Genomic DNA, 55,405 nt, shown 5'->3' on the forward strand with positions numbered 1-55,405 from the left:
GTCAGGAAGGCGCCGTTCAGCCCCATCAGCTGGAACTGGAACAGCGGGTGGAAATGCGCCCCCGCCTTCTGCCAGCGCGGCAGCGAGAAGGTCAGGGCGGCGACCCCCAGGATTCCGGTCAGCACCAGCATCAAGGCGGCGAAGCGGTCCAGCACCAGGACGATGCCGAAATTCGCCGGCCAATTGCCGAGCCGGTAGACGCGGACCTCGGCCGTGCCGGCATCGGCGACGGCCAGCGCCAGGACGGCCAGCCCCAGCAGGCCCAGCGCCGAGGCCATGCCGATCACCGCCTTCAGCGTGCGCTGCCGCTCGTCGATCAGCATCATCACCGCCCCCGTCAGCAGGGGTAGGACGATGGGGGCGATCGTCAGATGGTCCATCCAGCCGGTCACCGGCCCTTCTCCTTTCCGTCGACATGGTCGGTCCCGGTCAGGCCGCGGGAGGCGAGCAGCACGACCAGGAACAGCGCGGTGGTTGCGAAGCCGATGACGATCGCCGTCAGCACCAGCGCCTGCGGCACCGGGTCGGCATGCATGGCGAGCGTGCCGGCCCGGCCGCCCTCCAGGATCGGCGGCGCCCCGGTGCGCAGGCCGCCGGTCGAGAAGATGAATAGGTTGACGGCATAGGACAGCAGCGACAGGCCGACGATCACCTGGAAGGTGCGGGGCCGCAGCAGCAGCCACACGCCGGAGCCGGTCAGCACGCCGATGCCGAGCGAAAGGATCAGTTCCATCAATCGTCTCCTACGGCAGTCGGCACCGGTTCGGGCACCGCCGGGACCTCCGGCGGGCGGGGGGCGGCGGCACGGTGGCCGCGCAGCGATTGGCGGGCCAGCGCGATCAGGATCAGGATGGTGGCGCCCACCACCAGGGCGAAGACGCCGATGTCGAACAGCAGCGCGCTCGCCACCGGGATCTTGCCCAGCACCGGGATCTGCGAATAGGCGAAATAGCTGGTCAGGAACGGCCGGCCGGCGGCCCAGGCGCCGAGCCCGGTGCCGGCGGCCAGCAGCAGGCCGATGCCCATCCAGCGCATCGGCAGCACGCGCAGCCGCGCCTCGACCCACTGGGTGCCGCCGAACATGTATTGCAGGATCATGGCGATGGCGACGGTCAGACCGGCGGCGAAGCCGCCGCCCGGCAGGTCGTGGCCGCGCAGCAGCAGGAACAGCGCCACCAGCAGGATCACCGGGAACAGCAGCCGCGCGATCAGCGACGGGATGAACAGCCAGTCGGCCACCGTGTCGCCGTCCTTGCGGTCGGGCCTGGAGGCGTCGAAGGCGCTCTGGTCGCGCTGCTGTTCGGGAACGTCGACGCTGTCCGACGCCGGGCGGAAGCGGCGCAGCAGGGCATAGGCGGTCATCGCCACCACCCCCAGCACGGCGATCTCGCCCATGGTGTCGAAGCCGCGGAAATCGACCAGGATGACGTTGACGACGTTGGTGCCGCCGCCCTCGCTGTAGGCCAGTTCCAGGAAGTGGCGGGCCAGCAGTTCCGGCGGGAAGCGCGTCATCACCCCGAAGGCCAGCCCGGCCATGCCGGCCCCGGCGGCGGCGGCGATGCCGAGATCGCGCAGGCGGCGGGTCAGCGTGACCGCCTCCGACCCGCGGCTGCCGGGGCTGTCCATCCGCTTGGGCAGCCAGCGCAGCCCCAGCAGCAGCAGGATGGTGGTGACCACCTCGACCAGGAGCTGGGTCAGGGCGAGGTCGGGGGCGGAGAACCAGACGAAGGTGACGCAGACCACCAGCCCGGTGCCGCCGAGCAGGATCAGCGCCGCCAGCCGGTGGAACTTCGCCTGCCAGGCGGCCCCCAGGGCGCAGGCGGCGCCCAGCAGCCAGACCAGCGCCAGCACCGGATCGATGCCCGACGGCGCCAGGTTGCCAGGCCCCACCCCGCGCGTCCACACCGTCCAGCCGCCGGCCAGAACCGCGGCGGTCACCACCAGCCGCAGCTGCGGCTGCAGGCGGCGGGTGCCGAGCAGCCCCTCCGCCGTGCGGGCGAGGCGCCAGGACAGGAAGACCATCGTCCGCTCGAACATCCGCCGGCCTTCCAGGCTGCGGATCAGCGGCGGCCCGTCGATGCCCTTGGCGAGATGGCTCTGCAGCAGCCGGTAGAGGATCAGCCCGGCGGCGAAGGCGGCCATGCTCATGATGAGCGGCAGGTTGAAGCCGTGCCAGACGGCGAGGCTGTAGTCCGGCGTCGCCGCGCCCAGGGCGGCGCGGGCGGCCATGTCGAGATAGGGGCCGACGGTGGCGGCCGGCAGGATGCCGATGACGATGCAGGCCAGCACCAGCACCTCGACCGGGAAGCGCATCCAGGCCGGCGGCTCGTGCGGCTTGTGCGGCAGGTCGACCGGATCCGGCCCGAAGAAGGTGCCGTGGATGAAGCGCAGCGAATAGGCGACGCTGAAGGCGCTGGCCACCATCGCCGCGACCGGCAGCACGTCGAAGAAGACCGGCAGCGGCTCCTTGGCGGAGAGCGCCTCGGCGAAGAACATCTCCTTCGACAGGAAGCCGTTCAGCAGCGGCACCCCCGCCATGGCGCCGGCGGCGATCAGGGCGAGGCGGGCGGTGAAGGGCATGAAGCGGTTCAGGCCCGACAGGCGCCGGATGTCGCGCGTCCCCGTCTCGTGGTCGATGATGCCGGCGGCCATGAACAGCGAGGCCTTGAAGGTCGCGTGGTTGATGACGTGGAAGATCGCCGCCACCATCGCCAGCTCGCTGTTCAGGCCGAGCAGCAGGGTGATCAGGCCGAGATGGCTGATCGTCGAATAGGCCAGCAGCCCCTTCAGGTCATGCTGGAAGATGGCGATGTAGGCGCCGAGCAGCAGGGTGGCGAGGCCGGCCGAGCCGACGATCCAGAACCACGCCTCGGTCCCCGCCAGCACCGGCCACAGCCGGGCCATCAGGAAGATGCCGGCCTTCACCAGCGTCGCCGAATGCAGGTAGGCCGACACCGGCGTCGGCGCCGCCATGGCGTGCGGCAGCCAGAAATGGAAGGGGAACTGCGCGCTCTTGGTCAGGGCGCCGAGCAGGATCAGCACCAGGGCGGCCAAGTAGAGCGGATGGGCGCGGATTTGGTCGCCGGCCGCCAGCACGGCGTCCAGCTCGTAGCTGCCGACGATGTGGCCGAGGATCAGGACGCCGGCGAACAGGCAGAGGCCGCCGGTCGCGGTGACCGTCAGCGCCATGCGCGCGCCGTCGCGCGCCGCCGCGGTGTGGTGCCAGTAGCCGATCAGCAGGAAGGAGAAGAGGCTGGTCAGCTCCCAGAAGAAGGCGAGCTGGACCAGGTTGCCCGACAGAACCACTCCCGCCATCGCCCCCATGAAGGCGAGCAGGAAGGCGAAGAAGCGCGGCACCGGATCCTCGGCCGCCATGTAGTAGCGGGCATAGACCACCACCAGCGCACCCACCCCGAACACCAGCCCGGCGAAGAGCCAGGCGAAGCCGTCCATCCGGAGGGAGAAGTCCAGCCCCAGCGACGGCATCCAGCCGGCGGTGAGGCGGAGCACGCCGCCCGCCGAGACCGTCGGATAGGCCGCCCACACCATCGCCAGCCCGACCAGAGTCACCCCGCCGGCCAGCCACGCCGCGGCGTTGCGCGCATGGGTGGGCAGCAGGCCGGCGGCGACCGCGCCGGCGAAGGGCAAGGCCAGGGCGATCAGGAGCGGGAGTGCGTCGGGCATGAAATCCTACGGCAGACTGGAGCGGCGGCGGCGGGAAGCGTCGGGCCGGGAAGCGTCGGAGGGAGCGGACTTTAGAGGGGCGGCAGATCGTCCGGATCCCGGTCCTCCTCGTCCTGGGCGACGGCCTGGAGGACGATCTGGGCCGCGTCGTCGGGAGTCTTGGCGCCGCGCAGCCGGCGCAGCGACTGGGGATCGCGGAGCGCCCCGCAGAGTTCCGACATGGCGCCCAGCAGCCCCTTGCGGTTCGACGCCGGCCACAGCGCCAGGAAGACCAGATCGACCGGCTCGTCGTCGCGCGCGTCGAAGTCGATGGCGCGCTGCAGCCGGGCGAAGAGGAAGACGGGCTCCGCGAGGTCGGCGAGTTCCGTGTGGGGAAGCGCCACGCCCCTGCCGAGCGCGGTGGAGCCGATCTTCTCCCGCGCCTGCAGGGCTTCCAGGATTTCCGGCGCCGGCCGGCCGCTGCGGCCGGCGGCTTCCGCCGCCAGCTGGTCGAGCAGCGCCGCCTTGCTGCCGGGAGCGGCATCGAGGATGACGTCGTCCGCGGAAAAAAGCTCAGTGATGGCCATCCGGTTCTCCATTGGCGGCCCCGCGGGGCCGGGGGTTCGATGCGGGGGCCGGGGACAGGCCGGAGCCGGTCCCGGTGCCGCCGATCAGCAGGTCGCAGGGCAGCGCCTCGATCACCTCGGACGCCGTGCTGCCCAGCAGGGCGCGGGATACGCCGCTGCGCCGGGCCGAGCCCATCGCGACCAGATCGTAGCGCCCCTGCCGCGCCAGTTCGATGATCTTCCGCCCCGGCGAGCCGGTGAGCAGGATCGTCTCCACCGACAGCCCGTCACCCCCGGGGCCGAGCGCTTCCCGGAAATCGTGCGCGGCCTGCAGCTTTTCCAGGGGCGCCCCGTCCGGGGGCGGCGTGAGCCGGACGGCATGTCCGGGCAGGTCGGCGACATGGAGAAGGTGGAGGCTCCCGTCCCGCATCAGCATCCGCGCGCCCTCGACCGACGGCCGGGACCGTTCGGAGAAATCGACCGGAACCAGCACCCGCAGATAGGGCTGGAGCGGCTTGTCGCGCACGATCAGCATCGGCGTCCCGTCGGCGATGGCGATGCGCTCGACGGTGGAGGCCAGGAACAGGTCCGCCACCCGGTCGCGCTGGTGCAGCCCGACCACGATGAGGTCGGGCCGCCACAGCCCGGCATAGCCGGCGACGCGGTGCTCGACCGCCTCGCCGCGCACCGCGACCGCCTGGGATCGGATTCCCGATCCGCCGGGGGCGGCCAGGACATGGCGGTGGAGTTCGGCTTCGACATGGTGCAGCGGCAGGCAACCGTAGGGGCCGCCGCTGCCGTCGACGACATGCAGCGCCGTCAGCTCCGCATCGAACCGCTGGGCGAGCTGGACGGCACGCTCCAGGGCGCGGTCCGATTTCGGTTCCAGGTCGGTTGCCAGCAGAATGCGCTTGAGGCTTGCCATCGTGACGGGTCCGGTATCGTGGTCTCTCCGGTGTCGTGTCCGGTGCGGTTCGATGCCCGTCGGAAATCTCTCCGCAGGGTATGGTTCAATGATCGGAAGTCGGCCGCAGTCTGTCCATGCCGGGAAATACGGACCCAAAGGGGCCGGCTGCCGCCTTGGCCGGCATCCGTAGTAATACGGGGCGGATGGTTTCCCCTGATGCGGCCGGAACCTGTTGGCGTTACCATCGCCCCATGCCACAGACTGTCCGCTCCCGATGGATGCTCGTTCCGGCCTATCTGGCCGCCCATGTCTTCCTGGATTGGATCAGCTTCATCCATGCGGTCTCGTCGATCAACATCACGCCCTGGAACCCGCCGGCCGGGCTGATGATGGGGCTGTCGGTGCTGGTCGGCGTCCGGGCGGTGCCGCTGGTCTGGCTGGGGCTGACCGCCGCCGATGTCCTGGTGCGCGACATGCCGCTCTCGCTGTGGACTCCCCTCCTGGCGAACGGCGTCGTCGCCCTGGGCTATGGGGCCGCGGGCCGGCTGCTGGGCCGCGGGATCGAGCCGGGACTGTCGCGGCTGCGCGACATCGTGCTGCTGCTGGGCGGCAGCGGCGCGGCGGTGCTGGCGATCGGGCTCTGCTTCATCGCCATCCACACCGCGGCCGGGCTGTTCGAATGGAAGCATTTTCCGGAGGTGCTGCTGCATTACTGGACGGGCGAGGTGATCGGCATCGCCGTCCTGACGCCGATGGTGCTGATCGGCCGGCGGATGCCGGCGCTGCGCTGGTCCTGGAGCGGAGCGGCGGAGATCCTGGGCTGGGGGGCGTTCATCGGCTTCACCCTCTGGCTCGATTTCGGACCGCTGGCCTCCTCGCAATACGAGCATTTCTACCTGCTGTTCCTGCCGGCGATCGGGATCGCGGTGCGCCATGGGCTGGGCGGCGCGGTGCTGGCCTCCGCCACCACCCAGGCCGGGCTGATCGCCGCCATCCAGGCGACCGGCGTCGACACCGAGCGGATGGCGCATTTCCAGCTGCTGATGCTGACGCTGGCCGTCACCATCCTGCTGCTGGGCGCCGTCGTCAGCGAACGCCGCCGGGCGGAGGACCGGCTGCGGGTGCGGCAGTCCGATCTCGCCCATGCCTCCCGCCTGATCGAGGCGGGCGAGATGGCGGCGGCGCTGGCCCATGAGCTGAACCAGCCGCTGGCGGCGACGATGGGTTACGCCCGCGCCGCCCGCAAGGTCGCCCGGCTCGAAGGGGCCTCCCCCCGGCTGACCGAGATCCTGGACAAGACCGTCACCCAGGCCGAGCGGGCCGACCGGGTCATCCGCAGCCTGCGCGACTTCGTGCGCAAGGGCGCCCGCGACCGCAGCCCGCTGCCGGTCGCCACGCTGGTCGCCGACTGCCTGACGCTGGCCGGGCCGCTCGCCAGCCGCCATGCGGTGGAGATCGCCGCCGAGGTCGATCCCGCCCTGCCGCCCATCGGCGGCGACGCGGTCCAGCTGCAGCAGGCGATCCTCAACCTCGTCCGCAACGCCGCCGAGGCGATGGGTGACCCCCAGGCGCATCCGGCCCGGCGCCGCATCGTGATCTTCGCCTGCCCCGCCGCCCGGCCCGGCTTCGTCGCCATCGGCGTACGCGACACCGGACCCGGTCTGGCCGAGGTGGTGGAGCGCAACCTGTTCGCCCCCTTCGTCACCACCAAGCCGACCGGCATGGGGCTGGGGCTGTCGATCGTCCGCACCATCGTCGAGAACCATGGCGGCACGCTGACCGCAGGACGCGGTGCGGATGGGAACGGCGGGGGCGGGAACGGCGGGGGAACCGTGTTCCAGTTCACCATCCCCGTCCATGCGGCGGGCAAAGACGGAGAGCCTGCATGACGACCGAGACGCCAGCCGCCGAATCCGGGGCCGCTCCGGTGGCCTTCGTGGTGGACGATGACGAGGCGGTGCGCGACGCCCTGGCGCTCCACCTGGATCTGGCCGGGCTGGCCGTGCGCTGCTGCGCGTCGGCCGCCGAGTTCCTGGAGGCGGCGTCGCCCGACCAGCCCGGCTGCGCCATCCTCGACATCCGCATGCCGGGCATGGACGGGCTGGACCTGCAGCAGGAGATGATCCGGCGCGGCCTGACCCTGCCGGTGATCGTCATCACCGGGCATGGCGACGTCACCGCCGCGGTGCGGGCCTTCCGGGCCGGTGCGGTGGATTTCCTGCAGAAGCCGTTCGACGAGGATCTGCTGATCGAACGGGTGCAGGAAGCGTTCGAGCGCGACCGCGCCGCCCGCCGCGCCGATGGCGAGACCGGCGAGATCCGCCGCCGCCTCGCCCTGCTCAGCCCGCGCGAGCTGGAGGTGATGGAGATGGTCGCCCAGGGCCTGCCCAACAAGACGATCGCCCACCGCCTCGCCATCGGCATCCGCACGGTGGAAACCCATCGCGCCCGCGTGCTGGAGAAGATGGAGGCGCGCAACGCCCCGGAACTGGCGCTGATGCGGATGAAGCTGGGCGAGCGGCTCGACTGAGCGGCACCTCTATCGCGTGGGTTTCGCCCCCGCCAGGATCAGGTCGAGGCCGGCGAGGAACGCTTCCCGCTCGTCATGCGTCCGCACCTGCTCCGCCAACCGGTGGACGAACGGGTATTGCGCAGGATCACGCCGGGTCCAGCGCTCGACGATCGCGGCAAGGACGGCCGGCCGGTCCGACGCGGCGAACTTGTGGCGCGCAGCGGCCGCGGTCTGCGCGGCGGTGCCCAGGAGATAGTGGACATACGCCGACACGCAGTGGAAGAGCGACCCGCGGGAAACGCCCAGCCGCTCGAACTGCGCGGCGCTGCGCTCGAAGACCTCCACCATGGCCGGCTGCCACGGTTCGCGGGCGAGCTGGGTGCCGACCCATGGATGCGCCTCGATCGCGTCGAAGACGCTCAAGGCGAGGGCGCGCAGGGCGGCCGCCGGATCGGACCCGCCTGCGATTTCGGCCATCGCGCCGGACAGCACGGTCTCGGTCGCCACGGAAAGCAGCGCGTCCTTGTCCGGGACATGCCAGTAGATCGCCCCGCTTCCGGTCGACAGCCGGTTGGCCAGCGCGCGGAACGTCAGGGCGCGTTCTCCCTCCGCATCGAGGATCTCGATGGCGGCGGCGACGATCCGCTCCCTGGAGAGCGCATCCTCCCGCCGTTCGGGACCTTTGGGTCTTTGCTCCATGACGCATCTTGACATGCCTGGAACGATGTTCCAATGAATTCTCCTGGAACGTCGTTCCAGAGCAGGAGAGGGACATGATGGAACAGGCCGTCGTCATCATCGGAGCGGGATTGGGCGGGCTGACACTGGCTCGCGTCCTTCACGTCCATGGCATCCGCTCGGTCGTCTACGAGGCCGAGCCCGGCGCCGAAAGCCGGACGCAGGGTGGCCAGCTCGACATCCACGACCACAGCGGCCAGCCGGCGCTGGCGGCCGCCGGCCTCACCGAAGCGTTCCGGTCGATCATCCACGAGGGCGCCGAGGCGACGCGGGTGCTGGACAGGACCGGCGCCGTGCTCCTCGACCTGCCGGACGACGGGCAGCGCCGGCGCCCGGAAGTCCTGCGCGGGGATCTGCGGCGCCTGCTCCTCGATTCCCTGCCGGACGGCACGGTGCGCTGGGGCAAGAAGCTCGCCAGGGCGTCGGGCCTCGGCGACGGGCGGCACGAGGTCGAGTTCGCGGATGGAAGCACCACGATCGCCGGCCTCCTCGTCGGGGCGGACGGCGCATGGTCCAGGGTGCGGCCGCTGCTGTCCGATGCCCTGCCCCGCTATGCCGGCGCGACCTTCATCGAGACGTATCTTCACGATGTGGACAACCGGCATCCCCGCACCGCGGCGGCGGTCGGCGGCGGCGCGATGTTCGCCCCGGCGCCGGGGAAAGCCATCTTCGTCCACCGGGAGGCCGGGGACGTTCTGCATGCCTATGTCGAGCTGAAACGCCCGGAGGACTGGTTCGCCGCGATCGATTTCAGCGATCCGTCGGCGAAAGCCATCGTCGCCGCCGAGTTCGACGGCTGGGCGCCGGTGCTGACCGCCCTCATCACCGACAGCGACACCCCGCCGGTTCCGCGCATGGTCCACACGCTTCCCATCGGACACCGCTGGCGGCGGGTTCCCGGCGTGACGCTGCTGGGGGATGCCGCCCATCTCATGCCGCCGTCCGGCGAAGGCGCGAATCTGGCGATGCTGGAAGGGGCCGAACTGGCCGATGCCCTGGTTCGGCATTCCGGCGACGTCGAGGCGGCGCTTGCCGCCTATGAAGAGCCGATGTTCTCCCGCGCGGCCCTGGAAGCCGTGGACGCGCACCGGATGTTGGATCTCTGTCTCGGGGACGACGCGCCGGCGGGCTTCCTCGCCATGATGGGAAGCGTGTCCGAACCGGATCGGCAGCCATCCTGACAGGGGTCGGATAGGCGACAGCTCTCAGATCGGCTTCAAGACCACGAGAAGCACGATCACGACGACCGCGCCGACGATCACCGGCAGCGCGTGGCCGGACGCCGGCGAGGGCTGTTCAGCGGTGCGGGCAAGCTTGCGGAGGGTGCCGGACAGCATCCCGTGCAGGCCCGACAGGGCGACGACGAACACCAATTTCATCATCAGCCAGCGCGCGCCGAACCAGCCGCCTTCGGTCGCCACCGCCAAGCCGAAGAGCCAGGCCAGCAGCATCGCCGGCGAGGTCGCCCAACGATCCCAGCGGCGCACGGCCTCGATGATATCGGCGCGGTTCGGCGCATCGGGCAGGCTCTTCGATGCGGACAGGGCGGCCACGGCGATGGCCGCGACGAACATCCCGCCGATCCAGACCGTCACCGAGGCGATGTGGAACGCCTTCAGCCAGAGATAGATCATGACCGCACCTCACCGGGTCGAAGCGAGCGCCGCCCGACGGGTCAGGGTGCGCGCGCTGAAGAAGGCACCGAAGGGCAGCAGGGCGGCGGCGAAGAGCTTGATCGTCTCGCCCTGCGACCAGCCGCCGGCCGACACCATCCGGATCAGCATCCAGAGATAGGTCAGGAAGGCGAAGCCGTGGATCGGACCCATCGCCTTCACGGCATCCGGGAAACCGGCGAAATGCTTCAGCGGCACGGCGACGAAGAGCAGGAGGATCAGCGTGCCGCCTTCGACGAGGCAGGCCGTCCGCATCCGCAGCATCTGCCGGCGATCCTCCGGATCGGACCGCATGTCGGGCATCGGCGCCATCATCCGACGTCCTTCAGGACTTTCTCCACGCTGGCGAGGCGCCCCTCGATCTGCGTGACGCTGCCCCTGATCGCAGCCAGGGTCGCGGTCAGCTCCTCCTGCGCCTTGAGCGTCCGTTCGGCCAGCTCACGATATGCCGTGTCGCCGGCGATCCGGTCCCGGGCGCGGCGGGCGGACGAGACATACTTCATCGCGAAGATCAGAAGGATCGTCACCAGCACGAGGGTCGTGACGAGGAGGAAATAGGATTCTCTGCCGGTCATCGGAGGCTCCTTCAGGAGTCGGAATTTTTGGTGGCTGCGGTCAGGGAAGGCGCGGCCTCGGCGATCGCCGCGGGCGTCAGCTCGATCGCGAAGGGGACGACTTCGAAGAAATTGAGGGCTTTTCCATCCGGGGAGACCTCGAGCCGGCTGGTGACGAGGCCCGCCTCCTCCAGCTTCCGCAGATGGAGATGCAGAAGCGGGCGGCTGATGCCGATCTCGCGCGCCAGCTGGCTGACATAGGTCCGCCCCATGACGCTCAGCGTCGCGACGATCCGCAGCCGGTGCGGGTTCGCCAGCGCGGACAGCATCTCGAGCAATCGGTCGCCACTGCAGGTCATGTCCGCTCCGCCACCCACCAGTAAGGTTTTACTTACAGGTGGGTGGTCTTACCCGTCAAGAAAAACTGACAGGTGACAGATTTTTCTTTCATGGGTTATCTGACGGCTTTCTGCGATCGGGCATCGACCGGAAACGGTGACGTAGACGTCTGAAAAGTCGCACAAGAGGTGGATTTCCACCAACCGGTTGGACATTGACGCTATAGGCCACCACCTGTAGCCTTCAATTCGAATTGCCGGAGATCGGTCATGGGCTCCCAACGCAAGGCATTGGAGCATCGAGGTGAGAAAAAGGTCGGTGCTGTCCAGGCAAACCGCGACAGCGTTACCGGCTGCTTCGCGGTGACTGTGCGCCCCAACGCAGAACTGCCCTATAAGACGGAAACCGTCGAGCGCGTGAAAGCGCTTGCGGAAGCCCCGGCCTCAGGCGAGGCGGTGGATGCCGAAGCCTATCTCCGCTGGTTAAACGGCTGATCCCTCATGGCGCAGCCTTATGGACCTGTCGTTGCGCGCTTCGAACCAATCGACGAGTTCCAAAGGCTTTACAGGCGATACAAGGACGAGCACCCAGGGATCGTCGAGCCGTTTCACACCTTCCTCCGCTGCAAAATTGAACGCCCAACCGCCGAACTTCCGCGTGGCATGCGCGATCATCATCTGACCGGTGACTTGGCCGGTTTCCGCGAGTGCCATTTGGCGGCGGATATCCTGCTGATCTACACCGACAAGAACGACGTGATTCGACCGCTGCTGATCTGCGGGCATGACGATCTGTATGGGCCGCGCGGGAAAGCAATGAAGAAGCGGGTTCGCGAATTCAGCGAGCGTTGAAGTCATTTCCCATCGAAGTCCATGCACCGAACCATGTGAGAGACGCTCCCCACTGATCAAGCTGTGCGCCAAGGATCGGAATCGAATATCGTCGCCTTGCATTCGACGATGATCGCCGGGTGGCTGTTCGTCTGTTTTTATGCGATGCGCGGCGAGTGGCGCCACTTGATCTCCGTGTGGATGGCCAACAAGAGGGGGCAGCCGACTTGGCTACGGTGAAGATCACCAAGGAAATGGCGGAAAACGCGCTCCGGGGGATCGACTGGACGGCCGTGGACGCCACGACCGATGAGGAGATCGCGCGGCAAGTCGCCGGTAATCCCGATGCCGCTCCGATCCTCTCTGCAGGGCTCCGAAGTCAGGTTAAGAATGGCGCCTATAAGCCCTCTCCCCCCCTGGGGAGAGGGTTGGGTGAGGGGGCAGCGCGGGCGGAACGCCCGTGCCAGGGGATTGCCAAGGGGCAGTATGCCCCTTGGCGGCGCGCGAAGCGCGCCGGNTCGCATACCGTTGACTTGACTTCGTTACCCTGACCCTCCCTGACGCCGAGTTGGATCGGGCGGCGTAGGGTCTACGATCCTCCACCCGATCGAGGACCCGTCACCGCACCAGCTCCCTGATAGCCCCGTCCAGCCCCTCCAGCGTCAGCGGGAACATCCGCCCGTTCATCAGGCGCTGGAGCAGGCGGGTGCTTTCCGAGTAGTCCCAATGCTGCGGCGGGGTCGGGTTCAGCCACACCGCCTTGGCGTAGACCGACAGCAGGCGCTGCATCCACACTTGGCCTGCCTCCTCGTTCCAGTGCTCGACGCTGCCGCCGGGATAGACGATCTCGTAGGGGCTCATGGCGGCGTCGCCGACGAAGACCAGCTTGTAGTCGGCGGGATAGGTGTGCAGCACGTCCCAGGTCGACAGCCGCTCGGTGTGGCGGCGGGCGTTGTCGCGCCAGACTCCCTCATAGACGCAGTTGTGGAAGTAGAAATGCTCCAGGTGCTTGAATTCGCTGCGCGCGGCGGAGAACAGTTCCTCCACGAGGCGGATGTGGTCGTCCATCGAGCCGCCGATGTCGAGGAACAGCAGCACCTTCACCGTGTTGTGCCGCTCCGGCACCATCTTCAGGTCGAGCCAGCCGGCATTGGCGGCGGTGGCGCGGATGGTGCCGGGGAGATCCAGTTCGCTGGCCGCCCCACTGCGGGCGAACTTGCGCAGGCGGCGCAGCGCCACCTTGATGTTGCGGGTGCCGATCTCCACCCGGTCGTCCAGATTCCTGAACTCGCGGCGGTCCCACACCTTGACGGCGCGGCGGTGGCGGCTCTCGTGCTGGCCGATGCGGACGCCCTCCGGGTTGTAGCCGTAGGCGCCGAAGGGCGAAGTGCCGGCGGTGCCGATCCATTTGGAGCCGCCCTGGTGCCGGCCCTTCTGCTCGGCCAGACGCTGGGCCAGCGTCTCCATCAGCTTGTCCCAGCCGCCGAGCGCCTGGACCTGCGCCTTCTCCTCGTCGGTCAGGAAGCGCTCGGCCAGCTTGCGCAGCCACTCCTCCGGCAGGTCGGTGACGGCGACCTCCTCGCCGGCCGGAGCATCGGCGGTCAGGCCCTTGAAGGTGGCGCCGAAGACGCGGTCGAAGCGGTCGAGGTTGCGTTCATCCTTAACCAAGCATGCACGACTGAGATAATAGAAGTCCTCGACGCGGAAGGACGCGGTGCCCCGCTTCATGGCCTCCATGAGCGTCAGGTACTCCGTCAGCGAGACGGGGACGCCGGCCTTGCGCAGATCGAAGAAGAAAGTCGTGAACATGGGCGCGGTCCTTCGCACGGGGTCCCCGGGGCGGAGAATAATGCCCCAGCCGAGAGAACACCATGAGCGAGCCGAACGTCTCCCTGCCAAACGCTTCCGTGCCGAACGCCTCCTTGCCGAATGCTCCCCTGCTCGACTTCGCGCGGGCGCTGGATTTCGCCGCGCACAAGCACATCGACCAGCGCCGCAAGGGCGTGCGTGCCGAACCCTACGTCAACCACCTGTCGGAAGTGGCCCTGCTGGTGGCCCAGGCGACGGAAGGCCGGGATCCGGTCGTGGTGATCGCCGCCCTGCTGCACGACACGCTGGAGGACACCGACGCCAGCTATGAGGAGATCGAGCAGCTGTTCGGCACCGAGGTGGTGCGGGTCGTCGCCGAGACCACCGACGACAAGCGCATGTCGAAGACCGAGCGCAAGCAGCACCAGATCGACGCCGCCCCCAAAGCCTCGACGCGGGCGAAGCTGGTGAAGCTGGCCGACAAGGTGTCGAACCTGCGCTCCATGGCGCACAGCCCGCCCGCCGACTGGCCGCTGTCGCGCAAGGTCGAGTATTTCGAATGGGCCCATGCGGTGGTCGCCGGCCTGCGCGGGATCGACGCCCGGCTGGAGGCGCTGTTCGACCGCGCCTATCACGACGGCCTGGCGGAGCTGCGCGGGCAGTCGGTGTGAGGGGGGAGAGCGGTCGCCCGACCGCAGAACCGCGTCGCCGCGGGCAACGATTCACACGGATTACACGGATTTTGACACGGATTACACGGATTGGGTCTCGCCCTGGCACGGGATGCCTGGATACCGGGCGCGATGAAACTGGCAGTTCCGTGAAATCCGTTTTGAATCCGTGAAATCCGTGTCGATCTTGCCGGCATCGCCGATGCGTCGGGTTCAAGCGGGCGCTCGCCAGATTAAGCGGGCCGGATTGACATCGCGCAATGCGGTTTCATCACGGAAGTCTTATGGAGAAGGGACGACACGAGACCTCACCCGTGGCGCTGACGGCCGAGGAAAGATGCCATGTCCCTTCCGCAACGAGACACCACCCTCCCCCGCCGCCCCGCCCCGGCCGGCAAGACCAGCCCTCCGGCGCAGGGCGGCCAGCATGAAGAGCCGGGACGCCACTGGTTCATCGACCGGCCGAAGGTCTATGCCGCCGACGTGAAGGGCCGCTTCCGCCAGTTGAAGTGGGCGGCGCTGGTCGTCCTGCTGGCGATCTACTACGTCACGCCGTGGATCCGCTGGGAACGCGGGCCGGGGATTCCGGACCAGGCGGTGCTGATCGACATGGTTGGGCGCCGTGCCTATTTCCTGTGGATCGAGATCTGGCCGCAGGAGGTCTATTACCTGACCGGCCTGCTGATCCTGGGCGCTTTCGGCATCTTCTTCGCCACCACGCTGGCCGGGCGCATCTGGTGCGGCTATGCCTGCCCGCAGACGGTGTGGACCGACCTGTTCATGTGGGTGGAGCGCAGGATCGAAGGGCCGCGCACCACCCGCATCCGGCTGGACAAGGCGCCGACGAGCGGGGCGAAGCTGGCGCGCAAGGCCGCCAAGCATGCGGCCTGGCTGGCGATCTCGCTGCTGACCGGCGGGGCCTGGGTGTTCTACTTCAACGACGCGCCGACGCTGATGAACGATCTGCTGCATGGGGAGATCACCAGCGGCGTCGCCACCTTCATCGCGCTGTTCAGCTTCACCACCTACTTCTTCGCCGGCTGGGCGCGCGAGCAGATCTGCATCTATGTCTGCCCGTGGCGCAGCTTCCAGTCGGCGATGGTGGACGAGGACACCTTCCTGGTCACCTATGAGGACTGGCGCGGCGAGGGCCGCGCCCCGCTGCGCAAGTCGCAGGGCTGGGACGAACGGCAGGCGGCGGGCTTGGGCGACTGCATCGACTGCAAGCAATGCGTCCATGTCTGCCCCACCGGCACCGACATCCGCGAAGGCCAGCAGATCTCCTGCATCGGCTGCGGCCTGTGCGTCGATGCCTGCAACGACGTGATGCGGCAGATCGGCCGGCCGCTCGATCTCGTCCGCTTCGACACCCAGTCGAACCAGATCGCCAAGATCGACGGCAAGCCGGAGCGGGTGAAGCTGGTCCGCCCGCGCACGGTGATCTATTCCCTGATCATGCTGGTGGTGCTCTGCGCCATGGGCATCGCGCTGATGCTGCGGCCGACGCTGGACGTCAGCGTGTTGCGCGACCGGGCACCGCTGTTCGTCAGCCTGTCGGACGGGTCGGTGCAGAACGCCTACACCATCAAGCTGCTGAACAAGACGCATGCCGGCCGCAGCTATGCCGTCAGCATCGACGGCTTGCGCGACGCGCACCTGTCGGTGGCGGGGGATGAGGCGGCCGGCAGCGGCGGCAGCCTGACGCTGACGGCGGACGCGGACTCGGTGGCGACCTACCGCGTGTTCGTGAAGGTGCCGGCGGCGGCGGTGAAGACGGGTTCGACCGACGTGGCGGTGGTCGCCAAGGATCAGGCCAGCGGCGAGGTCGGCAGGCACGCCAGCGTGTTCATGGCGCCTTGAGGGCATCCTGCCCTCTCCCGCCTGTACTTCGTTCGGGCGGGACCGGGAGATCGCAGCGCCCGGAAAACCCGGACGGCCCGTCGCCAGAATCGGAATGCATGAATATCTCTCATGCATCGAGGATCGATAAATCGTTTGTCGGCAACCGGCTGGATGCGGAGGTTTGGCCCAAGGCTTCAGCATCGACAACGGAGGATTTGCCTTGGCAAAAGAGATCGAACGCTACGCGCTGCATGAGTCCTCTCCCTACCGGACCCAATTCTTGGAATCGGTGCGGGTGCCGGTCGACGGAACCGAGTTCCTGATGCTCAGCGGCCTGACGCCGCCGGTCGTCGACCGCTCCGTGCCCGACGACCGGGTCGAGGCCTATGGCGACACGGAGACGCAGACCCGCAACATCCTTGAGGCGCTGAAAGCCACGCTGGAACGGCGCGGCTATGGCCTGAACGACGTGGTCAAGATCCAGGCCTTCCTGGTCGGCGACGCGCGGATGGACGGACGGGCCGATTTCCAGGGCTTTTCCCGCGCCTACGCGGAGGCCTTCGGTACCACCGAAACCCCGAACATTCCGGTGCGCACCCGCGTGCAGGTGGCCGGCTTGGTGGAACCGGGCTGGCTGGTGGAAATCGAGGCGATGGCCGCCAAGGCGGGGTGACCGCCGTCGCGACCGTCAGGCGGACCCGGCCGGCAGTCCGCCGAACCGTTCGGCGATGGATAGAACCAGATCGTCCGCGCCGGGTCGCCCGACGATCTGGACCCCCACAGGGATCCCGTTGCGGTCGTACCCGGCCGGCAGCGCCAGCGCCGGCAGGCCAAGCAGGCTGAAGGGACGGTTGAAGCGCAGGAAGGCCAGGGTGGTGGCGCCGGCGGTGGACACGTCGTCGTCATCGACACCATCCAGGCGCGGAGCCGGCACCCCGATCAACGGACAGAGCAGGATGTCCGCCGCCGCGAAAGCGCCCCCGATCACCGCCTCCCGGTGGACCTCGCGGTTGCGCAGCGCCTGGTCGTAGGCGTCGCCCCCCACCTCGGCCGCCGCGGCCAGACGCCGCCGCACCGCCGCCGGGTACCGATCCGGCCGCTCGGCCAGCGCCTTGCGGTGCAGGGCCGACGCCTCGAACGCCGTGATGGTCCCGGCGCAGGCGTTCAGCGCGTCGAGCGACGGCAGGGCGACCTCGGTCGCCACCGCCCCGCCCGCAGTCATCCGGCGCAGGACGGAGTGGAGGATCGTGGCGATCTCCGGATCCACCGCGGTCCGGATCCAGTCCGCCGGCAAACCGACACGCAGGGGCCCGACACGCAGGGGCCCGATACGCGGAGGACCGGCCCCCGGATCCTGTTGCTCCCTGGACACCGGATCGCGCACCACGGCGAACACCGCGCGCAGCAGGGCGGGATCGCGGGCGATGAGGCCGATGACGTCCTGCGACGGCGACAGCGGCGCGATGCCGGGGTCGCTGATGACCCCGGCGGTCGGCTTGAAGCCGAGAACGCCGCAGAGGGCGGCCGGGATGCGCACCGACCCGCCGGTGTCGGTGCCGAGCGCGAAGGGCAGGATGCCGGCCGCGACCGCCGCCGCCGACCCGCTCGACGACCCGCCGACGGCGAACCGCGAATCCACCGGATTCAGCACCCGCCCGAAATAGGGATTGAGCCCGGTGGCGGCATAGCAATGCGGATCGAGGTTCAGCGCCCCGACGGCGATGGCGCCGGCCGCCGCCAGACGGTCGAGCGTCACGCTGGTCCGCTCCCCATCCCAGCGGTAGCCATGCCCGACCCCCACCGTCGGCCGCCGCTCGGCGGTGACGAAAACGTCCTTGTGGGCGAAGGGCAGGCCCCAGGGCGCCGGTCGCGGATCATCCGCCGAGGCCGCCGACAGCGACCGCGCCCGCTCCTCCGCTTCGGGGAACAGCTCGATGAAGGCGTTGAGCCGGCTGGCGCGCGCCGCGGCCAGGGCGGCCGCGACGGCCTGGACGGGGTCGCGGGGAGACTCGGCGGTCATGCGGAGACCCTTTCAACAATGGTGTCGCGGCGCGGGAGGATGGCGGCGATCCCGGAACGGCCCCGTCTCCGGCAGGCGGAAGCGGGACCGCCCGCCGGGGCGTCAGACGTGGCCGTAACGCTCCAGCGCCTGCGCCAGGGTCAGGCCGTTCGACAGCTCCTCGCGGATGCGGATCTCGGTGGCCGTCAGCGCCTCCGATTCCGCCAGCACCTGCGGAACGATGGCCGCCGGGATGGCGAGCGCGCCGTCCTCGTCGGCCAGGATGAAGTCGCCCGGCTCGATCCGCACCCGCTCCACCGTGGCCCCGCGCAGGAAGACCGGGACCTGCCAGGCGTTGACCTTCCAGCGGCCGATCGACTGCACCGGCGTGCGGTAGCGGGCGTAGACCGGGAAGCCGTGATGGCCGAGCCAGCGCACGTCGCGGATGCCGCCGTCGACCAGCGCGCCGGTGCTGCCGCGCTCCTTCATGCCGATGGCGATCAGCTCGCCGAAATAGCAGATGCCGTCGCCGTCGCCGCTCCATACCGACACCTCGCCGGGCGACAGCCCCTGGCACGCCGCCATCTTGTCGGCGTCGCCGCCCAGCGGATAGGGCGTCATCTGGCCGCGGATGGTGTAGGCCCAGCCGGCCAGCCGCCCGGCGGTGGCGGGATAGGGCATGAATTCCGCCGCCAGCCCCTGGTCGGGCCAGCCCATCACGTCGAGCACGTCGGCGACGTTGGAGGTGTCGACGGCCAGGAAGCGGGTGCGGATGTCCTCGCGCTCTGCGGCGGAGAGGACGGTGTCGGTGCTGCTGCTCATACTGGGGATCCTTCGGACTTTCAGATGCTGGGGATGTAGCCGCCGTCCACCCGCAGGGTGGAGCCGGTGACGTAGGCGGCGCGCTCGCTGGCCAGGAAGGCGACGGCGTCGGCGTATTCGCGGGGCTCGCCGTAGCGGGCCATCGGGATGGCGGCGGTGCTCTCGGCGACGATTTCGGCGACCGGCCGGTTCTCGCGAGCCGCCTTGCTCTCGTCGAGGAAGCGGATGCGGTCGGTGGCGATGCGGCCGGGCAGGACGACGTTGACGGTCACGCCGTCGGCCGCCACCTCGCGGGCCAGCGACTTGGACCAGCCGACCAGCGACAGGCGCAGCGCGTTGGACAAAGCGAGGTTGGGGATCGGCGCCACGACGCCCGACGAGGCGCTGGTGACGATCCGGCCCCAGCGCCGGTTCCGCATGCCGGGCAGCACGCGGTCGGTGATGCGGATGACCGACAGCACCATCGCCTCGAACTGCGCCGACCAGATCTTCGGATCGACGCCGCTGGCCGGCGACGGCGGCGGGCCGCCGGTGTTGTTGACCAGGATATCGATTGCGCCGAACCGCTCCTCGGCCAGGGCGACGTTGCGGTCGGTGGCCGCCGCGTCGCCCAGGTCCCAGACGATGGGAAGGCAGGGCGCGGCGGTTTCCGCGCCGGCAATTTCGGTGAGAGCGGCGCTGGTGGCGGCCAGCGACGGCGCGTCGCGGTCGGCGATGACGAGGTTGGCGCCTTCGCGCGCCAGACCCAGGGCGATGGCGCGGCCGAGCCCGCCCCCGGCGCCCAGCACCAGCGCGGTGCGGCCGGAAAGTCCGAGATCCATGACGAATCCCCCTTCTGTTTTTCGTTTCTTGCTGAAATCAGTCGCTCAGGAGCCGACGCGCAGCGGCGCGCGCAGCTTGCGCAGATAGGCCAGCACCGACAGGGCGGTGATGCGGCCGGTCTTCGGGTTGTCGGTCGGGATGTTCTCGATCGCCATGGTGAAGGTCGCCGAGTCCGCCTCGACCTCAATGCGGTGGGTGTTGCGCTCCAGCGCCGGGTCGGCCCAGATCTCCAGCGTCGTGCGGTCGGGGCCGATGCCGGCCAGCGACAGCGCCACCGCCACGTTCAGGTTGGCCGGGAAGCCGACCGCCGCCTCGCGCGGGGTGCCGTGGAAGATGCGCAGCGGGCTGATGATGTCCTCGATGGCGATGTTGTTCTCGACCAGATAGGGGGCGCCGACCAGACCGCGCACCGGCTTGCGGGTCACCATGCGCACGGCACGGATTTCCCCCTCCGCCGCCGCCGTCACCGCGTCGAGCCCGAGCAGCGCCCCGGTCGGCACGACGATCTGTCCGCCATGGGCGCGGGCGGTGGCGACCAGCCCGTCATTGGCCAGCAGGGCGCCGGAGCTGAGTACCACCGCCGTCTTGCCGGCGCGGAGGAACGGCTCGACGATGGCCGGAAGCAGCGCGGCGGGGGCGCATTCGACGACGAGGTCGGCGAGCGGCTCCAGCTCTGCGATGTCCACCACCGGCACCGGGTGGGTCAGGGCGGACAGGCGGTCCGCCGCCGCCGCCTTGTCGCGGGCCGAAACGGCGGTCAGGACGCAGCCGTCGAGCCCCTCGTCGAGCGCCTCGACGATCTTCAGCCCGACGGCGCCGAGGCCGGCGACGGCGACCCGCAAGGGGGGCAGAGCGCGGGCGTGCGCCGGGGTTTGGGACAGCCCAAGGGGCGTCTCAGTCATGATGGAACCTTTCGGATGGGAGCCGGCCCGCGGGGGGGCCGGCGTCAGGAATGGATCAGGAGACGGCTGGGCCGGAGTCGACCGGCGGCGGCATCAGACCGGCGAAATGGTCGGCGATCTGACCGGCGGTGGCGAACCAGACCTCGTCGCGGTGGGCGTCGAGATGCTCCAGCACCCGGCGGAACTGCTTGATGCGGAAGGGCTGGCCGATGATGAAGCTGTGGATGGTGATGCCGTAGGCGAGCGGCTGGTCCTTCGACTGGCGCAGCATCTCGTCGAAATTGTCGATGGCCATGTCGGCGAAGGCCGGCGCCGTGCCGTCGTGCAGCACCACCATCGGCACGTCGTTCACCTCATGCGGATAGGGCACGCTCAGCAGCGGCCCGCCGGTGGTCCGCATCCACACCGGCTGGTCGTCCATCGGCCAGTCCAGCGTGTAGCGGTATCCGGCCTCGGCCAGCAGATCCTCGGTGTTGGCGCTGGGATGGGCGCCTGGGCTCATCCAGCCGGCGGGAGACTTGCCCTCGTGGCGGCGGATGGCCTCGGTCGCCTCGGCGATCAGGCGGCGCTCCTCCTCCAGGCCCATCCCGTTCTGGTGCTCGCCGTTGGTGCGGCCATGGGCGACGATCTCGTCGCTGCGGCGGCGCAGCGCCGCGACCAGCTCCGGGCAATGCTCGTAGCATTCGGTGTTGAGCAGCACGGTCAGCGGCAGGCGGTGGGCGTCGAACAGGTCGATCAGCCGCCAGCCGCCGACCCGGTTGCCGTATTCCCGCCACGCCCAATTGTAGCTGTTGGGGTGGCTCAGCCCCGGCGAATAGGGCAGCCCCAGGCCGCTGCCATAGGGGAAATGCTCGACGCAGAGCGCCACATAGACGGCCAGCCGCTTGCCCCCCGGCCAGGAGAAGTCGGGACGGTCGGTGATGGCGGAATAGGGGAAGCGGTCGTGGGAGGGGAGCATCGCTTGTCCTGCCTTCGGTTCGATATGGTCAGGGCCGATAGTCGGCCGGGGCGACGACCGAGCTTAGATCGACCTCGCCCAGCGTGTCAGAGGTGACGAGCAGCGCCGGCAGCACGACCTTGGCCTCGACCGGCTTCTTGCCGGCGGCGGCCAGCGCCTGGGTGAAGGCGGCGCGGCCCTGCGCCACCACCTGCTGGATGGAGGTGCAGGCCAGCTCGCGGTCCTTCAGAAGCTGCTGCGCCGTCGGGCTGAAGTTGGAGGCGGAGACCCGCACCGCCGGCATGCGGCCGGCGGCCTTCATCGCGGCGACCACGCCGGCCGCCATGTCGTCGGTGGCGGCGTAGACGCCCTTCAGCTCGGGAAAGCGCTGGGTCCAGTCCTCCGCCGTGGTCAGGGCGGCGTTGCGGTTGTCGGCCAGCCGGGATTCGGCGACGACCGTCACCCCCGGCGCCTCCTTCGCCAGCGTCTCGCGGAAGCCCTTGGCCCGCAGGTCGGACCAGGCCTGTCCGGTCGGCCCGGCCATCATCGCCACCTCGCCCTTGCCGCCGATGGCCTGGGCCAGACAGCGGGCCTGGAGACGGCCCATGTCGTAATGGTCGGCGCTGACCGTCGCGCTGAGCCGGTCGCTGTTGGGCGGCGAAGAAATGCCGACGACCGGGATGCCGCGGCCGACCGCCTGCTCCACCACTGCCCGCACCGCGTCGCCGTTGGTCGCGCCGACGATGATGGCGGCGACGCCGCGCTGGGCCAGATCCTGGATCTGGGCGATCTGCTGGCTGGTGTTGGCGTCGCCGCCGGCGTTCAGCTTGACCAGCGTGACGCCGGCGGCCTTGGCCTCCTGCTCCGCCCCGTAGACGGCGGAGATCCAGAAGGATGAGGCGAGGTTGGGGATGGCGAAGCCGATGGCCTTGTCCTGTGCCAGGGCCGGCGCGATGGAGAGCAGAAGAAGGGCGGCAAGGCTTCCGGCGAAGCGGATCGGGGAGCGGGTCATGTCCGTGTCCTTGATTGGGAGGGGAAGGACGGCAGGGAGCGCAGAAGCGTTTCCAGAAGGCCGGAGGCGATGATGACCACCCCGATGGCGATCTGGGCGACGAAGGGCGAGACGCCCTGGAGGTTGAGGCCGGTCAGCAGCACCTGGATGAAGGCGGCCCCGGTCACGACGGCGGCCACGCTGGCGATGCCACCGCTGAGCGCGGTGCCGCCGATGACCGCGGCGGCGATGGCCTGAAGCTCCATCCCCGCGCCTTCGGTCGGCAGGCCGGAGCCGGCGCGGACCGTCATCAGCACCCCGGCGAGGCCGGCGAACAGGCCGCACAGGCCATAGGCCCAGAGCTGGACGCGCCGGGTGTCGACGCCGACCAGCGCCACCGCCTCGGGGTTCGAGCCGGCCATCAGGATGCGCCGGCCGGCGAGGCTGCGGCCGACCAGCAGGGCGGCTCCGACCGCCAGGACCAGCGCCGCCCAGCTGGCGGCGGGCAGGACCGGCATCGGCTCGAAGCCGAGACGGGTCACCGCGCCGGCCGCGTCGAGCGGCACCACCTGCCCGTCGCCGGTGATCAGCAGCGACAGGCCGCGCACCGCGATCAGGCTGCCCAGCGTGGCGACCACCGGCTGGAGGCCGAGCGTGCCGACCAGCGCGCCGTTGACCAGCCCGCAGAGCAGCCCCGCCAGCGCCCCGGCGGCCAGCCCGGGCAGGCCCCAGGCATTGCAGGCCATCGCCGCGCAGACGCTGGACAGGGCGGCGACGGCGCCGACCGAGATGTCGAAACCCCGGGTCGCCAGCACGAACATCTGGCCGATGGCGAGCAGGGCGAGAACCCAGACCTGCGCCCCGATGTTGGCGGCGTTGCCCAGGCTGAGGAAGCGCGGCGCGGTGGCCGCGAACACCGCCACCGCCAGGATCAGGCAGAGCGGCGCGACCCGGAAGGGGACGGGAAGGACGGAGCCGGCGATGCGCAGGCCATCGGCGGAACGGCGCAGGAAACGGGCGCTCATGACCGGTCCTCCTCCAGCTGGCGGGCGGGCCGGACCGGCAGCAGCAGGAGCAGCAGGGGCGCCCGCTGGAGGATCACGGCACCGAGGATCACCGCGGCGATCATCAGCTGCTGGTAGGCGACGGGCAGGTTCAGCAGCACCACCGCGTTGTTCAGCATGGCGATGACCAGCACGCCGCACAGCGTCTGCACCGCCCTGCCCTGCCCGCCCGCCAGCGGGATGCCGCCGACGGCGCAGGCCGCGATGGTCTCGAACGGCAGGTTGGGGGCGAGGCCGGGCTGGCCGGAGGCGACCCGGCTGGTCAGGATGACGGCGGCAAGCGCGCAGAAGGCGCCGGCCAGCAGATAGCCCGCCAGCACCGACCGCCATACCGTGATGCCGGACAGCCGCGCCGCCGTGCCGTTGGCGCCGACGAGGTACCAGAGCCTGCCGGCGCGGGTGTGGGCGAGCAGGAGGTGCAGCAGGGCGAAGCTTGCCGCCGCCGCCAGGATCGGCACCGGGATGCCGGCGACCCGGCCGCGCGCCGGCCAGGAAAAGGCGTCGCTCGGCGGCGCGTCGATCGGCAGCCCGCCGGCCAGCACCGCCGCCCCGCCGCCGGCCACCATCAGCATGCCGAGCGTGACCAGGAAGGGCGGCAGGGAAAAGCGCGCGACCAGCGTGCCGTTGACGAGACCCACCAGCAGCACCGAGGCCGCGCCGGCCGCGAAGCCGCCGGCCACCCCGGCGGACGGCAGGGCCAGCACCGTCACCACGCTGGCCAGCGCCGCCGACGCGCCGAAGGAGAACTCGATCCCGCCGAGGATCAGCACGATGGTCTGGCCGCAGGCGGCGATGCCGAGGATGGAACCGACCCGCAGCAGATTTTCCAAGTTGCCGGCGCTGGCGAAGCGCGGCACCGCCAGGGCGAAGACGCAGAACAGCAGCAGGACGACCCAGGCGGCGGCGGGCGGGTTGAGACGGCCGGAGAAGCGGCGCGGCCGGGCGCCGGTCAGGGCCATCATGCCGCCCTCCGGCCGGCCAGCCGGTCCATCAGGGCGGCGCGGCCGGTGCCGCGCGGCAGTTCGCCGTCGAGGCTGCCGTGCCGCACGACCAGGATGCGGTGCGACAGGGCCATGACCTCGTCGAGGTCGCTGGAGGCGACGATGACGGAGACGCCCCGGCCGGCGGCCTCGACCAGCGCGTCGTGGATGGTTTCCCGCGCGGCGATGTCGACGCCGCGCGTCGGCTCCAGCACCACCAGGACCCGCAGGTCCGGCACCGCCAGATTGCGCGACAGCAGCAGCTTCTGCTGGTTGCCGCCGCTGAATCCGGCGGCTGGCCGCTCCGGCTGGAAGGGGTGCAGGTTCAGCCGGCGCAGCCAGGGCATCAGCGCCGCCGCCTCGCCGCCCGGCCGCAGCAGCCCGCCGCGCGAGAACAGCGCGACGGTCGAGGAGGAGGCGTTCTGGAGCGCCGCCAGCGGGCCGAACAGCCCCTCGGCGTGGCGGTCGGCCGGGACATAGCCGACCCCGGCGGCGACGGCCCGCGCGCGGTCGCCCGGCGGTAGCGCCTCCCCCCGCACGGCGAGCGTGCCGGCGGCGACCGGCCGGGCCCCCGCCAGCGCCGCCGCCAGCTCCAGGGCGCCCGACCCGACCAGCCCGGCCAACCCGACGATCTCGCCGGCCCGCACGGTGATGTCGGCGGCAGTGTCCGCCGGCCCCAGCCGCAACCCGGTCGCGGTCAGCACCGGACCGCCCGGCTGCGGCAAGGCGCGGTCGCCGGACTCCACCATGTCGCCCAGCATGGCGCGGACCAGCTCGGCACGGCTGAGCGAGGCCAGCGGCTCGGCGTCGATCACCGCGACGCCGTCGCGCAGGACGGTGACGTCGTCGGCCAGCGCCTCGATCTCGTCGAACTTGTGGCTGATGAAGAGAACGGCGGTGCCCTCCGCACACAGGCGGCGGACCACGCCGAACAGCCGGTCGGTCTCGTCATGGGTCAGAGCGGCGGTCGGCTCGTCCAGCACCAGCAGCGTGCAGCGTTGCCCCAGCCCGCGGGCGATCTCCACCAGCTGGCGCTCGCCGACCGACAGCCGCTCGACCGGGAGGTCGAGGTCGCAGCCGAGGCCGACCGCGTCCAGCCAGGCCCGCGCCGTGGCGCGCGGCACCAGGGACGGCCCGGCGCGCAGACCCGCTGCGCCTGCGATGGCGAAGGCCGACAGGTTCTCCAGCACCGACAGATGGGGGAACAGGCTGAGATGCTGGTAGATCGGGATCACCCCGGCGGCGATCGCCTGCCGCACTCCGGCGAAACGGGTGGGAACGCCGTTCAGTGCGATCCGCCCGCGGTCGGGCTGGATCGCGCCGACGACGATCTTCACCAGCGTGCTCTTGCCGGCACCGTTCTCGCCAAGAAGCGCATGGACCTTTCCCGGCCGCAGCCGCAACGAAGCGTTGCGAAGTGCACAGGTCGCCCCGTAATTCTTGGCAATGCCGCTGACTTCGAGCGTCCAATCCTTACAGGGATCGCCCCTTGTCTGTCGTATCGTGGCTGTTCGTGTCACGGTAACCCTCGCGCTTGCCCTGTTTCTTTTGAACTCTGACGGTTCAGTGACAGGAAGCGTGCCGGAGGACAACGGACCTCACAAACGACTTGTTCGGCCCTCATGCATGACCTAGGCTCATCCATGGGAGGCCACGACGATGCCGAAACGACCGCTGCCGCCGCTCAACACCCTGCGCGGGTTCGACGCCGCCGCGCGGCACCTCTCCTTCACGCTGGCGGCCGACGAGCTGCACCTGACCCAGGGGGCGATCAGCCGGCAGGTGCGCGACCTCGAACTGGCGCTGGACTGCCAGCTGTTCCGCCGTATGACCCGGCGCATCGAACTGACGCCGGAGGGCGAGGATTTCGCCCGCACCGTCCGCGATACCTTGAGCGAGCTGGAGCGGGCGGCGCAGCGGATCGGCCGGTCGCGGACGACGCGCACGCTGACCATCTCGATCCTGCCGACCATCGCCTCGCTGTGGCTGATGCCGCGGCTGCATCTGTTCACGCAGGCCAACCCCGGCGTCGAGGTGCGGCTCATCTCGTCGATCGAGCCGTCCAACCTGCTGGCGCACGAGGCCGACATCGCGATCCGCGTCGGCCGCATGCCGGGCCGCCGCTACGAGCGCGGACAGCCGCGCATCGACCTGGACATGGTGACGAGCTGGGACGGCGTGCAGGCCGACGAACTGTTCCCCGACATCCTCCGCCCGGCCTGCGCGCCCACGCTGGCGGGTGAGGCGGTGCTGGAAGGCGGCCGGCCGGTGGTGCGCCTGCCGCTGATCCACACCTCCAGCCGGCGGCACGCCTGGCCCGACTGGCTGAAGGCGACCGGCGGAAAGGCCATCACCGGAACCGGCGGCGAGCTGGAGTTCGGCCATTTCTTCATGTCGCTGGACGCCGCCCGCCAGGGCCGCGGGATCGCCATCGTGCCCGACATCCTGCTGGCGCAGTACGACCGCCGTGCCGAACTGGCGATGCCGCTGCCATCCGAGGTTCGCAGCGCCGGCGAATATTACCTGCTGATCCACGAAAGCCGGCTGGACGATCCCCGGACGCAGGCTTTCCGCGGCTGGATCCTCGCGGAAGCCCGCAAGGCGCGCGACGGGCTGACGTCCGCGGTCGACCAGAACCTCAGCACCTCTCCTTCGCGGCTTTCCGATCTTTAGATCGGAGGTCCCGGCGGCTCAGGCCCCCGTCACCTTCGTCCTGGTCCGCTTGACGGTGGCGGGCGGCGGAGCGTCGCCGGTGGGGTCGTCGAGCGCGCTCAGCAGGCGTTCCTTGATCTTCGCCAGCTTGCCGTCATGCGTCACCTTCAGGCCGAAGACGTCCTTCACATAGAAGACGTCGATCGCCTTCTCGCCGAAGGTCGAGACCTTGGCCGAGCTGATCTGCAGGGTCAGGTTCGACAGGGCGCGGGTCAGGTCGTAGAGCAGGCCCGGGCGGTCGCGGCCGTTCACCTCGATCACCGTGTGGGTGGTGGAGGCGTTGTTGTCGATCAGCACGCGCGGCGGCACATGGAAGACGCGAGTGCGGCTGGCATGGCCGGTGCGGCGGGTCGACAGGTCGTTCAGCGGCTTCAGCTGGCCCGACAGCACCTTCTCGATCATCACCGACAGCTTGGCGAGCTTGTCGCCGCTCTCGAACGCGCCGCCGCCGGCGGCATCCTGGACGGAGAAGACGTCGAGCGCCATGCCGTTGGTCATGGTGAAGATGCGGGCGTCGACGATGTCGGCGCCGCAGGCGGCCAGCGCCCCGGCGAGGCGGGAGAACAGGCCGCTGTGGTCGGTGGCGTAGATCGTCACCTCGGTCACGGCGCGGCCGCGGTCGACGCGGGTCTCCACCGTCAGCGGACGCTGCGCCCGTTCGGCCTCGCGGACGAGGCGGGCCTGGTGGGCCAGCGTGTCGGTGTCGAAGGCCAGCCAATAGCCGGGATAGCCCAGGCCCTTGTGATGCTCGAACGCCGCGTCGTCGAAGTCGGTCAGCTCGGCGCGCAGGTTGGCCTGCGACGCCTGGATGCGGCGGCCGCGCCCTTCCACCGTCATGCCGCCGGACATCAGCTCCTCGGACCGGTTGTAGAGCTCGCGCAGAAGCGTGGCCTTCCAGTTGTTCCAGCGCTGCGGGCCGACGGCGCGGATGTCGGCCACCGTCAGCACCAGCAGCAGGCGCAGGCGCTCCGGCGACTGGACCAGCGCCACGAAGTCGCGGACGGTCTTGTCGTCCTCCAGGTCGCGCTTGAAGGCGGTGTGCGACATGGCGAGGTGCCAGCGCACCAGCCACGCCACCGTCTCCGTCTCCTCCGCCGTCAGGCCGAGGCGCGGACAGAGCTTTTCGGCGACGCGGGCGCCCAGCACGGAATGGTCGCCGCCGCGCCCCTTGGCGATGTCGTGCAGCAGGACGGCGACGTAGAGCGCCCGCTTCGACACCACCTTGTGGATCACCTCGGTCGACAGCGGCAGCTCGTCGGCATGCTCGCCCGACGCGATCTTGTGCAGGATGCCGAGCGCGAACAGCGTGTGCTCGTCCACCGTGTAGACATGGTACATGTCATACTGCATCTGCGCGACGACCCGGCCGAAGTCGGGGATGAAGCGGGCCATCACGCCCGCCTCGTTCATGCGGCGCAGCGTGATCTCCGGATCCTTCGGCCCGGTCAGGATGTCGAGGAAGAGCCGGTTGGCTTCGGGATCGTTGCGCAGCTTGGGGCCGATGGCGGACAGCGACCGGGTGATGGCGCGCAGCGCCGCCGGGTGGATGTCGATGTCGTTCATCTGCGCGGTGTGGAACAGCCGGATCATGTCGATCGGCTGTTCCTTGAACTGCTTGTCGCTGCGGGCGTTCAGCCGCTCGCCGTCGACGATGAAGCCGTCCACGTCCTTGCGCCTCGCGACCGAGGCCAGACGCAGCAGGTTGAAGCGGGGCGGACGCTTCGATTCGGCCTCCAGCGCCGCGCAGAAGATGCGCGTCAGGTCGCCGACGTCCTTGGCGACCAGGAAGTAATGCTTCATGAAGCGCTCGACGCCCTTGGTGCCGGCATGGTCGGTGTAGCCCATGGCGGCGCCGATGCTGGTCTGGACGTCGAAGGTCAGGCGGTCTTCCAGCCGGCCGGTCAGGTAATGCAGGTGGCAGCGCGCGGTCCACAGGAAGTTCTGCGCCTTGGCGAAGCGCTGCGCCTCCTCCGGCATCAGCACATGCTTGCCGACCAGCTCGTCGACGCCCTCGACGCGGTAAAGATACTTGGCGATCCAGAACAGGGTCTGGAGGTCGCGCAGGCCGCCCTTGCCGTCCTTCAGGTTCGGTTCCAGCACATAGCGGCTGTCGCCCATCTTCAGGTGGCGGTTGTCGCGCTCGGCCAGCTTGGCCTCGACGAATTCGGGACCGGTGCCGGCGACGACCTCCTTGTCGTAGCGCCGGCGCAGCTCGGCGAACAGCTTGCCCGGCCCCCAGAGATAGCGCGATTCGAGGATGGCGGTGCGGATGGTGACGTCGGCCTTGGACTGGCGGATGCAGTCGTCGACGCTACGCACGGCATGACCGACCTTCAGCCCCAGATCCCACAGGATGTAGAGCATGTATTCGACCACCTGCTCCACCCGCGGCGTCCGCTTGTAGGGCAGCAGGAACAGGAGGTCGATGTCGGAGAAGGGCGCCAGCTCGCCGCGGCCGTAGCCGCCGGTGGCCGCGACGTCGAACACCTCGCCGGAGGTCGGGTTGGCGGTGGGGAAGATGAAACGGACGGTGAAGTCGGCCAGCGTGCCGACCACGCGGTCGGCGAGATAGCAGTTCTCCCGCACGCATTGCTCGCCCGAGCCGCCGGCGTCGAAGCGCCGCCGCACCTCCGCCCTGCCCTCGGCCAGCGCCTTGCGCAGGCAGGCGATCAGCGCCGGGCGCAGCTTGTCGCCGGTGCCGTGCTCGGCGACCAGATCCTCGAGATCCCCCGACAGCTTGCGGCGGGAGATGATGGCGCGCTTGTTGGGAATGGCGGGGGCGGGCGTATCGGGCGGGGGCGGCGCCTTGGAGCGGGCGGACAGCATCGGTCGGGAAGAACCTCGGCTTCTATGGCGGCGTTCAGGCGATCCGGAACGGCCGCGACCACCGCACTATAGCGGTAAAGCCTTCAGGTAGCACGCCCGCACTGGAAAACCAGTGCCGTGGTCCCGGCGGGTCCATTCGAAGAAGCCGTCCACCGGCGTCGTTCCGCTGGAACGCTTCGTTGGTCGTCCAGGGGCCCCCCACCGGCATCAACGGCGATGCCAGCGTCATTAGGCGCCGGCCTCCCTCAGGGCGACGGCGGCTGGTGCCGGGTTCTCGGGTCGACCTGCCATTCCTGTGCGAAGGGATGATACAGCCCCGGAAGGGGGAAATGCTCGTGGATGCGTAGAAAGTCGTCCGTGTTGGCAGTCACCACGACCGCTTCATGGACGATGGCGGTTGCCGCGATGATCAGGTCCGCACCACTCTTCGGCCTGGAGTTCCGAGCATCCGGGAGCAGGAAGTTCTTCAACGCGGCCGTCGTGAACAGGTGAGCGTAGACGCGCGCGACATCAGCATCGAAGGCCACGATCGAGGCCTGACCCGACAGGACCAAACCGTCGAGCCAGACCTGGATCTCCTTCGCCTTCGCCCGATCACCCACCATGTCGATCCCGGCCTGGATCTCGAACACGGTGATCGCCGATATGGCGATCTCGTCAGCGGAAATCGCGTCCAGCCAAGCGACAAGGTTCGGATGTGGCCTCTTCCGGAAATTGCTGACGATGTTGGTGTCGAGGAGGTACACGGGTCACCCTCCGCTGCGCGGAGCAAATCCCATCGCTCCGGCGCCGCGCACCTGCGCCAGCGCTTTATCGACGTCATCCTCGTCACCGTCCTCGACACGAGCCTGCATCAGGAAGTCCTTCAAGGACGGCCGCATGCGATCGTAGTCGGCGCGCGACACCACAACGACCTCTTCACCGGTTCGCCGCCGGATCACCTGAGGAACACCGGAGAGAGCCGCATCCATGACGGCCGGCAAGTTCGTCCGCACGTCGCTCGCCTGCCAAACCCGCTCGCTCGTCGCCATCGACTCCTCCAACGATCGTCCGCACAAGAAGATGATGGCAAAATGCCAAGCCTTCAACTCAACCGTGAGATTGGATCGTACGGCCTGGGGCTTTTTCGCGCGGCTGCCGGAGAACAGCCGCAGACTGGATGGCGTGCCTCCGGTTGTGACGGCCATCACAGCGGCACCGGTCTTGCGAGGCCACACTGGTGCCATGTGGAGATCATCACGGGAGATTGACCATGACCGGCCGGAAGATGACTGGACCTGCGGCGGGAGAACCTTCCTTACGGGCGCGGCGGGAACTGGCGGCGCTGAACGACGGGCTGACATTGGCCGAACGCGGGCTGGGCCGCCAGACGACGGCGGCGCTGATGGCGCGGCTGCTGCGGGTGGCGGCGATGTTCCCGCGGTCGGTGGACGACACCCTGATGTGGCAGGTGACCGACCTCGTCACCGGTGACGACGTGTCGGACGGGGTGAAGCTGACGCTGATCCGCATGGGGTGGGCGTCGATTGTCCAGGCGCAATACAAGCTGCGGGGATTGCAGACGGTCTCCACCCCGAAGCACCGGCAGGCCGCCGCGGCCTGACCGGACGGAGTCGGACATACGGCATGAGGCCTGCAGAATCGAGCCGGCAAAATCTGCCCGGCGGCAGACTCCGCGGCCCCGGCAGAAGCCTCGGGACGTGGGACCGGAACGGCTGAGCGTCCGGCGTCGAAATTGCATCGCGGTCTGCGCCACCGGCACCTGCCGTCGGGCGAAGGCGCAACCAAAAGCGGGATCACCGCGATGCAGATCAACGGCTACAACGGCTATTCGGCCGGCCTCCAAGGTCAGACGCAGGCGGCGACCGCCCGGAAGGGCTGGGGTACCGCCGCCGGACCGACCACCGACACGGCCGCGGTCACCGACTTCCTGGCCGAAGCGAAGAAGACGCCGGCCGAGCGGATCCGCGACGACTGGCTCGCCCGTCACAAGATGACGGAGGACGACCTGAACGCGATGCCGCCCGAAAAGCGCGAGGCGATGGAAAAGGAATTCGCCGAGGAGCTGAAGCGGAAGCTGACCGGGCAGGACGCCAAGCGCGGCGCCGTGATGAACCTGACCGCCTGACCCCTGCCCGCTCCGCCTCCGCTTCGCCCGTCACGCCTCCCGCACCGTCACGTGGACGTTGCCGCCGCCCTCGCGCGCCAGCAGGGATGCCGCCTGCGCCTCCTGCTCCGGCCCGTCGACGCGCACCCACAGGATGACGCCGCCGGCCTCCAGCGCGCGGGTGAACTCGTCGGGCTTGGGGTGGCTGGTCAGCTCGTCCAGGTAATCCTTGATCGCCGCGCCGCCGACGCCGGCGGCGACCAGGGCCGCCACCGCCGCCTCGATCGGGCCGCCGACGATGGCGATCAGCCCGGCGGTGGTCAGGGGGAAGGCGTATTTCAGCTCGCCCACCAGACCGGTCAGCGCCTCGTCGCGCGGCTTGCCCTTCGGATTCGCGGCGTCCAGCGACGCGTGGCTGGCCAGGATCGACAGGTCGGCGCGGTCGAAGCCGGCCGCCAGGAGGGTTTCCACTGCCCGGTCGAAGCCGGCGCGGGTCGCGAAGAGGGCAACGACCTCCCGCACCTCGTCCGGTGCGGTTTCCTCGGTCATTTGCGTCATGATGGCCGTCTCCCTATCTTTCAGGTCGGAGGTTGGTCCGATCATTTCGGGGCCGCGCCGCCTGATCCTGCCGGCGAGGCCCTGCCCTATTGTAGCGACCGGCGGCGCGCGCCCGTCAACCGCAACGGGGACGCAAGGCGTCTCGTTCGTACGCGCCATATCGTCCCACATCCTGCCAAGCGGCCTATCCCGCGACTGCATATCCCGTGATAGGGTGCGCGCCTGAAACGCCCCCCATCCAAGGCCCCGTGGATCCCCGTGTCCGACATCGCAGAAATCATCATCCCGCCCGACGCCACGCCGATGATGGCGCAGTATCTGGAGATCAAGCAGGCGCATCCCGACTGCCTGCTGTTCTACCGGATGGGCGACTTCTACGAGATGTTCTTCGAGGATGCGGTGAACGCCGCGGCGGCGCTGGACATCGCGCTGACCAAGCGCGGCCAGCATCTGGGCGAAGACATCCCGATGTGCGGCGTGCCGGTGCATGCCCACGAGAACTACCTGCAGCGCCTGATCCGCCAGGGCTTCCGCGTCGCCATCTGCGAACAGATGGAAGACCCGGCGGAGGCGAAGAAGCGCGGGGCGAAATCGGTGGTGAAGCGCGGCGTCATCCGCATCGTCACCCCCGGCACCCTGACCGAGGACAGCCTGCTCGACGCCCGCTCCTCCAACTGGCTGGCGGCGGTGGCGGAGACGGCGGGCGGGCTGGGGCTGGCCTGGCTGGAGATGTCGACCGGCGAGCTGGTGGTGCAGCCGGTGGAGCGTAGCGGACTCGGCACGGCGCTGGGGCGGCTCGACCCGCAGGAAGTGCTGATCTCGGAGAAGCTGAGCCAGACGCCGGAGCTGTTCGAGCTGTGGGCGGACTGGAAGTCGCGGCTGACCGTGCAGCCCAACCCGCGCTTCGACAGCGAAAACGGCAAGCAGCGCCTGCTGACCCAGTATGGCGTCGGCACGCTGGACGCCTTCGGCACCTTCAGCCGGGCGGAGGTGGCGGCGGCCGGCGCGCTGGTCGGCTATGTCGAGCTGACGCAGAAGGGCCGCGTTCCCCGGCTGTCGACGCCGCGGCGGGTCGGGCCGGGCGCGGTGATGGAGATCGACGCCTCGACCGCGCGCAACCTGGAGCTGACGCGGACGCTGAGCGGGGAGCGGCGCGGCAGCCTGCTCGCCACCATCGACCGCACGGTGACGGGGGCCGGCGCCCGGCTGCTCTGCGCCCATCTGGCGGCGCCGCTGACCGATCCCGCCGCCATCGGCCGCCGGCTGGACATGGTGGAGTTCGCGCTGACCGAGGAACGGCTGCGCGGCGAGCTGCGCGGCGCCCTGCGGAGCTGCCCGGACCTGGAACGGGCGCTGTCGCGGCTGACGCTGGGGCGCGGGGGTCCGCGCGATCTGGCGGCGATCCGCGACGGGTTGCGACAGGCCGGGCTGATCCGCGGGCTGCTCGCCGGCGTCCTGCCGCTGCCGGACGGGCTGGCGGCGTTGGACAAGCGGCTGGGCGCGCATTCGGACCTGGTCGACCAGCTGACCCAGGCGCTGGCACCAGAGCTGCCGCTGCTGGCCCGCGACGGCGGCTTCATCGCCCGCGACTACAGCTATGCGCTGGACGAGCTGGTGACGCTGCGCGACGAGAGCCGGCGGCTGATCGCCGGACTGCAGACGAAATACGCCGAGATCGCCGGGGTGCCGTCGCTGAAGGTCAAGCACAACAACGTGCTGGGCTATCACATCGAGGTCACCGCCGCCCATGCCGACAAGCTGATGTCGGAGCGGGGCCGCGAGGTGTTCATGCACCGCCAGACCATGGCGAACGCCGTGCGCTTCGGCACGGTCGAGCTGTCGGACCTGGAGCGCCGCATCTCCGAGGCCGCCGACAAGGCGCTGGCGGTGGAGCTGGAGCTGTTCGCCGGGCTGGTGGAGATCGTCGCCGGAAAAGCCGACGCCATCGCCCAGGCCGCCCACGCGCTGGCGGCGCTGGACGTCGCCACCTCGCTGGCCGAGCTGGCGGAGGAACGGCGCTACAGCCGCCCGGTGGTGGACGACAGCCTCGCCTTCGTCATCAAGGGCGGACGGCATCCGGTGGTGGAGGCGGTGCTGGATTCCGCCCATGGCGGGCCGTTCGTGGCGAACGACTGCGATCTGGCGCCGGACAATCGGCTGTGGCTGCTGACCGGCCCGAACATGGCCGGCAAGTCGACCTTCCTGCGGCAGAACGCGCTGATCGCGGTGCTGGCGCAGATGGGCGGTTTCGTCCCGGCCGAACGTGCGCATATCGGGGTGGTCGACCGGCTCTACAGCCGGGTCGGCGCCGCCGACGATCTGGCGCGCGGCCGTTCCACCTTCATGGTCGAGATGGTGGAGACGGCGGCGATCCTGAACCAGTCGGGCGCCCGCGCGCTGGTGATCCTCGACGAGATCGGGCGCGGCACGGCGACCTTCGACGGCCTGTCGATCGCCTGGGCCTGCGTCGAGCATCTGCACGACGTGAACCGCTGCCGGGCACTGTTCGCGACGCATTACCACGAGCTGACGATGCTGGCGTCGAAGCTGCCGGCGCTGTCCTGCCACACCATGCGGATCAAGGAATGGCAGGGCGACGTGGTGTTCCTGCACGAGGTGACGGCGGGGGCGGCCGACCGCAGCTACGGCATCCACGTCGCCAAGCTGGCCGGGCTGCCGCCGGCGGTCGTCGGTCGGGCGGACGAGGTGCTGAAGCTGCTGGAAGCCGGCGACCAGAACGCGACGATCCACCGGCTGGCCGAGGATCTGCCGCTGTTCAGCGCGGCGCTGAAGCGGCCGGCACCGAAGACGACGGAGGTGGCTCCGGTCGCCGCCGCGCCGTCGGCGGTGGAGGAGGCGCTGGCGGGGATCGATCCGGACAGCCTGACGCCGCGGCAGGCGTTGGAGGAGCTGTACCGGCTGCGGGGACTGATGCGGGGGCGGTTCGTTTGATTGTCGGTAATTGCCGTTTCCCCCGGTAGGGAGCCAAAATGCTGCCAGACCGGGGTCGGCAAGGCTTCCACCAACCGTCAGGGTACCCCCGAAGATCTCGCCCCTCACCATGTGGCGATGATTTTGTTTCAATCGGGCCGATAATGACGTAACCTACTGAGAGTCATTTTATTTCCGGTGTATTCGCATACCCGTCGGTTTCGTGCGATTCCTGATCGCGTCCAGCCATGGACGGAGTTCGGGAATCCCGCCCGGATCGAATCAGGCGGAGATCCGCATCTCATGGTACAGCGACGAAACATCGAAGAGGCCCTGACCCGCCGGGCCGAAATGCTATTGCAGAGAATGGAGCGGATCATCGGATCCTCCAATCCCGAACGTCTCGACATCGACGCGGGATTGTTGATCGACCTCCTCAAAAGTCCCGACTTTCCGCGCCTGCACAAGCCGGCGTTCCAAGAGGCGGCCAAGCAGTTGCAGCGGCAAAGCCACGAACAAACGACCGGCCGCCTGCTGAACGAAGCGGAAAGCGGGGCGAGGGTGGGCGACCGGGCCGCCCGCGACCGCCTTGTCGCCAAGGCCAAGGAGGCGTTGACGAAGGCGGTGAAGAGCGGTTCGGCGAAAGATTTCCGAAAGGAGATGGAGAAGCGCCTTTTGTCGGTGGCGACCATGGAGATCGCCCCGGCCCCGGTCCGGCAAAAACTGCGAAAGCGCCCGGCCCAGGCGCAGCCCCCCAACGGCGTCGAAAAACGCCACACCATCCGCTACGCCGAGCCGGTCCTCACCGTGGCCATCAACCAGACGGAGTACCGGACGATCGACTGGTCGACCCGCGGGCTGCTTCTCAACGTCGGCCCCGCCTCGGTCCCGTTCCTCGTCGGCGACTTGGTGCGCGTGGAGATCTCCTGCCCCAATGTCGAGATGCGTCATCGCCAACAGGCGAAGGTGGCCCGCCACGATGAAAGCAAGAACAGCCTGGCACTGGCGTTCCTGGACATCGACCCGGTGATCCTGGCCTTCCTCAAGGCTATCGAGTGATGCCGAGGGCTACCGATCCTAAGCAGGTTTCTCCAGATCGGGCCACGGGCCCCGGCCTGGAGAAACCTGCGGACTCTATGGTTTTGCAGGTTTTCCGAGCCCGCCCATCTGTGGGCGGAGTTCGGAAAACCTGCTTAGCCGGTCAGGATCGGTAGCCCTCGGCGGCTGGATGGCGATATCCCCCTCTTCCCGACAGGGACGGGAATATCGCCCTCACTGCGTCTGAACCAGTTCCCCATGCAGGGCGCAACCCACCTCGGCCAGTTCGACGAAACGCTCGGTCACATCATCGGGCTGGGCGACCTTGGTCGGGTCCTCGCCGGGGAAGGCCTGGGTGCGCAGCTTGCTGGCGACCACCCCGGGGTCGATCAGGTTGACCCGCAAGCTGGAATTGGCGACCTCCAGCGCGTAGGTCTTCACGATCATCTCCAGCGCCGCCTTGCTGGCGCCATAGGGCATCCAGTAATGGTGCGGCGCCTTGGCGGCGGCCGAGGTCACGAAGATGGCGCGGCCGGTGCCGGACGCGCGCAGCAGCGGGTCCATCGAGCGGATCAGGCGGTAGTTCGCCGTCACGTTCAGGTCCATCACCCGCGACCACAGCTTCGGGTCATACTGGGCGACCGGCCCCAGCGCCTCCAGCGCACCGGCATTGCCGACGACGACGTCGAGCTTGCCGAAGCGCTGGTAGAGCGCATGGCCGAGCTGGTCGATCTTGTCGTAGTCGCGCAGATCCATCGGCACCAGGGTCGCCGACTGGCCGGAGATCTTCTGGATGGCGTCGTCGGTCTCCTCAAGGCCGCCGACGGTGCGGGCGACCAGGACCAGATGGGCGCCTTCGGCGGCGAAGCGCTTGGCGACGGCGGCGCCGATGCCACGCGAAGCACCGGTGACGAGGGCGATGCGGCCGGAGAGACGGGACATGGGGAAAGTCCTGGCGTTGGACGTGGACGTGCCCTCTCCCGCCTCGGGAGAGGGAGGGGACCCGCGCCGTCAGGCGTGGGGAGGGTGAGGGGGATACCAAGGAACCGGAAGCGCATGGCTTCCTGGATCACCCCTCACCCCTCCCAAGCTTCGCTTGGGTCCCTCCCCTCTCCCGGGGCGGGAGAGGGTTGTTATACCCTAGGCGCGGACCGGGACGTTCGCCTCGATCGACGGATTTTCCAGCGCGTCGGTCAGCGGGATCGGGTAGTCGCCGGTAAAACAGGCGTCGCAATAGCCGAGCTTGGCCGGGTCGCGCTTCTCGTCGCCCATGGCGCGGTAGAGGCCGTCGAGCGAGATGAAGGCGAGGCTGTCGGCCTGAATGAACTCGCGCATCTGTTCCACCGTCATGCGGTGGGCCAGCAGCTTGCCCTGCTCCGGCGTGTCGATGCCGTAGAAGCAGGGATGCGAGGTCGGCGGGCTGGAAATGCGCATGTGCACCTCCTTGGCCCCGGCAGCGCGCACCATCTCGACGATCTTCTTCGACGTGGTGCCGCGGACGATGCTGTCGTCCACCAGGATGACTCGCTTGCCCTCGATCATCGCGCGGTTGGCGTTGTGCTTCAGCTTCACGCCCAGGTGGCGGATCTGGTCGGTCGGTTCGATGAAGGTGCGGCCGACATAATGGTTGCGGATGATGCCGAGGTCGAAGGGCACGCCGGCTTCCTGGGCGTAGCCCAGCGCCGCGGGCACGCCGCTGTCCGGCACCGGCACGATCACGTCGGCGGGGACGCCGGCCTCGCGGGCCAGCTCCCGGCCGATGCGCTGGCGCGCCTGGTAGACGGAGGTGCCCTCCATCACGCTGTCGGGGCGGGCGAAGTAGATGTATTCGAAGATGCAGAGCCGGCGCTGCTGCGGCTGGAACGGGCGCAGGCTGTGGACGCCGCCGTCGTCGATGACGATCATCTCGCCCGGCTCGACGTCGCGGACATATTCGGCACCGACGATGTCGAAGGCGCAGGTCTCGCTCGCCAGGATATAGGTGTCGCCGAGCCGGCCCAGCACCAGCGGACGGACACCGAGCGCGTCACGCACGCCGATGACCTCCTTGGAGGTCAGCGCCACCAGGGAGAAGGCGCCCTCGACCTGCCGCACCGCCTCGATCAGGCGATCGACCGGCGAGCCGCCGCGGGCGGTCGCCATCAGGTGGACGATCACCTCGGTGTCGGTGGAGGACTGGAACAGGCAGCCGCGGCGGACCAGCTGGCGGCGCAGGGTGTGCGCGTTGGTCAGGTTGCCGTTGTGGGCCAGCGCGAAGCCGCCGAACTCGAAATCGGCATAGAGCGGCTGGACGTTGCGGATCGAGGTGTCGCCGGTGGTGGCGTAGCGCACATGGCCGATGGAGCTGGCGCCCTTCAGCTTGGCGATGATCGCCTCGGAGCTGAAATGGTCGCCGACCAGGCCCAGCGTGTGCTGGAGGTGGAACCGGCTGCCGTCGAAGCTGACGATGCCCGCAGCCTCCTGCCCGCGGTGCTGCAGGGCGTGCAGGCCCAGCGCCGTGATGGCGCCCGCCTGCGGGTTGCCGTGGATGCCGAACACGCCGCACTCCTCGCGCAGCTTGTCGTCGTCGAACGGATGCGTCGTCAGCATCACCAGAAGTCCTTCGTCCAGGAGGCGCCCTAGGGCGCGTCAGCACATGCAACGGAAAAAACTACGGTCCCACAAACGTCGATCGCGCCAAAACCGAGCGGTCAAGCTCAGCGGGCGTTGTTCTGCATCAGCCTTTCGAGGTCGGCGCGGTCGCGGTCCTTATAACCGGTATCGGGCGCCTGCGCACCCCCGGTCTTCGCGGGGCTGGGCACCGGCGTCGACAGGCGGTCGAGCGCCTGCTTGGCTTCCATCGCCTGACGTGCACGGTCGCGCGCCATGTCCATCTGACCGAGCCCTTCCCTGCGCAAAGTCTCCGGCACGAAGCCGTAGAGCGTCTCCGCCCCCATCGCCAGGAAGGGGCGGGTCTTGGCCTGCTGCAGCCAGACCGGCTGTTCGGCCGGGTTCGGCACCAGCCACAGGAAGAACAGGTAGGCGATGGAAACCAGCAGCCCGCCCTTCACCAGCCCGAAGGCGAAGCCCAGCGTACGGTCCAGCGCCGACAGCGCCGAGGCCTGCACCCCGCGCGACAGGCTGCGCCCGAGGAGCGACAGCACGATCAGCGCGACGATGAACACGCCCACCGCCGAGGCGGCGTAGGCCAGCATCTCGAAACGGATATAGATCTGCGCGTAGGGAAGGACATGGGGCAGCGCGTAGAGCGTGATCACCGCGGCGCCGGCCCAGGCGGCGACCGACACCAGCTCGGCCACCAGACCGCGGCTGAAGGCGAGCAATGCGGCCAGAAGCAGCACGGCGGCGACGACGACGTCGACCGGATTGACGGGAAGATTGTCCATGACCCCTGTACCGATTATTGGACGCCGATTATCGGCTGCGCTTGCAGTTTACGAGCGTTGCATTCGGAATGCCTCGGCCTTTCCGACCAAACCACCTCATTCCCGCGAAGGCGGGGATGACGGCCGTTCTTCGCCAAGACCATGGTTTCAGACCGCAAACTCCGTGGTTCAGATGTACTCGTCGTCGCGCCGGCGGCGCGTGTCGGTGTCGTCATACGGACGCCGCGAAGGCGGCCGGCCGGCGGAGCCCTGCGGCTGGAACAGCGGCATCAGCTCGCCCAGCTGCTGGAGTTCGACCGTCTTGAGGCCGTTGTCGCCGCGGTTGCCCTTCTTGCCGGTACGCCGCGCCGGGAAGATGGCGGAGGAAAAGCCGAGCTTCGCCGCCTCCTTCAGCCGGGTGTCGCTCTGGCCGACGGCGCGGACCTCGCCCGACAGGCCGATCTCGCCGAACACCACCGCGTCGGCCGGCACCGGCTCCCCGGTCAGGGAGGAGACGAGCGCCGCCGCGACCGCGAGGTCGGCGGCCGGTTCGGTGATGCGCAGGCCGCCGGCGACGTTCAGATAGACGTCGTTGGCGCCGATCTGCACGCCGCAGCGCGCCTCCAGCACCGCCAGCACCATGGCGAGGCGGGCCGAATCCCAGCCCACCACGGCGCGGCGCGGCGTGCCGAGCGGCGACGGGGCGACCAGCGCCTGCACCTCGACCAGCACGGGGCGGGTGCCCTCCATCCCGGCGAAGACGGCGGCGCCGGACACGTCGCCGCGGCGTTCGGCCAGGAACAGGGCGGACGGGTTGGCGACCTCGCCGAGGCCGGCGTCGCCCATCTCGAACACGCCGATCTCGTCGGTCGGGCCGAAGCGGTTCTTCACCGCGCGCAGGATGCGGAACTGGTGGCCGCGCTCGCCCTCGAAATAGAGCACGGTGTCCACCATGTGCTCCAGCACGCGCGGACCGGCGATCATGCCTTCCTTGGTCACATGGCCGACCAGCAGCAGGACGACGCCGCGCCGCTTGGCGATGCGGATCAGCTCCTGCGCGCTGGCGCGGACCTGGGCGACGGTGCCGGGGGCGCTGTCCAGATTGTCCATGTACATGGTCTGGATCGAGTCGATGACGATCACCTCCGGCCCCTTGGCGTCGTCGAGCGAGGCGACGATGTCGCGCACGCTGGTCGCCGAGGCGAGGTCGACCGGGGCCGTCGCGCAGCCCAGGCGCTGGGCGCGCAGACGGACCTGATCGACCGCCTCCTCGCCCGAGACATAGGCGCAGCGGTGGTCCTGCGACAGCCGCGCCATCGCCTGGAGCAGCAGGGTCGACTTGCCGATGCCGGGATCGCCGCCGATCAGGATGGCCGAGCCGGGCACCAGACCGCCGCCGCAGACGCGGTCGAATTCGGCGATTCCGGTCATCCGCCGCGGCGGCGCCTCGCTGGAGCCATGCAGGCCGACGAAGTCGATGCGGCGGCCGCGGGCAGCACCCAGCCCCTTGGGCGCGCTGTCGGGAGCGGCCTCCTCGACGAGGCTGTTCCATTCGCCGCAGGCGTCGCATTTGCCCGCCCATTTCGGGAAGGAGGCGCCGCAGGCCTGGCAGACATATCGGGTGGTGGGCTTCGCCAAAGGTCTGGTAGTCCGATGGGGGTAAGGCCCGCCACATATAGCAAGCCGTTCCGCCGAATCCTATGCTTGCAGGGGTGGAATGCGGGGGCTTTTTTCAGACCGGCGGCGTGATAGGTTGTTGCACGATTCGGAACAAACCCTCTCCCGCCCCGGGAGAGGGTGGCGCCGAGGCGCCGGGTGAGGGGTGATCCAAGAATCGAGCAGTTTGATTCTTGGATCACCCCTCACCCTTCCCTCTCCCGGGACGGGAGAGGGAGCTTAGAGTGAATTGAGAATCTACGTGACGGATGACGGTTTGATGGACAAGGAAGGCAAGCGGATCGTGCTGCACGGTCCGGAGGGTTTCGCGGCATTGCGCAAGGCCTGCCGTCTGGCCGCCGAGACGCTGGACCACATCACGCCCTTCGTGGTGCCGGGCGTCAGCACCGGCAGGCTCGACAAGCTGATCGAGGAGTTCCAGCGCGACCGCGGCGGCATTCCGGCGACGCTGGGCTATCACGGCTATCCGGCCTGCAGCTGCATCTCGCCCAACCATGTCGTCAACCACGGCATCCCCAGCGACGACAAGACGCTGGTCGAGGGCGACATCGTCAACATCGACGTCACCGTGATCCTGGACGGCTGGTATGGCGACAGCAGCCGCATGTATTTCGTCGGCGAGAAGATCGGGGTGAAGGCGCGCAAGCTGGTCGACCTGACCTACCGCTGCATGATGGCCGGCATCGCCCAGGCCAAGCCCGGCAACCGGCTCGGCGACATCGGCCACGCCATCCAGACGATGGCGGAGGCGGCGCGCTGCTCGGTGGTGCGCGATTTCGGCGGGCACGGCATCGGGCAGGTCTTCCACGACGCGCCGCATGTCGACCATTTCGGCAAGCCCGGGACGGGCGTGGAACTGCGCCCCGGCATGGTCTTCACGGTGGAACCGATGATCAACGCCGGCCGGCACGAGGTGAAGATCCTGTCCGACGGCTGGACCACGGTCACCCGCGACCGCTCGCTGTCGGCGCAGTTCGAGCACCAGATCGGCATCACCGAGGACGGCTGCGAGATCTTCACCCTTTCCCCCGCCGGTTTCACCCAGCCGCCTTACGGGACCACCGCATGACCGACGAACAGAAGCCCTGGGACGTGCTGGAGAGCCGCGAGCTGCTGGACGCCAGCCCTTACTTGAAGTTGCGGGCGGAGACGGTGCAGTTGCCGGACGGACGGACGGTGGAGAATTTCTACCAGATCGACCAGCCCGACTATGCGCTGATGTATGTCGAGACGGCAGACGGCCAGGTGGTGATGCTGCGCACCTACAAGCACGGGGCCCGGCGCGTCAGCCTGACCTTCCCCGCCGGGGCCATCGAGCCCGGCGAGGATCCGCTGGCCGCCGCCAAGCGCGAGCTGCTGGAGGAGACCGGCTATGCCGCCGAAGACTGGACGGCGCTGGGCGGCTTCGTCGTCGGAGCGAACTCCAAGGGCAGCACCTGCCACATGTTTCACGCCAAGGGCGCCCGCAAGCTGGCCGAACCGGATCACGGTGACCTGGAAGACATGCGGATCGAGCTGCACAGCGCCCGCGAGCTGATCGACGCAGCGGCGCGCGGCGATTACGCCCTGCTGCCGGTGATCGCCATGCTGGGGGCGATGCTGATGCCGGAGCTGCGCGAGGGGCTGGGCATGGCGGCGCGGACGCGGTCGGTGTAAAAAGGAAGGGCGATCCTTCAGCAGCCGAGGCGGCGGCCATGGCCCTGCGCAAGCACCAACGGATGACCCTCGCCGAGTTCCTCGCCTGGGAGGAGCGGCAGGACAGCCGCCACGAGTTCCTCCAGGGCGAAATCGTCGCCATGGACGGCGGGACGGTCGCCCACAACCAGTTCGCCGGCAACATCTATGCCGCCCTGCGGACGGCGCTGCGCGGCTCCCCGTGCCGGGTTTTCCAGGAAACGATGAAGATCCTCGCCGACGAATCGGTGTTCTATCCGGACGTCTTCGTCACCTGTGCGGCGATCGATGACCGCGACCGGCTGGCGACCGAGCCGACGCTGATCGTCGAGGTGCTTTCGGACAGCACGTCCAGCTACGACCATACCACCAAGAGCGCCGCTTACCGCACCCTGCCCTCGCTGACCCAATATGTGCTGGTCCACCAGCGGGTGGCGGTGGTGGAGAGCTTCCGGCGGTCAGGCGACGGCTGGACGCACGAGCTGCTGTCGGGCCGGGACGGCGTGCTGGCGGTTCCGGCGCTGGGGGTGGCGCTGCCTCTGGCAGCAATTTATGAGGACACGCGGGTGTCCTTCGACCTGACCATCCATGCGGGCGAAACCGACGATGCCTGAACACGCCCTGTCCGCCGAGCGGCTGATCGAACTGCTGGGATTGCAGCCGCACCCCGAGGGTGGCTGTTACGCCGAAACCTACCGCGCCACGGGGGATGGCGGGCGGGGGGCGGTGACGGCGATCTATTTCCTGCTTCGGTCGGGGGAGCGGTCGCACTGGCACACCGTCGATGCGGTGGAGATCTGGCTCTGGCACGGCGGGGCGCCGCTGGAGCTGTCGATCTTCGAGGATGGCGGGACGATCGAGCGCCGCCGGCTGGGGATGGACATCGCGGGCGGCGAGCGGCCTCAGGCGGTGGTGCCGGTCGGGGCGTGGCAGGCGGCGCGGAGCTTGGTGGTGGAGCCTGACGGCTGGTCGCTGGTGAGCTGCACCGTGGCGCCGGCCTTCGAGTTCGCCGGCTTCCGGATGGCGCCGGAGGGGTGGGAGCCAGCGGCGGGGTGATGTTGGAAGAGGTTTTCCCCTCCCTAACCCTCCCCCGCTTCGCGGGAGAGGGGACTGCCGCCGGATCGCTTACTCAGCCCTCTCCCGCGAAGCGGGGGAGAGAGGGGGCACAAGGCCCCGCCTCAATCGTCGGCGTAGGGGTTCTTGCCCTTGCGCAGCAGCAGGCGCACCGGCACGCCGGGCATGTCGAAGCTCTCGCGCAGGTGGGTGGTCAGGTAGCGCTGGTAGCTTTCCGGCAGATCCAGCGGCTTGTTGATGAACAGCGCGAAGGTCGGCGGACGGGTCTTCACCTGGGTGACGTAGCGGATCTTGACCCGGCGGCCCTCGACAAGGGGCGGCGGGTGGTGTTCCAGCACGCCCTCGATCCAGCGGTTGAGCTGGGCGGTCGGGATGCGGCGGTTCCAGACGGTGTAGGTCTCCAGCACGCCGTCCAGCAGCGTGTCGAGCTTGTGGCCCTTCAGCGCCGAGATGGTGACGACCGTCACGCCCTTGATGTAGCCGAGCGCCGCCTCGAGCTTGTCCTCGACCTGGCGCAGCGCCATGGCGCGGTCGTCGACCGTGTCCCACTTGTTGATGGCGATCACCAGGGCGCGGCCCTCGGAGATCACCAGCCGGGCGATGGTCAGATCCTGCTTGTCGAGGATGGCGGCGGCATCGACCACCAGCACCACGACATTCGCCATGCGGATGACGCGCAGGCTGTCGGCGACCGCCAGCTTCTCCACCTTCTCGTCGACGCGGGCGCGGCGACGCATGCCGGCGGTGTCGACCAGCTTGAAGCGGCGGTCGCGCCATTCCCAGTCGACGGCGATGGCGTCGCGGGTCATGCCGGCCTCAGGCCCGGTCAGCACCCGCTCCTCGCCGAGCAGGCTGTTCAGCAGGGTCGACTTGCCGACGTTGGGGCGGCCGACGATGGCGATCTGGATCGGCTTGCTGCGATCCTCCTCCGGCTCCGGCTGGTCGCCGATGGGGATGCTGGGATCGAAATCGTCGTCCTTGTCCTCGGCCGCGCCGGTCTCCGCGGGCGGATCATAGGGCAGCAGCGCCTCGACCAGATCGGCCATCCCCTCGCCATGCTCGGCGGAGAGCGGGATCGGGTCGCCCAGGCCGAGCTCGTAGGCTTCGAACAGGCCGGGCTGGCTGGCCTTGCCCTCGGTCTTGTTGGCGACCAGCAGCACCGGGGTCTTGCCCCGGCGCAGCAGATTGGCGAAATGGCGGTCCAGCGGCGTGATGCCGGCGCGCGCGTCGATGATGAACAGCGCGACGTCGGCACGGGCCAGCGCCTGTTCGGTCTGGCGGCGCATGCGCGCCTCCAGGCTGTCGTCGGTCACGTCCTCCAGGCCGGCGGTATCGACCACCGTGAAGGACAGGCCGCCGACATAGGCCGGGGCCGAGCGCCAGTCACGGGTGACGCCCGGCGTATCGTCCACCAGGGCCAGCTTCTTGCCGGCCAGACGGTTGAAGAGGGTCGATTTGCCGACATTCGGCCGACCGACGAGGACCACGGTGAACGACATGGGGCCAAAGGCCTTTCACAACAGACGGAGGAAATCCGCGATCAGCGGAACGCGACCAGCGTTCCGTTGTCGCACAGCACATAGAGAGTGTTGTTGGCAACGACCGGAGACAAGTAGGAACCGGTGGGCAGCGAGCGCGTCACCTCCACCTTGCCGTCGGACGGCGACAGGCCGAGAAGCTGGCCCTCGGAGCTGGTGACCCACAGGCGGCTGCCCGCCATCACCGGGCCGGACCAGACGATCGGGCCGGTCCTGTCCTCGGGATCCTTGAAGCGGGCGAGCGGCGACACCCAGCGGACCTTGCCGGTCTGGCGCGCCACTGCGACGACCTCCTGGTCGTTGGTGACGGTGAACAGGTAATCGCCGGCCAGCCAGGGGGTCTGGACCCCGCCGATCTCCGTTTCCCAGATGCGGGCGCCGATGCGCTCGTCGATGGCGACCATGCGGCCGGAATGGCCGATGGCGTAGACGGCGCCGCGGTCGACCACCGGCAGGCCGCGGATGTCGGCCAGGTTGCTGAGCGCGCCGGTGCGGCGGACGGCGGCGAGGCTGTCCTGCCAGGCGACGCGGCCGGTTTCCGGGCGCAGACCGAACAGCTCGCCCGACGAATAGGGGGAGACGACCAGCGTGCCGGTGACGGCAGGGCTGGCGGCGCCGAGCAGCCCGGCGCTCTCCAGGATGCCCTGCTGCGACCATTGGACCGTACCGTCCTCGACGGACAGGGCGACGGTCTGGTTGTCCAGCGTGATGACCAGCACGCGGCCGCCGGCGACCGTCGGCGCGCCGCGGACCGGGCCGGCGATGCGCTTGCGCCACAGCACCTTGCCGGTGGCGGCCTCCAGCGACAGCACCTCGGCGAAGCCGGTGGCGGCATAGACGCGGCCGTCGGCATAGGCGACGCCGCCGCCGGTGGCGCCGCCGCGTTCGTTCTCCGGCCGGGTGTCCACCCGCCACAGCGATTGGCCGCTGCGCTCGTTCAGGGCCGAGACGTGCGAATCGGCGTCCATGGCGAAGATGCGGCCGTCGGCGATCACCGGCGTGCCGAGCAGGGCGCGCGAGCTGCTGGCCCCCGACCCGATGTCGGCGCGCCAGGCGTCCGACGGGTTGGCCGACAGGGCCAGGTTGCCCAGCACATGATCCGCTGTGCCGCCCGGCTGCGCCCAGACGGCGTTGGCGACCGGCGGCGGCACGGTGACGGCGGTGGCGGCGAGCTGGGCATCCGGCTCCACCTTGCGCTCGCGCTGGAGGACGGCGACGCGCTTGCCCGGCAGGGGCGGATCGGCGGTCTTGCCGAACCAGCTGTCCAGCGTGTCGCAGCCGGCAAGGAAGACGCTCAGCAGCGATGCGGACAGCAGCGCCGCACGGCGGATCGAGCCGGCCTTGGCGGGCACTGCCTTGTTGTTTGGCGCCTTGTTGTCGTTCATGGCCCTGGGTCAGCCCTTGCCGTAGAGGGAGGCGAGATCGGCGGCGCGGCCGCGCACGCCCGCAGGCGCTTGCTGGTCGTCCGCCAGTTGCTTGTAGAGCGTGCGCGCCTTCTCGGTGTCGCCGGCACGGGCGGCCAGCATCGCCGTCAGCTCTCGCGCCGTGAAGCGCCAGGGGCTGCCGTCGGCGGTCAGCGGCTGCAGCTTCGCCGTCAGCTGCGCCGGATCACCGCCGTCGGCGCGCTGCGTCACCGCCAGAAGCGTGGCGAGGTCGCGGTATTCGGCGGGCACGGACCCGTTGCCGGCGATGCCGTCATAGATGGTCGCGGCATCGGCCGGCTTCCCTTGGCGGATCAGCAGGGCGGCGGCATTGAACTGGGCGATGGCGGCGAGGCTGGGCTTGGCGGAGCCGGCGAAAGCCGCCAGGGCGTCGACCCCCTTCTCCGGCCCCTGCGCGCTCTGCGAGATGGCGGTGACCAGGGCGGCGGTCTGCTCCTGGGTCTTCTGCGCCTGCCAGTGGCGCCAGAAGCTGTAGCCGCCGGTGCCGGCGACGACCAGGACGGCCGCGGCGATCATTGCGCCGCCATACCTCTTGAACAGATGCTCCGCGCGGTCCCGGCGCAGATCCTCGTCGACTTCGCGGAAAATATCGCTCATGGCGCTGCGGTGGCGTCCCTGCGGTGGCGGCTGCGCGCACGGCCCGGATGGCGGCGCGGGTCAGGTGGAACCGGTCCGGCCGGTTCGACGGACGGAGGATTCCACAAGATCAAGAGGGGCGGATAGCATCGGGCAACCCGCGCGGTCAAGAGCGAGGGCGCGGCCGGCCGTGTCGCGGCCCGACTTTCCGGTACGGCCAAACGGAAACAGGCCGCAGGAACCCTGTTCCCGCGGCCTGTTCCGATTTGCCGATCCGACCGCGGTCGGACCCCGACCGTAAGCCGCAACCTTATGCCGCAGCATCACGCCGCAGCATCACGCCGACATGGCGGCGGCGGCGATGACCGCCTGGGTGCGGTTCTTGACGCCCAGCGACTTGAAGATGGCGGTGACGTGGATCTTCACCGTGCCTTCGGACAGGCCCAGCTCGTAGGCGATCTGCTTGTTCGACTTGCCCAGCCGCAGGCATTCCAGAACCTCGCGCTGGCGCTGGGTCAGGCCGTAGCCGGCATTGCGGTCCGAGACGTCGATGGAGCGGCGGCGCGGGGCGGCCTCCATGCTGGCGGTCAGGGCACCGGGCGGCAGATAGATGCCGCCCGAGAACACCAGGTTCAGGGCGCCCATCATGACCTTCACGCTGCTCGACTTCGGAATGTAGCCGGTCGCGCCATGGTCGAGCGCGCCGCGGATGTCGCCAAGCGCCTCGGAGGCGGAAATGACGACCACCGGAACGCCGGGCTGCAGCGCCTGGATCTCGCGCAGGCCGTCGAAGCCCGGCCAGTTCGGCATATGCAGATCCATCAGGATGATGTCGAAGGTGCTGCCCGCGCGGCACTGCTCCAGCACCTCGTTGAAGGTCCCGGCCTCGACGAAGCTGGAATCGCCCTGCAACTGCTCCAGCAAGCGCCGCAGCCCTTCGCGAAACAGCAGATGGTCGTCCCCGATCAGAATCTTCATGGTCCCCGTCATCCTCGCTCGCCGGCCCTTGACGGCACCCTGCCGTTGCAGACGGCCGCCCGCCAGGGCTGTTGTCGATCTTGTCCGGCGCACCCCCGCGGCACCCGGATCGCCCCATTCACACCGGCCGCCCGCACCCAGCCTCGCGTTCGGGCGGCGGCCTGGAGGTCGATTGGCTGTTCGATTGGTCTATCAGCCCTTCGCAGGCATCGGCCGGAAGACCGTCTGCCGTTGTGGGCTCGTTCTTCGCTGTGTTGGGTATCTGATACCACGATCGGAAGAGCGCCTGTATCCTGACAAGGGCCATAGTTCATTCGAAGCCGCCACTCCCATAAGAGACGCCGTTGGTCATGGGGCGGGCAAGAAACACCTCCGCCGAAGGTAATAGCTTCGTCTGTAGTTCCGACCGGACTTGTCGCGCCGCCCCATCGGATTCACTTGCTCCGATCGGGATCACTCGAAGAGAGACGTATTCTCTCCATTAGCGACGGGAATTTTCTTGGAACCTTGCCATCTTTGCGGCGTTCGTGTGGCAGGGGCACGGCTAATCCCGATTCGACCGCGCAAGAGAGGAGGAAAACCCGCGGCCAAACCGAAAGGATAATCCTGAAGGATGCCTGTACCAACGCGCATTCCCGTGTGACCCGCCCAGCACACATCATTCCATAGGTGTTACCGTTTCGAAACCTAAGGCGACCAACAAGGAGACGAGAAGCGATCTTGGCTGATCATCCATCGCCTGATTTACGTGGAGCACCATTCATTTCTAAATCACGCGGTGCGACCAGGACTTCCCTCACCCGGCGACGGGTCAGACAGAGGGGGTGTTTGCAGGCCGCGCGGAAATACTTCGATGTCTACGTTAATTTTCCGGATGACGTGACCCTTACGATGACATGTCCCTTACCATGAGTGCCTGGGCCGATCGGCCGGTTCCTTTTCAACCCTTAGATGCAGGCGGCAACGCCCCCAGCCGGGCCGGCCGTGGATGCCTCCTCCAGACAGAGCTGACCCATGCACACACACCATGAGTACGCCCATGAGAAAGCATCTCACCAGACCCGCAACGCGGTGACTCCAATGCATGTCTGCCTGATCCTCGACAACAACGCGCTGACCGAGAACGTCGTGCAGCAGCTCGACCGCGGTGGACGCCATCGCGTCACGGTCCTGCACGACATCGGGGAACTGACCCAGAGCGCGCTGACGCCGGATGCGATCCTGATCGGGCTGCAGCAGTTCACCGCGTTGCGCGAGAACGAACCGATGGTCTATCTGCGGCTGTCCCGCCGGTCGCGGATCGTCGTGGTCCTTTCCTCGCGCGAGCTGTTGGACGCGGCCCATATCCTGGCCTTCGCCGACGCCTGGGTGTTCGAGGATCTGAACGTCGACCGCATCAACGAACTGCTGGATCTGGGGCTGGAAGGGCATTGTCTGATGCCCAAGCAGTTCCTGTCGCGGCTGGGTGTCGACGAGATCAGGCTGACCCTGCTGCCGCGGCTGTCGGACCCGGAGTTCGAGACTCTGCGCCTGCTGGGCGAGGGCATGAACAACCGGACCATCGCCAACGCGCTGGATCTGTCGGAAGCGGTCATCAAGTCGATGGTGCGCAGCGTTCTGTCCAAGCTGCATTTCCGCAACCGGACCGAGGCCGGCGTCTTCGCCGCCCGGCAGCAGAGCGCCCTGGAGCAGGCACGGACCGGCATCACCCCGCCGCACGTCCAAGCCGCCGCCGTCCGCCGGGCCGGAGCCTGAAGAGCCGAAAGCCTGAAGAGCCGGAAACCGGCGGGCGCCCCGGCCGCCCGGCGGCGCGCATACGCCGCCAAGCCCGGACCCGTGCCCGACACGCGGTCGAGCACCGCCGCCCAGCCAGTCTTGAGCCGGTGACCGGTATCAGGCAGCCAAGCGGCGTCCGGCCATCGAGTCCTCGAAGCGGTCGAAGCGCAAGTCGAAGTCCTGCCGGTCGGTCCCGGGCAGCCGGAAGCGGACGCGCACCAACCCCTCCTCACGGTTGACGACTTCGAACGGCACGGCAATGCCCAGCCCGTCGGGCAGCAGCGTGCCGCAGCCGCCGACCGAGTCGGCCTCGCCCAGTGCCGCGCGGTGCCGGGAGATGTCGAGCAACCGCACCGTCAGGCGGCGGCCCTCCGGCCCCTCCACCACGCAGGGCGCCTCGACGCGATAGCGCGGCGTGTTGCGGCAGTCGACATCGTCGGTCGCCGTGCGCACGGCGCGCACCAGCACATGCATCAGATCGTCGATGCTGTGGGTCACCTCCGACGCGCCGGACCGAAGCTGGTCGGCCCTCTCCTCCGTCACCTGGGCCTCGCGTGAAACCTCGTCGATGCGGGTCGACACGTCGGTTGCCGCACCGGCCGTCTGGCCGACGTTGCGCGAGATCTCCTGGGTCGCCGAGGCCTGCTGCTCCACCGCCGCGGCGACCGTGCCGGAGATGGCGTCGATCTCGCCGATGGTCCGGCTGATGTCGCGCACCTCCTCGACGCTGCGGGCGGTGACCGACTGGATTTCGGCGATCAGGCGCGAGATCTCCTCGGTCGAGCGCGACGTCTGGTTGGCAAGGTTCTTCACCTCCCCGGCGACGACGGCGAATCCCTTGCCGGCCTCCCCCGCCCGCGCCGCCTCGATGGTGGCGTTCAGCGCCAGCAGGTTGGTCTGGGCGGCGATGCCCCGGATCAGTTCCGCCACGTCGCCGATGCGGCTGACCGCCGCGGACAGCGATTCGATGGTGGTTTCGGTCCGGTTGCTGGCGGCGACGGCGGCACGGGTGACGCCGGTGGCATGACCGACCTGATTGCCGATCTCCTCGATCGAGGCGGAGAGCTGCTCGGCGGCCGACGCCACCGCCTGGGCGTTGCTGAGGGCCTGCGCCGCGGCGGCGGCGACGTTCTGGGCGTTGGCGCCGACCAGCCCGGCGGAGGTCGCCATGGCGCCGGCGTTGCGGTCCATCTCCTGCGTGCGGGCGGCGACCCGTTCGACGGCGCCGCGGCTCTCCTGTTCCACCGTGTCGGCCATCGCTTGCAGGGCCTTGCGCTTCTGCGCCTCGCCCTGGATTCGCTGATGCTCCTGCTCGGCGCGCAGGCGCTCCGCCTCGGCCATGCCGTCGCGGAAGACCAGGACAGAGCGCGACATCGCGCCGATCTCGTCGAGCCGGTCGGCACCCGCGACGCCGGCGGCAAGGTCGCCGGAGGACAGGGCCGTCATCACATGGCTGAGCTGGCCCAGCGGACGCAGCAGCCGGCGCGACACCAGGTAGCCCGGCACCGCCAGCATCCCGGCGCAGAGCACCACCAGCATGGTGGCGAACCGCATGCTGTCGTCGAAGGTCTTGAATACTTCCGCCTTCCTGATGCCGACATAGAGGATGCCGACCGGGGTGCCGGCCGCGTCCCTGATCGGGTCGTAGGCGGCGTAATAGGGCTCGCCCAGGATCTCGACCATGCCGCGGAAGGGAGTGCCGCGACGCAGCACCGCATCATAGGCCGCCCCCTGCGCCAGCGTGGTGCCGACCGCGCGGCTGCCGTCGGCGGCGGTGACGTTGGTGGCGATGCGGCGGTCGCCCAGGAACAGGGTGGCGGTTCCCCCGGTGATGCGCTTGATCCTGTCGACCACGAGGGTGTCGTCGTTCATCACGGCGCCGTCCAGCAGCAGCTTGCCGTCGGCGACGGTGAAGCGGCCGCCGCGCTCCTGCAGCGCCGACCAGGCGATGTCCATGCTGAGACGCTGCATCTCGATCGCCTGCCGTTCCAGGTCGCGGACGATCACCTGACCGATCGCGAACAGGATGGCCGTGCTGAGGATCAGCATGCCGAAGAGATTCAACACGGTGACTTTCGTGGAAATCGAAAGCCGGCCGACGAAGGCGCGCAGGGCGTCCATGGGTGCCATCCACCAAGAGTACGTAATGCAGACGCGAAGTCTTGATCGCGCCGCACTATGCCATCCCGGTTTAGACCGCTTTCATCTAAAATACATGATACGCCTGCGGCAACTTGTCGCCTTGCGAAGTCTGTATCAAATCATCTTCGGAGCGATTTTTCCGAACGGGACTGGTTGCGGAATCTTTTACATCGATGGGTCAGAACAGCCGCGCGCCGTCCGGCACGGCCTGATCGGGACCGACCAGCACCACGGCGCCATCGGCGTCGGGCAGGCCGAGGCACAGCACCTCGCTGGTGAAGGGGCCGATGCGCTTGGGCGGGAAATTCACCACCGCCAGCACCTGACGGCCGACCAGGGCGTCGGCGGCGTAATGGCCGGTGATCTGGGCGGAACTGCGCCTGGTGCCGATCTCGCCGCCGAAATCGACGGTCAGCTTGTAGGCCGGCTTGCGCGCCTCGGGAAAAGGATCGACGGCGCGGATGGTGCCGACGCGGATGTCGATCTTGGCGAAATCGTCGTAGCTGATGGTCATGGCCTGTCCGGTCCGGTTGTGCGGTCGGGCGCCAGGGTAGCGCGGCAGACCGAAGATCGGAACCGGGGATCGGAACCGGGAAGCACGGGCGGTCGCCGCCCACGAAAAAGGGGCCGCCGATGGCGACCCCTCTCGTGAAGCTTCCGGTGAACCGGAAAGGATCAGGCCTTCGCCTTGGCGATGGCGGCCTTGACCTCGTCCAGGCTGTCCGAGACGCGCTTGGTCAGGATCTCGGCGGCCTCGGTGTTCGACTTGGCGATCATCTCGCTCAGCTCGCGGATGTTCGACAGCGACTTCTCGAAGGCGGCCTTGACCAGATCGGCCTGCTTGGCGGCCTTCTCTTCCGGGGTGCCGGCGGCCGACAGCTCACCGACGGCGCGGTTCACGTCCTCGGCGACGGTGCGCAGCACCTCGGCCTGACGGCGGACGATCGCCTGGAAGCCTTCGAAGGCGAGCTGGTTGGCGGCGGTCACCGCCTCGATGTTGCGACGCTGGCTGGCGATGATGGACTCGACGTCCACACCCGGCACCTTCAGGTCGCCCATCAGCTTGGACGGATCGAATTCGAGGAAGGGGTTACCGCTGATCTTGGCCATGTTTCTCATCCCAGCATCGGTGTTTGCTGCCCAGATCAAAATCTAGGCATGTTGCGTCGCAACATTACAGAAACGGACTATGCAGAGTGCCGAAAAGTTAGTCAATCCGGTTTTTTGCGCCGCAGCATAACCTTGACGGGAAAAACCACCCGTCGCGGATCGCCGCCTTGCCGCTAAATACCTGACGACATGGACTCTGTTCCGGTCGGCTTGCCCAGCGGTCCGCGCGGCCGGGTCCAGCGGCAGAAGGTCGCGCCCCAGCGTTCCGCCCCACGCAGTGCGTTGTCCAGCGCCGCCATGGTGCGCGACAGGTCGGCGGTGTCGTCGTTCAGGAACACCCGCATCACCCGCGCATGCACGGTGCCCAGCCCGGCCACCAGCGCCGCCCCGCCGCGCCGGTCGGGGTCGATCCCGGCGGCGCGCAGCATCCAGGCCATGGACCGGCCGAAGGCGCAGGAGAAGGCCAGGGCGGTGGCCGGATCGGCCGGCAGGTCGCGCACCACCGCGCGCAAGCCGTCGCGGAAGGGACGCAGCGCGTCGAAGCGGCGCATCATCACGTCGAACAGCCGGTCGCGCGCCGATTCGGTCGGATCGACGGCGCCCTCGCCGGCCAGGACGGTGGCGTCGGCGACGCGCGACACCGCCGCCAGCAGGTCGGCACGCCCGCGGTAGCGGTGATGGAAACGGGACAGCGGAATGCCGGCGGCGTGGGCGACCTCCAGCAGGCCGACCCGGCGCCAGCCCTTCTCGGCCGCCAGCCCCATCGCCGCCGACGCCACGGCGCGGTCGAGGGCATCCGGGTCCGTCGAATCGGCGGTGGGATCTGAGCGGAAGCTGTTGTCTTCAGGCTTGTCGGACGGCATGTCGGACATGGCACCACCTCCAGGCGACAGGGATCGCTTCATAAGGTGGGGTGTGGACGGGCGAACGTCACCCGTCCAGCGGACCGGTTATGCCTTGCGCACGGTCTCCACCCGGCCGCCGGTCATGCTGACCAGCTCGGCCGGGGTCAGGCGGAAGACGGCATTCGGCGTACCGGCGGCGGCCCAGATGGTCTCCAGCCGCAGCAGGTCGTCGTCGATCAGCACCAGCGGCGGCACGGCATGGCCGATCGGCGGAACGCCGCCGATGGCGAAGCCGGTCGAATCGCGGACGAACTCCGGGTCGGCCCGCTCGATCTTCTCGCCGATCAGGCGGCCGACCGCCTTCTCGTCGACACGGTTGGCGCCGCTGGCGACGACCAGCACCGGGCGCGCCGTC

The 55,405-nt window shown here is 69.1% G+C and carries 55 protein-coding genes (2 of these 55 cut by a window edge); 18 read left to right on the forward strand and 37 right to left on the reverse strand.

The window, feature by feature from the left end; genetic code table 11:
• The 5 genes from JHL17_RS02340 to JHL17_RS02360 form a co-directional block, all read right to left on the reverse strand.
• Positions 1–392, reverse strand: the 5' end (the start) of a protein-coding gene (locus tag JHL17_RS02340) for a monovalent cation/H+ antiporter subunit D (RefSeq protein WP_345773737.1). The gene continues 1,225 nt to the left of window position 1, outside the view; the window shows 392 of its 1,617 coding nt (coding positions 1–392); its start codon is at positions 390–392; its stop codon lies beyond the left edge, outside the window.
• Complete coding sequence (locus tag JHL17_RS02345) at positions 389–733, reverse strand: Na+/H+ antiporter subunit C (protein ID WP_200190443.1); 345 nt, start codon at positions 731–733, stop codon at positions 389–391. Before JHL17_RS02345 ends, JHL17_RS02340 begins: the two co-directional genes overlap by 4 nt.
• Positions 733–3,684 carry a monovalent cation/H+ antiporter subunit A gene (locus JHL17_RS02350; RefSeq protein ID WP_200190444.1) on the reverse strand — a complete coding sequence of 984 codons (2,952 nt, stop codon included), beginning with the start codon at positions 3,682–3,684 and terminating at the stop codon, positions 733–735. The genes JHL17_RS02345 and JHL17_RS02350 overlap by 1 nt, the downstream gene beginning before the upstream one ends.
• A gap of 71 nt (positions 3,685–3,755) precedes the next feature.
• Positions 3,756–4,250, reverse strand: coding sequence for a PTS sugar transporter subunit IIA (locus tag JHL17_RS02355; protein WP_200190445.1), 495 nt, complete (start codon positions 4,248–4,250; stop codon positions 3,756–3,758).
• Positions 4,237–5,154 carry a universal stress protein gene (locus JHL17_RS02360; protein ID WP_200190446.1) on the reverse strand — a complete coding sequence of 306 codons (918 nt, stop codon included), beginning with the start codon at positions 5,152–5,154 and terminating at the stop codon, positions 4,237–4,239. Before JHL17_RS02360 ends, JHL17_RS02355 begins: the two co-directional genes overlap by 14 nt.
• Before the next feature lie 233 nt (positions 5,155–5,387).
• Between JHL17_RS02360 and JHL17_RS02365 the strand changes: the two genes are divergently transcribed.
• A complete protein-coding gene (locus JHL17_RS02365) occupies positions 5,388–7,025 on the forward strand; it encodes an ATP-binding protein (protein WP_247893267.1) in 1,638 nt (545 codons plus the stop codon).
• On the forward strand, positions 7,022–7,666 hold the full coding sequence (locus tag JHL17_RS02370; protein ID WP_200190447.1) for a response regulator transcription factor: 645 nt from the start codon (positions 7,022–7,024) through the stop codon (positions 7,664–7,666). The genes JHL17_RS02365 and JHL17_RS02370 overlap by 4 nt, the downstream gene beginning before the upstream one ends.
• A 9-nt stretch (positions 7,667–7,675) precedes the next feature.
• Here the strand turns inward: JHL17_RS02370 and JHL17_RS02375 are convergent, their stop codons facing one another.
• Positions 7,676–8,347 (reverse strand): TetR/AcrR family transcriptional regulator, encoded by a 672-nt coding sequence (locus tag JHL17_RS02375; RefSeq protein WP_200190448.1) that lies wholly within the window; start codon positions 8,345–8,347, stop codon positions 7,676–7,678.
• Positions 8,348–8,421: 74 nt separating this feature from the next.
• Here JHL17_RS02375 and JHL17_RS02380 point away from each other — a divergent pair, with 74 nt between their 5' ends.
• The gene (locus JHL17_RS02380; RefSeq protein ID WP_247893268.1) at positions 8,422–9,567 is read left to right on the forward strand and encodes an FAD-dependent oxidoreductase; all 1,146 of its coding nucleotides are present in this window, start codon (positions 8,422–8,424) and stop codon (positions 9,565–9,567) included.
• Between the two features lie 24 nt (positions 9,568–9,591).
• Here the strand turns inward: JHL17_RS02380 and JHL17_RS02385 are convergent, their stop codons facing one another.
• From JHL17_RS02385 to JHL17_RS02400, 4 genes are read right to left on the reverse strand one after another with little or no spacing between them, the layout of a single operon-like run.
• Positions 9,592–10,020 carry a CopD family protein gene (locus JHL17_RS02385; protein ID WP_200190449.1) on the reverse strand — a complete coding sequence of 143 codons (429 nt, stop codon included), beginning with the start codon at positions 10,018–10,020 and terminating at the stop codon, positions 9,592–9,594.
• Positions 10,021–10,029: 9 nt separating this feature from the next.
• Positions 10,030–10,374, reverse strand: a complete 345-nt coding sequence (locus JHL17_RS02390) for a DUF3817 domain-containing protein (RefSeq protein ID WP_200190450.1) — start codon at positions 10,372–10,374, stop codon at positions 10,030–10,032.
• The gene (locus JHL17_RS02395; protein WP_200190451.1) at positions 10,371–10,634 is read right to left on the reverse strand and encodes a hypothetical protein; all 264 of its coding nucleotides are present in this window, start codon (positions 10,632–10,634) and stop codon (positions 10,371–10,373) included. The genes JHL17_RS02390 and JHL17_RS02395 overlap by 4 nt, the downstream gene beginning before the upstream one ends.
• Before the next feature lie 11 nt (positions 10,635–10,645).
• Entirely contained in the window at positions 10,646–10,942 is a 297-nt protein-coding gene (locus JHL17_RS02400) for an ArsR/SmtB family transcription factor (protein ID WP_247893269.1), read from the reverse strand.
• A gap of 279 nt (positions 10,943–11,221) precedes the next feature.
• On the opposite strand from JHL17_RS02400, the gene JHL17_RS02405 reads away from it, so the two are divergent.
• Entirely contained in the window at positions 11,222–11,446 is a 225-nt protein-coding gene (locus JHL17_RS02405) for a hypothetical protein (RefSeq protein WP_200190453.1), read from the forward strand.
• A 6-nt stretch (positions 11,447–11,452) separates the two neighbouring features.
• Complete coding sequence (locus JHL17_RS02410; protein WP_200190454.1) at positions 11,453–11,803, forward strand: type II toxin-antitoxin system RelE/ParE family toxin; 351 nt, start codon at positions 11,453–11,455, stop codon at positions 11,801–11,803.
• Between the two features lie 597 nt (positions 11,804–12,400).
• On the opposite strand, the gene JHL17_RS02415 is transcribed toward JHL17_RS02410, so the two are convergent.
• Positions 12,401–13,591, reverse strand: a complete 1,191-nt coding sequence (locus JHL17_RS02415; RefSeq protein ID WP_200190455.1) for a vWA domain-containing protein — start codon at positions 13,589–13,591, stop codon at positions 12,401–12,403.
• 62 nt (positions 13,592–13,653) lie between these two features.
• Here JHL17_RS02415 and JHL17_RS02420 point away from each other — a divergent pair, with 62 nt between their 5' ends.
• The 3 genes from JHL17_RS02420 to JHL17_RS02430 all read left to right on the forward strand — a co-directional run bounded on the left by JHL17_RS02420 (position 13,654) and on the right by JHL17_RS02430 (position 16,777).
• Positions 13,654–14,262 (forward strand): HD domain-containing protein, encoded by a 609-nt coding sequence (locus JHL17_RS02420; protein WP_200190456.1) that lies wholly within the window; start codon positions 13,654–13,656, stop codon positions 14,260–14,262.
• A 342-nt stretch (positions 14,263–14,604) separates the two neighbouring features.
• Positions 14,605–16,122 (forward strand): cytochrome c oxidase accessory protein CcoG, encoded by a 1,518-nt coding sequence (gene ccoG / locus JHL17_RS02425; protein ID WP_200190457.1) that lies wholly within the window; start codon positions 14,605–14,607, stop codon positions 16,120–16,122.
• Between the two features lie 202 nt (positions 16,123–16,324).
• Complete coding sequence (locus tag JHL17_RS02430) at positions 16,325–16,777, forward strand: RidA family protein (protein WP_200190458.1); 453 nt, start codon at positions 16,325–16,327, stop codon at positions 16,775–16,777.
• A gap of 15 nt (positions 16,778–16,792) precedes the next feature.
• Here the strand turns inward: JHL17_RS02430 and JHL17_RS02435 are convergent, their stop codons facing one another.
• The 9 genes from JHL17_RS02435 to JHL17_RS02475 form a co-directional block, all read right to left on the reverse strand.
• Positions 16,793–18,124 (reverse strand): amidase, encoded by a 1,332-nt coding sequence (locus JHL17_RS02435; RefSeq protein ID WP_200190459.1) that lies wholly within the window; start codon positions 18,122–18,124, stop codon positions 16,793–16,795.
• A gap of 102 nt (positions 18,125–18,226) precedes the next feature.
• Positions 18,227–18,925, reverse strand: a complete 699-nt coding sequence (locus tag JHL17_RS02440) for an RraA family protein (RefSeq protein ID WP_200190460.1) — start codon at positions 18,923–18,925, stop codon at positions 18,227–18,229.
• Between the two features lie 20 nt (positions 18,926–18,945).
• The gene (locus JHL17_RS02445) at positions 18,946–19,746 is read right to left on the reverse strand and encodes an SDR family oxidoreductase (RefSeq protein WP_200190461.1); all 801 of its coding nucleotides are present in this window, start codon (positions 19,744–19,746) and stop codon (positions 18,946–18,948) included.
• A gap of 45 nt (positions 19,747–19,791) precedes the next feature.
• Entirely contained in the window at positions 19,792–20,649 is an 858-nt protein-coding gene (locus JHL17_RS02450; protein ID WP_200190462.1) for an aspartate dehydrogenase, read from the reverse strand.
• 55 nt (positions 20,650–20,704) lie between these two features.
• The gene (locus tag JHL17_RS02455) at positions 20,705–21,607 is read right to left on the reverse strand and encodes a polysaccharide deacetylase family protein (protein ID WP_200190463.1); all 903 of its coding nucleotides are present in this window, start codon (positions 21,605–21,607) and stop codon (positions 20,705–20,707) included.
• Positions 21,608–21,635: 28 nt separating this feature from the next.
• Positions 21,636–22,598: a substrate-binding domain-containing protein gene (locus JHL17_RS02460; RefSeq protein ID WP_200190464.1), complete on the reverse strand. Its 963-nt coding sequence runs from the start codon at positions 22,596–22,598 to the stop codon at positions 21,636–21,638.
• Entirely contained in the window at positions 22,595–23,602 is a 1,008-nt protein-coding gene (locus JHL17_RS02465) for an ABC transporter permease (RefSeq protein ID WP_200190465.1), read from the reverse strand. Before JHL17_RS02465 ends, JHL17_RS02460 begins: the two co-directional genes overlap by 4 nt.
• Positions 23,599–24,603, reverse strand: a complete 1,005-nt coding sequence (locus JHL17_RS02470; protein WP_200190466.1) for an ABC transporter permease — start codon at positions 24,601–24,603, stop codon at positions 23,599–23,601. Before JHL17_RS02470 ends, JHL17_RS02465 begins: the two co-directional genes overlap by 4 nt.
• Positions 24,600–26,141: a sugar ABC transporter ATP-binding protein gene (locus JHL17_RS02475; protein WP_345773738.1), complete on the reverse strand. Its 1,542-nt coding sequence runs from the start codon at positions 26,139–26,141 to the stop codon at positions 24,600–24,602. The genes JHL17_RS02470 and JHL17_RS02475 overlap by 4 nt, the downstream gene beginning before the upstream one ends.
• A 139-nt stretch (positions 26,142–26,280) precedes the next feature.
• Here JHL17_RS02475 and JHL17_RS02480 point away from each other — a divergent pair, with 139 nt between their 5' ends.
• On the forward strand, positions 26,281–27,294 hold the full coding sequence (locus JHL17_RS02480; protein ID WP_200190468.1) for a LysR substrate-binding domain-containing protein: 1,014 nt from the start codon (positions 26,281–26,283) through the stop codon (positions 27,292–27,294).
• Positions 27,295–27,312: 18 nt separating this feature from the next.
• Here JHL17_RS02480 and JHL17_RS02485 read toward each other — a convergent pair whose 3' ends face one another.
• The 3 genes from JHL17_RS02485 to JHL17_RS02495 all read right to left on the reverse strand — a co-directional run bounded on the left by JHL17_RS02485 (position 27,313) and on the right by JHL17_RS02495 (position 31,346).
• Entirely contained in the window at positions 27,313–30,159 is a 2,847-nt protein-coding gene (locus JHL17_RS02485; RefSeq protein WP_200190469.1) for a [protein-PII] uridylyltransferase, read from the reverse strand.
• 245 nt (positions 30,160–30,404) lie between these two features.
• Complete coding sequence (locus tag JHL17_RS02490) at positions 30,405–30,905, reverse strand: PIN domain-containing protein (protein WP_200190470.1); 501 nt, start codon at positions 30,903–30,905, stop codon at positions 30,405–30,407.
• Between the two features lie 3 nt (positions 30,906–30,908).
• Positions 30,909–31,346 carry a type II toxin-antitoxin system Phd/YefM family antitoxin gene (locus JHL17_RS02495; protein WP_200190471.1) on the reverse strand — a complete coding sequence of 146 codons (438 nt, stop codon included), beginning with the start codon at positions 31,344–31,346 and terminating at the stop codon, positions 30,909–30,911.
• 65 nt (positions 31,347–31,411) lie between these two features.
• Between JHL17_RS02495 and JHL17_RS02500 the strand changes: the two genes are divergently transcribed.
• Positions 31,412–31,762, forward strand: coding sequence for a hypothetical protein (locus JHL17_RS02500; RefSeq protein WP_200190472.1), 351 nt, complete (start codon positions 31,412–31,414; stop codon positions 31,760–31,762).
• Between the two features lie 201 nt (positions 31,763–31,963).
• A complete protein-coding gene (locus JHL17_RS02505; RefSeq protein ID WP_200190473.1) occupies positions 31,964–32,287 on the forward strand; it encodes a hypothetical protein in 324 nt (107 codons plus the stop codon).
• A 30-nt stretch (positions 32,288–32,317) separates the two neighbouring features.
• On the opposite strand, the gene JHL17_RS02510 is transcribed toward JHL17_RS02505, so the two are convergent.
• Positions 32,318–32,824 carry a hypothetical protein gene (locus JHL17_RS02510; RefSeq protein WP_200190474.1) on the reverse strand — a complete coding sequence of 169 codons (507 nt, stop codon included), beginning with the start codon at positions 32,822–32,824 and terminating at the stop codon, positions 32,318–32,320.
• A gap of 303 nt (positions 32,825–33,127) precedes the next feature.
• Between JHL17_RS02510 and mutS the strand changes: the two genes are divergently transcribed.
• Together mutS and JHL17_RS02520 are read left to right on the forward strand one after the other, a co-directional pair.
• Positions 33,128–35,776, forward strand: a complete 2,649-nt coding sequence (mutS, locus tag JHL17_RS02515; protein ID WP_200190521.1) for a DNA mismatch repair protein MutS — start codon at positions 33,128–33,130, stop codon at positions 35,774–35,776.
• 282 nt (positions 35,777–36,058) lie between these two features.
• Positions 36,059–36,814: a PilZ domain-containing protein gene (locus JHL17_RS02520; protein WP_200190475.1), complete on the forward strand. Its 756-nt coding sequence runs from the start codon at positions 36,059–36,061 to the stop codon at positions 36,812–36,814.
• A 213-nt stretch (positions 36,815–37,027) separates the two neighbouring features.
• Here JHL17_RS02520 and JHL17_RS02525 read toward each other — a convergent pair whose 3' ends face one another.
• From JHL17_RS02525 to radA, 4 genes are all read right to left on the reverse strand, one after another.
• Entirely contained in the window at positions 37,028–37,735 is a 708-nt protein-coding gene (locus JHL17_RS02525; protein ID WP_200190476.1) for an SDR family NAD(P)-dependent oxidoreductase, read from the reverse strand.
• Between the two features lie 198 nt (positions 37,736–37,933).
• Positions 37,934–39,382 carry an amidophosphoribosyltransferase gene (gene purF, locus JHL17_RS02530; protein WP_200190477.1) on the reverse strand — a complete coding sequence of 483 codons (1,449 nt, stop codon included), beginning with the start codon at positions 39,380–39,382 and terminating at the stop codon, positions 37,934–37,936.
• A gap of 107 nt (positions 39,383–39,489) precedes the next feature.
• A complete protein-coding gene (locus JHL17_RS02535) occupies positions 39,490–40,179 on the reverse strand; it encodes a CvpA family protein (RefSeq protein WP_200190478.1) in 690 nt (229 codons plus the stop codon).
• A gap of 168 nt (positions 40,180–40,347) precedes the next feature.
• Complete coding sequence (radA, locus tag JHL17_RS02540; protein ID WP_200190479.1) at positions 40,348–41,796, reverse strand: DNA repair protein RadA; 1,449 nt, start codon at positions 41,794–41,796, stop codon at positions 40,348–40,350.
• Between the two features lie 298 nt (positions 41,797–42,094).
• Between radA and map the strand changes: the two genes are divergently transcribed.
• The 4 genes from map to JHL17_RS02560 are packed head-to-tail and all read left to right on the forward strand — an operon-like array spanning position 42,095 to position 44,565.
• The gene (gene map, locus JHL17_RS02545) at positions 42,095–42,904 is read left to right on the forward strand and encodes a type I methionyl aminopeptidase (RefSeq protein WP_200190480.1); all 810 of its coding nucleotides are present in this window, start codon (positions 42,095–42,097) and stop codon (positions 42,902–42,904) included.
• Positions 42,901–43,491, forward strand: coding sequence for an NUDIX hydrolase (locus JHL17_RS02550; RefSeq protein ID WP_200190481.1), 591 nt, complete (start codon positions 42,901–42,903; stop codon positions 43,489–43,491). Before map ends, JHL17_RS02550 begins: the two co-directional genes overlap by 4 nt.
• Positions 43,492–43,529: 38 nt before the next feature.
• A complete protein-coding gene (locus JHL17_RS02555; protein WP_200190482.1) occupies positions 43,530–44,123 on the forward strand; it encodes a Uma2 family endonuclease in 594 nt (197 codons plus the stop codon).
• Positions 44,116–44,565, forward strand: a complete 450-nt coding sequence (locus tag JHL17_RS02560; protein ID WP_200190483.1) for a cupin domain-containing protein — start codon at positions 44,116–44,118, stop codon at positions 44,563–44,565. Before JHL17_RS02555 ends, JHL17_RS02560 begins: the two co-directional genes overlap by 8 nt.
• A gap of 122 nt (positions 44,566–44,687) precedes the next feature.
• On the opposite strand, the gene der is transcribed toward JHL17_RS02560, so the two are convergent.
• From der to JHL17_RS02580, 4 genes are all read right to left on the reverse strand, one after another.
• Positions 44,688–46,082, reverse strand: a complete 1,395-nt coding sequence (gene der, locus JHL17_RS02565) for a ribosome biogenesis GTPase Der (protein ID WP_200190484.1) — start codon at positions 46,080–46,082, stop codon at positions 44,688–44,690.
• 41 nt (positions 46,083–46,123) lie between these two features.
• Positions 46,124–47,506 (reverse strand): outer membrane protein assembly factor BamB family protein, encoded by a 1,383-nt coding sequence (locus tag JHL17_RS02570; protein ID WP_200190485.1) that lies wholly within the window; start codon positions 47,504–47,506, stop codon positions 46,124–46,126.
• 9 nt (positions 47,507–47,515) lie between these two features.
• Positions 47,516–48,160: a tetratricopeptide repeat protein gene (locus tag JHL17_RS02575; RefSeq protein WP_200190486.1), complete on the reverse strand. Its 645-nt coding sequence runs from the start codon at positions 48,158–48,160 to the stop codon at positions 47,516–47,518.
• A gap of 315 nt (positions 48,161–48,475) precedes the next feature.
• A complete protein-coding gene (locus JHL17_RS02580; protein WP_200190487.1) occupies positions 48,476–49,117 on the reverse strand; it encodes a response regulator transcription factor in 642 nt (213 codons plus the stop codon).
• A gap of 1,014 nt (positions 49,118–50,131) precedes the next feature.
• Between JHL17_RS02580 and JHL17_RS02585 the strand changes: the two genes are divergently transcribed.
• On the forward strand, positions 50,132–50,872 hold the full coding sequence (locus tag JHL17_RS02585; protein WP_247893270.1) for a response regulator transcription factor: 741 nt from the start codon (positions 50,132–50,134) through the stop codon (positions 50,870–50,872).
• A gap of 138 nt (positions 50,873–51,010) precedes the next feature.
• Here JHL17_RS02585 and JHL17_RS02590 read toward each other — a convergent pair whose 3' ends face one another.
• The 5 genes from JHL17_RS02590 to JHL17_RS02610 form a co-directional block, all read right to left on the reverse strand.
• A complete protein-coding gene (locus tag JHL17_RS02590) occupies positions 51,011–53,014 on the reverse strand; it encodes a methyl-accepting chemotaxis protein (RefSeq protein WP_200190488.1) in 2,004 nt (667 codons plus the stop codon).
• 199 nt (positions 53,015–53,213) lie between these two features.
• Positions 53,214–53,549: a tRNA-binding protein gene (locus tag JHL17_RS02595; protein ID WP_200190489.1), complete on the reverse strand. Its 336-nt coding sequence runs from the start codon at positions 53,547–53,549 to the stop codon at positions 53,214–53,216.
• Positions 53,550–53,710: 161 nt separating this feature from the next.
• On the reverse strand, positions 53,711–54,145 hold the full coding sequence (locus JHL17_RS02600; protein ID WP_174471942.1) for a phasin family protein: 435 nt from the start codon (positions 54,143–54,145) through the stop codon (positions 53,711–53,713).
• Between the two features lie 173 nt (positions 54,146–54,318).
• The gene (locus JHL17_RS02605) at positions 54,319–55,017 is read right to left on the reverse strand and encodes a TetR/AcrR family transcriptional regulator (RefSeq protein ID WP_200190490.1); all 699 of its coding nucleotides are present in this window, start codon (positions 55,015–55,017) and stop codon (positions 54,319–54,321) included.
• Between the two features lie 78 nt (positions 55,018–55,095).
• On the reverse strand, positions 55,096–55,405 hold the 3' portion of the coding sequence (locus tag JHL17_RS02610; RefSeq protein ID WP_200190491.1) for a YbaK/EbsC family protein. The gene runs 173 nt beyond the window's last position; 310 of the gene's 483 nt are visible here — the last part of the coding sequence; its start codon lies off the right edge, out of view — the gene reads right to left on this strand; its stop codon occupies positions 55,096–55,098.

The organism is Azospirillum endophyticum, from assembly GCF_016595245.1.
In the GTDB taxonomy this organism is placed as follows: Bacteria; Pseudomonadota; Alphaproteobacteria; order Azospirillales; family Azospirillaceae; genus Azospirillum; species Azospirillum endophyticum.

Bases quoted from the DNA above. Each gene is read 5' to 3' on its own strand.
- JHL17_RS02345 (WP_200190443.1), bottom strand. From the start codon at position 733: ATGGAACTGATCCTTTCGCTCGGCATCGGCGTGCTGACCGGCTCCGGC.
- JHL17_RS02350 (WP_200190444.1), bottom strand. From the start codon at position 3,684: ATGCCCGACGCACTCCCGCTCCTGATCGCCCTGGCCTTGCCCTTCGCC.
- JHL17_RS02355 (WP_200190445.1), bottom strand. From the start codon at position 4,250: ATGGCCATCACTGAGCTTTTTTCCGCGGACGACGTCATCCTCGATGCC.
- JHL17_RS02360 (WP_200190446.1), bottom strand. From the start codon at position 5,154: ATGGCAAGCCTCAAGCGCATTCTGCTGGCAACCGACCTGGAACCGAAA.
- JHL17_RS02365 (WP_247893267.1), top strand. From the start codon at position 5,388: ATGCCACAGACTGTCCGCTCCCGATGGATGCTCGTTCCGGCCTATCTG.
- JHL17_RS02370 (WP_200190447.1), top strand. From the start codon at position 7,022: ATGACGACCGAGACGCCAGCCGCCGAATCCGGGGCCGCTCCGGTGGCC.
- JHL17_RS02375 (WP_200190448.1), bottom strand. From the start codon at position 8,347: ATGGAGCAAAGACCCAAAGGTCCCGAACGGCGGGAGGATGCGCTCTCC.
- JHL17_RS02380 (WP_247893268.1), top strand. From the start codon at position 8,422: ATGATGGAACAGGCCGTCGTCATCATCGGAGCGGGATTGGGCGGGCTG.
- JHL17_RS02385 (WP_200190449.1), bottom strand. From the start codon at position 10,020: ATGATCTATCTCTGGCTGAAGGCGTTCCACATCGCCTCGGTGACGGTC.
- JHL17_RS02390 (WP_200190450.1), bottom strand. From the start codon at position 10,374: ATGATGGCGCCGATGCCCGACATGCGGTCCGATCCGGAGGATCGCCGG.
- JHL17_RS02395 (WP_200190451.1), bottom strand. From the start codon at position 10,634: ATGACCGGCAGAGAATCCTATTTCCTCCTCGTCACGACCCTCGTGCTG.
- JHL17_RS02400 (WP_247893269.1), bottom strand. From the start codon at position 10,942: ATGCTGTCCGCGCTGGCGAACCCGCACCGGCTGCGGATCGTCGCGACG.
- JHL17_RS02405 (WP_200190453.1), top strand. From the start codon at position 11,222: ATGGGCTCCCAACGCAAGGCATTGGAGCATCGAGGTGAGAAAAAGGTC.
- JHL17_RS02410 (WP_200190454.1), top strand. From the start codon at position 11,453: ATGGCGCAGCCTTATGGACCTGTCGTTGCGCGCTTCGAACCAATCGAC.
- JHL17_RS02415 (WP_200190455.1), bottom strand. From the start codon at position 13,591: ATGTTCACGACTTTCTTCTTCGATCTGCGCAAGGCCGGCGTCCCCGTC.
- JHL17_RS02420 (WP_200190456.1), top strand. From the start codon at position 13,654: ATGAGCGAGCCGAACGTCTCCCTGCCAAACGCTTCCGTGCCGAACGCC.
- ccoG (WP_200190457.1), top strand. From the start codon at position 14,605: ATGTCCCTTCCGCAACGAGACACCACCCTCCCCCGCCGCCCCGCCCCG.
- JHL17_RS02435 (WP_200190459.1), bottom strand. From the start codon at position 18,124: ATGACCGCCGAGTCTCCCCGCGACCCCGTCCAGGCCGTCGCGGCCGCC.
- JHL17_RS02440 (WP_200190460.1), bottom strand. From the start codon at position 18,925: ATGAGCAGCAGCACCGACACCGTCCTCTCCGCCGCAGAGCGCGAGGAC.
- JHL17_RS02445 (WP_200190461.1), bottom strand. From the start codon at position 19,746: ATGGATCTCGGACTTTCCGGCCGCACCGCGCTGGTGCTGGGCGCCGGG.
- JHL17_RS02450 (WP_200190462.1), bottom strand. From the start codon at position 20,649: ATGACTGAGACGCCCCTTGGGCTGTCCCAAACCCCGGCGCACGCCCGC.
- JHL17_RS02455 (WP_200190463.1), bottom strand. From the start codon at position 21,607: ATGCTCCCCTCCCACGACCGCTTCCCCTATTCCGCCATCACCGACCGT.
- JHL17_RS02460 (WP_200190464.1), bottom strand. From the start codon at position 22,598: ATGACCCGCTCCCCGATCCGCTTCGCCGGAAGCCTTGCCGCCCTTCTT.
- JHL17_RS02465 (WP_200190465.1), bottom strand. From the start codon at position 23,602: ATGAGCGCCCGTTTCCTGCGCCGTTCCGCCGATGGCCTGCGCATCGCC.
- JHL17_RS02470 (WP_200190466.1), bottom strand. From the start codon at position 24,603: ATGATGGCCCTGACCGGCGCCCGGCCGCGCCGCTTCTCCGGCCGTCTC.
- JHL17_RS02480 (WP_200190468.1), top strand. From the start codon at position 26,281: ATGCCGAAACGACCGCTGCCGCCGCTCAACACCCTGCGCGGGTTCGAC.
- JHL17_RS02485 (WP_200190469.1), bottom strand. From the start codon at position 30,159: ATGCTGTCCGCCCGCTCCAAGGCGCCGCCCCCGCCCGATACGCCCGCC.
- JHL17_RS02495 (WP_200190471.1), bottom strand. From the start codon at position 31,346: ATGGCCGTCACAACCGGAGGCACGCCATCCAGTCTGCGGCTGTTCTCC.
- JHL17_RS02500 (WP_200190472.1), top strand. From the start codon at position 31,412: ATGACCGGCCGGAAGATGACTGGACCTGCGGCGGGAGAACCTTCCTTA.
- JHL17_RS02505 (WP_200190473.1), top strand. From the start codon at position 31,964: ATGCAGATCAACGGCTACAACGGCTATTCGGCCGGCCTCCAAGGTCAG.
- JHL17_RS02510 (WP_200190474.1), bottom strand. From the start codon at position 32,824: ATGACGCAAATGACCGAGGAAACCGCACCGGACGAGGTGCGGGAGGTC.
- mutS (WP_200190521.1), top strand. From the start codon at position 33,128: ATGATGGCGCAGTATCTGGAGATCAAGCAGGCGCATCCCGACTGCCTG.
- JHL17_RS02520 (WP_200190475.1), top strand. From the start codon at position 36,059: ATGGTACAGCGACGAAACATCGAAGAGGCCCTGACCCGCCGGGCCGAA.
- JHL17_RS02525 (WP_200190476.1), bottom strand. From the start codon at position 37,735: ATGTCCCGTCTCTCCGGCCGCATCGCCCTCGTCACCGGTGCTTCGCGT.
- purF (WP_200190477.1), bottom strand. From the start codon at position 39,382: ATGCTGACGACGCATCCGTTCGACGACGACAAGCTGCGCGAGGAGTGC.
- JHL17_RS02535 (WP_200190478.1), bottom strand. From the start codon at position 40,179: ATGGACAATCTTCCCGTCAATCCGGTCGACGTCGTCGTCGCCGCCGTG.
- map (WP_200190480.1), top strand. From the start codon at position 42,095: ATGGACAAGGAAGGCAAGCGGATCGTGCTGCACGGTCCGGAGGGTTTC.
- JHL17_RS02550 (WP_200190481.1), top strand. From the start codon at position 42,901: ATGACCGACGAACAGAAGCCCTGGGACGTGCTGGAGAGCCGCGAGCTG.
- JHL17_RS02555 (WP_200190482.1), top strand. From the start codon at position 43,530: ATGGCCCTGCGCAAGCACCAACGGATGACCCTCGCCGAGTTCCTCGCC.
- JHL17_RS02560 (WP_200190483.1), top strand. From the start codon at position 44,116: ATGCCTGAACACGCCCTGTCCGCCGAGCGGCTGATCGAACTGCTGGGA.
- der (WP_200190484.1), bottom strand. From the start codon at position 46,082: ATGTCGTTCACCGTGGTCCTCGTCGGTCGGCCGAATGTCGGCAAATCG.
- JHL17_RS02570 (WP_200190485.1), bottom strand. From the start codon at position 47,506: ATGAACGACAACAAGGCGCCAAACAACAAGGCAGTGCCCGCCAAGGCC.
- JHL17_RS02575 (WP_200190486.1), bottom strand. From the start codon at position 48,160: ATGAGCGATATTTTCCGCGAAGTCGACGAGGATCTGCGCCGGGACCGC.
- JHL17_RS02580 (WP_200190487.1), bottom strand. From the start codon at position 49,117: ATGAAGATTCTGATCGGGGACGACCATCTGCTGTTTCGCGAAGGGCTG.
- JHL17_RS02585 (WP_247893270.1), top strand. From the start codon at position 50,132: ATGCACACACACCATGAGTACGCCCATGAGAAAGCATCTCACCAGACC.
- JHL17_RS02590 (WP_200190488.1), bottom strand. From the start codon at position 53,014: ATGGACGCCCTGCGCGCCTTCGTCGGCCGGCTTTCGATTTCCACGAAA.
- JHL17_RS02595 (WP_200190489.1), bottom strand. From the start codon at position 53,549: ATGACCATCAGCTACGACGATTTCGCCAAGATCGACATCCGCGTCGGC.
- JHL17_RS02600 (WP_174471942.1), bottom strand. From the start codon at position 54,145: ATGGCCAAGATCAGCGGTAACCCCTTCCTCGAATTCGATCCGTCCAAG.
- JHL17_RS02605 (WP_200190490.1), bottom strand. From the start codon at position 55,017: ATGTCCGACATGCCGTCCGACAAGCCTGAAGACAACAGCTTCCGCTCA.